This is a genomic window from Streptomyces viridosporus (genome assembly GCF_002078235.1).
GTDB lineage: Bacteria > Actinomycetota > Actinomycetes > Streptomycetales > Streptomycetaceae > Streptomyces > Streptomyces viridosporus.
The window spans coordinates 1-45,590 of sequence record NZ_MSGP01000145.1 but is presented as its reverse complement, the minus strand read 5'-3'; the positions used below and the strand labels follow the sequence as shown (position 1 = coordinate 45,590).

Sequence of the window (45,590 nt, the reverse complement as noted above, 5' to 3'; positions counted from 1 at the left end):
CGTCACCGAGCGGTGCGGCCGACGGGGGAGGGACCGCGTCACGAGGCCCGAGCACCAGGGGCCTCGTGACGCGGCAGGTCAGCTCCGGTCCCGCCCCAGGCCCGTGACGAACCCGGACCATGCGCTCCGCGCGAACACGAGCCGGGGGCCGCCGCGCCCCTTGGAGTCCCGTACGTGTATGGCGGCGGCGTCGGCGGCGATCTCGACGCACGCCCCGCCTTCACCGCTGCTGTAGCTGCTCTTGAACCAGTCCAGCCGTGCGGGCTGTTCAGTGTTCATCGGTCTCCCAGCATCTTCTCGATCAGGGTCAGTGACTCTCCCGGTGTGAGCGCCTGTGCCCTGATGCTGCCGTAGCGTGCGGCAAGAATACGTACCTCGTCCGGATCCGTGATCAGACGGCTGACGTGCTGTACTTCCAGGTACGCCACCTGTGGTCTGCCCTTCGGGGTGAGCAGGATGAAGGGCCCGCCCAGGCTGGGGTGTTCCTTGCGCTCCATCGGCAGCACCTGGAGTTCCACACTGCGTAGCCTGCCGAACTTCAGCAGCGCTTCAAGTTGTTTCCGATGAACGTCCCACCCACCCAGTGGGCGACGCAACACGGATTCCTCGAGGATGAAGGTCGTGAACGGCGGAGGCCAGCGGTCGAAGATCTGCTGGCGGTCCAACCGTGCGGCCACCCGCTGTTCGACGGTCGTCTCGTCCAACAGGGGTTGGCGGGTACCGAACACCACACGTGCGTGAGCCTCGGTTTGAAGGAGCCCGGGGACGGCGAGCGAGCTGTAGTCGTGCAACTCGACCGCCTCCGCCTCCAACCGCGCGTAATCCCGGAACCACTCCGGATGACGCACCCTCCGCCGGGTCTTCGCCCGCTCCACGTCCTCCGCCGCGGACGCCAGCAGGCCGCCGCAGTCCAGCAACCGGTCCACCGCGACCAGCAATTCCGGCTGAGGCGTCCGCCGGGCCCGCTCCACCGACGAGATCGTCTCCTCGCCGTACCCGATCCGGTCGCCCAGCTCCTTCTGGCTCAGCCCGGCCCGCTCCCGGGCGACCTTGATCTGCCGCCCCAGGGCCCGGAACAGGTCCGCGACCTCGTCCGTACCGTCCGCCTCGCCGCCCGTGGGGACCCCCGTGCCCGACTGTGCTGCCATGCCGTACCACCACCCTGTTCCTCGTGCGGAGGGCGAACCGGCGAAAGCCCGGCCGGGGCACGGCCGGACGCCCGTACACTACACCGTCCGCACCGGGACAGTCACCCTGCGTACCGCCCGGAGTGCTCCCCACGGTAGGACGACTCGGTCACTCTGGGTGATGTGAATCAGGAAACCGTCACCGCACCCGGTGAACCGATCGTCGGCACGGCCCGCTTCCGTACCTTGTTTCCCACCACCGCGCACGGCGCGCACACCGCGCGTCACGCCGCCGAGCGTTGGCTGGCCGAGCGGAAGGGCGGGCCGGAGTCCGCCGACGACGACAGCGCGGCCACGGCCTCCCTCCTCATCGCCGAACTGACCGCGAATGCGGCCCTACATGGCCGGGTAAGGGGCAGAGCCGCACGCCTCGCCCTCACCCTCACCCCCATCACCCTGCGGATCGAGGTTACCGACGCGCGGGGCGAGCGCCGCCCCGTGCCGGCCCCGGCCGTCGATGCCGACGGTGAGTCCGGACGGGGTCTGCTCCTGGTCGCCTCGCTCGCCGACGCCTGGGGCTGCGAGCCGTATCCGCCGGGCGGCAAGACGGTGTGGGCGGAGTGCGCCCGGCGGGCACCGCTCAGGACGAGCCCCGGCTCTCCCAGCGGTCCCGGAACCACGTCAGCGTCTCGGTGAGCAGTTCCCGGTTGCGCTCCTTCTCCAGCAGGGACAGCCGGATGTTGGGGCGCAGCTCCAGCTTGCCCTCCGGGATGTCGACACCGTCCAGGGCGTTGAGGCGGGTCAGGAGTTCGGCGCGCAGCGCACGGTCGGTGAACGGCTCCCGTGCGGCCATGGACTGGAACACCACCTCCGCCGTGCCCCCGCGCCCGGCGCCCGGGTAGAGCGTCATCGGCCAGATGCCGCGCCCGGGGCCGCCCGCCTCGCCGAGCATGAGGTAGGCGCTCGTGGTGACGTGTCCGGCGCCGTGGCCGATCCAGCCGCCCAGTGACTCCCAGTGGGTGAAGAGCGCGCGGACCGCCTCGACCGTCTCGGGGGAGTCGTCGGCGGCGAGCTGGCGGAAGAACCGTTCGGCGCGGGTCTCCTCGCCCGGCGTTCCGACGGTCCCGTCCTGCGCGGTGTCCTCGCCGTCCGCCCGGTCGTCGTCCGTGCCGGCGAGCAGCGCGGCGAGGTCGTCGGCGGTGAGCCGCTGGGCCGGGTCGGCGGCCCCGGTGGCCGTGAAGCGGACACCGTCGGCGGTCAGTCGAGCGCGGACGTCGTCGCTTCCCGCCTCCTGGGGTGTCGCCCACCGGAAGCCGTCGGAGACCTTGCCCTCGGAGGTGAGGACGCGGTACGCGTTGACCACTCCGGGGGTGTTGGCCAGGTGGTTGCCCACGGCCTGGGCGCCGGAGCCGAGGAACGCGGCGAGGTCGCCGTAGGAGGTCCAGGTGCCGTGGGGGAGTGCGGCGAGAACCTGGTGGGCGAGCTGCCAGTCGCGGCTGCGCTCCGCCCGGCCGACTCCGCGCAGCGGGGCCGGCCACAACGCGATCGCACGGTCCGCGAGTTCGTCGGCGCGGGCCAGGATCTCGCGCACGCCCCAGCGCTCGGTGGCGGCGATGCGGCGGTTCATCTCCAGGTGACTGCCCCGCAGCAGGTCCTGCTTGCGCTCGAAGGGGTGGTTGGACAGCTCCGCGTTGACCGCGGTGAGCGTCAGGTTGCCGAGGGTGTGCTGGAACCGGGCGTGCAGTTCCTCCGCGGTCTCGCCCTCGTCGGCCTCCTCGCCCAAAACACGCAGCCACTCGTCGCCGGGCGACTGCGGCATGACGTGCTCGACGGTGAGCTGCGCGGCGGCGAAGTCGACCGGCTCGGGATGTCCGTAGCTCTCCTCCAACCGCTGCAGCACCAGCTTGCGCTGCTGCCACCGGCCGTACTGGTAGAACGGCGCCGTCCTGATCTTCTCGCGCAGTTCGGCGTCGTCGGGCCAGAAGCGGTTCTCGGAGGAGAGGAGCCGGTGCAGCCCCTCGGCGACGGGCACGTCGAGCGGGAGCTGTCCGGGCACTGCCTGGAAGATCCGGTTGAGGTTGTTGGTCGGGACCCGGCAGATCATCCGGCGGACGAGGAAGCTCTCGATGTACGCCAGGGCGCGGGCGGTCTCGGAGGAGTCCAGCTCCCCGCGCTCGCGCCGGTCGAACAACAGCATCAGGGCGGGGTAGGTGACGGCCGCCTGCCACGCGTCCAGGCGGCGGAGCGCCTCCCGGACCGCGGGGTCGGGCTCCTCCTCGGGGTGCAGCAGCCGGCGGAAGTGGGCGCTGCGACGGTGCAGTTCCCTGATGTACGCCTCGATCTCCGCGTCGCCGGCTTTCGTGTTCTCGAAACGCCTCTGCTGGGCGGCATAGAGGTCCTGGCGGCGGACCCGGTCATCTCCGTCGAGTACGAGTTGCAGCCACATGAGCTGTTCCAGCTCGTCGTTGCTCAGGCTCTTCTGCAGGGGGAGCCAATAGGTCTCGTAGACGTGCTCGCCGCGCGCTTGGAGCTTCATGAAGAGGTAGTTGCGCAGCAGGTCGGCCTGGCTCAGCTTGAGGCCGGTGTTGTTGAGCGACTCGAAGATGCGGTGGACGTTGTCACCGCGCTCGGCGGTCACCGCCACCAGCGCGAGCCGGGAGGTGATCGCCTGCTCGATGCGGAACACGTCCTGCGGGGCCGCCGGATCGCCCGCCTCGACCAGCTTCTTGCGGAAGAAGGCGTAGGCGGTGGCGACGCCGCTGCCGGTGGCCTGATCGGTGAGGGGGCCACGGATGTGGGCGGCGAACTGCGTCCGGTCCGCCTGCGTCGGCAGCAGACGGAGGTGGTCGTTGCCGCTCTTCCACTTGTTGATCAGGTACTGCTCGTCGATGCGCTGGGCCTCGACCGGCGCGGTGTCCGCGACATGATCGCGGATGGCGGCCAGGGCCAGGGACAGCGTGGTCAGCCGCTGCTGGCCGTCGACGACGAGCCAGCGGGGGAACGTCGCGTCGTTCTGCGGTGACGGCGCGAGCACCACCGAACCGAGGAAGTGCGTGCTTCCCTTCTCCTCAGCCGACTCGAGCAGCCCGGCCTGTTCCAGGATGTCGCTCCAGAGCTGTTTGAGGTGCTTCTCGGTCCAGGAGTACGTCCGCTGGTAGAGCGGCACTTGGAACTGCTGGGCCCGGCCCTGCATGAGATCGGCGAACAACGTCTCCTTGGCCTGCATATGGCGGCCCCCCTTGATCCTCGGTCGTCCGCCGCCGATTACACCAGGCCCGGCCGGTCTCCGTACTCGAAAAGCCCCAGGACTGCGAAACTGTGACGTATGCGGTCACACCGCAGTCCGTGAACCGGGTTGACGCATGCGTCCTGCGTCGACCTCGACAAAAGGCTGCGGTGCAGTCAATCCGCGAGGCCGTAGATCCTGCTGGCTCCGGAGCGGTGTTGCCGGGGGGTGGCTGCGATGGGGCGCCCTTCGAAGAGCACTCGGAACCACTCGTCCTCCAGGAGGACCGTGACGATCTCACCGCAGTACTGCACGCCCACATGGATCGTCTGTCGGTCCACCATAATCTGTCCGCTGTGGTGGACCTTCCGGGTTACGTGAAGCTCGTCAGTGAGATCCACTGGCGGATCCACAGGAACGGCATGCGGTTCGACAGCCGGACGCGGTGGGGTGACGACTGGGGAAGGCGGAACAACGACCGGCGGGCTGAGGTACCTCCAGGTGTGCGCGCGCAGTTTCGACATGGCCTTGGATTCGACCTGGCGTACGCGTTCTCTCGTAACTCCCAGGACTTGCCCGACGGCGTCCAGGGTTGACTCGGGCCCTCCGTCGAGCCCGTACCGCAGGGTCATCAACCGACGCTCACGATCACTGAGGCAGTCGAGGAGATCGTGTACCTCTTCCGGGGACAAATCCTTGTAACGGGTGTCGGCTTCGGACCAGTGCGGCCCGCGAATGGTCCGATCGGCCTCTTCGTGCAGAGCGTCCTCGCCGATTGCCTCGATCAAATCTTCGAGTGGGACGGTGCGGCGTACCTGCGACAGAAGTTCGGACGCCTTTTCCGGAGACAATCCCGCACCAGCGGCTACGGCCGGAAGAGCGTCGACAGGCGTGCTGTGGCCCAGTTCTCGTGCGATCCTGCGGAGTGCGGTCACAGCTTCGTGGGCGTGTGCCGGGAGCCGTACTGTACGACTCTTGTCCGCCAGAGCCCGTTGGATCGCCTGGCGAATCCAGTTCGTGGCGTAGGTCGAGAACTTGTACCCCTTGCGGTGGTCGAACAGCTCGATCGCGTGCAGCATGCCGAGGTTGCCCTCCTGGATCAGGTCCATGAGGTCCACGCCGCGCCCGGTGTATCGGACGGCGATGCTCACCACCAGCCGGAGGTTCGCGTGGGCGAACTGTGTGAAGGCCTGCTCCCCGAGCCGGACGAGCTGTTCGAGCTCGCACCGGAGCTTGGGGGCGAGCTTCCTGCCGGCTTCGTCCAGCTTTTCCCGCGCGAGTAGTCCCGCCTCGATGGCCTGGGCCAGCTCCGCCTCCTGCTGCCGGGAGAGCAGTGGATACCTGCCGATCACCTTGCGGTAGTACTTCAGCGGGTTGAAGAAGGCCTGGCCCGTACCGAAGCTCTCGAAGGATGCGTCGGCGGCATTGGCGACAGGGCGCGTCGGAGGCTTCGGTGCTGGTGCCGGTGCCGGTGCCGGTGCCGGTGCCGGTGCCGGTGCGGGTGGGGCCGACGGGGCCGGAGCCGGCCGCAGCGTCTGCATCGTCAGTGCGGCCAGGTCGAGTCGGCTGTCCGGTCCCAGCTCGATGGTGAAGCGCGGGCCGGGCGCTCTCTGCGCCGGTACGGCGGGGAGTGCGAGGGGTGCAGGTGCCTCCTTCGAAGGCGGAGTGGGCGTGGGGCGAGCCGGCCCGGACGATGCTGAAGGACTGCCGGTCGGTATGCCGAACGAGGCCGCCAGGGCGGGAGGCAGCGTCACGCCTTCCCGTGCGACCCGGTTCAGGGCCTCGGCGATCACGGTCTTGTCCGTTCCCATCAGCAGCTGCCGCAGGCCAATCGAGGTGAGGACGCGTTCCGGGCCTGCCGCCGCCAGAAGTGCCGCGTGCAGCGCGGCCGCTGCTCCAGCCTCGACGTCCGTCGTCATCGACGCCCCCCTTGTGCCCAACAGCAGTGCAACGAGCTCTCTCGTATGGAACCACCGGCCACTGACAACTGCGTCACGAATGAAGGCAGGCACTCGTTGTCAGGCAGGGCCCTTCATGTGCTCCGGCAGAACCGGTGCTCGCTGTTCCGTTTGCGTGGAACCTGTGTTCCCAACGCAAAGGAATGGTAGAACGGTAAACATCAGCCGGTCCGGACCGCAAGGAGGTACGGCTCGGTCGGGGAGGGAAACATGCTGGTGGATCCCGCGCAGCTGCTGGACGACTGCGAGCGGGCATGGCGCGAGGCGGGGGAGCCGTCGGCCGTGGAAGGGGTGGAGTCCGTCCTCCGGCGGACTGCGTTCGTCCTGGAGGCGCTGGTGGCCTACGCGCTGCTCGCCGAGCGGTCCGGCCTGCCGAAGGACACCGTGTTCACTCGCTGGCCCGCCTGCACGGTGCACGCAGTGGCGCTCGGTGCGGAGAGGGAAGGGCCCGGTCTCGCCCACCTGTTGTCCGAGGCGCGGGCGCGTGTCGTCGAGGCCCGTCCCGAGCTCGGCCGCCGTCGCGCCGCCCTGAGAGCAGCGACGGCCGGTGAGGTCTGGGTCACGGCCGCCCAGGAGGCGGCCCGCTCGCTGGGCTGGGTCTGGCGTCCACCGGCCCTCGCGGACCCGCCGGACGCCCCTCCGCCCGCCCCCGTCGCCCGAGGCGTCACGGCTCCGCCCGAACTCCGTCTCGGGCCCGGCGCGGGCAGTGTCCTGCTGGTTCTGCCCGGTGACCAGGGGAGACCCGGCTGGCAGCTGGCGGCCGACGGCGAGTCGGTCACCGCGTCGCCGCCGCACTGGGTCCTTCCCGGTCCCGTGCGCCGCGTCGAGGCCACCGACCCGACGGGCACCACCCATGTGTCGGCCGTCGTCGACCCGGACACCGTCCTGCTGGCCTTCGCCGCCGACGGCCACCGCGTCCCCCTCGACGAGCCGCTGCCCGCCACCGAGGTTCACCTGCTGCACGTGGGCGCCCTGGAGACGGAGGGCGCGCAGGCCGCGGCCGTCGAACTGCCCACCCCGTACGGCTGGAGCGGTTGGACCCTGAGCAAGGTGTCCCTGGCCGGCGTGACCCGGCTCCGTACCTCGGGGGCGGCATCGGGCAACTGGCTGGAGGTGGCCGTCGGGCGGTCGTTCGGCTGGGAAGGCGGCGCGACGCTGCCCTGGCTCACCGGTGAGGACGGAGCACCGGTGTGGCACCGGCCGCCCGCACTCCGGCTCCGGCGCAAGCCGGGTGAGCCGGAGGCACGGCACTGGCAGGTGGAGGTGCGCCGCCCCGGCCGTGAGGAACCGCTGGCCTGCCTCACCGGCGCGCCCGGCGCCCTCCTCGACCCCTGGCGGGACGTCCCCGGCCCGCTGCTCGGCCCGTACGAGCTCCTCGTCCACCGCCTTGACCGGAGGCGGGGGCGGCGCCTCACGGCCTTCCTGGCCGAGGGCGTCGAGGCGACCCCCTCCGCCGAGTGGCGCCTGCTCGCCCCGCACGGCGGACTGGCGCCGGCGCGCCTGACCCTCCGTACCAGCCGGCCGGTGACCGCCTCCAGCAATGCGGTCGCCTTCGCCTCGTACGAGATCGCCAAGGAACTCGTCCTGCGCGACGGTACGAGCGAGTTCCCCGTCCAGGCGCTCGTCCCGCACTCCGAGGTCCGCCTGGAACTCGACGGCCGGCCCCTCGCCTGGTCCGTCCGGCCGCTCGACATCGACGCGGCCGACCTGGTGCGCGACAGCGCCCTGACCGTGCGGCTGCCGGAGCAGGCGGTGGCCGTGACCCCCGAACTGGCCCTCGTCGTCGAGGACGCGACCCTGCTCACCCTGACACCGGAACGCCGCACCCGGACCCGCAAGGGCGACCTGCGCTACTCCCTGACCGCTTTGACGGACACCGTCCGCGACTGCGCCAAGGCCGAACTGCGCCTGTTGGTCGCGGGGCAGAGCGTCCACGTCGGCACCGTCCGCACCCAGCCCATCGCGGAGGACGTCGTACCGGACGGCGCCGGACTGCTGCTGCGCGGGCTGCGCCACCCCGGTGAGCTGACCGCCCGGATCCACAGGGTCCTCGCCCCGTGGCAGCAGCCGCTGAGCGTGCCGGTCGACGACAGCGGCCGTATCCCGCTGCCCGCCGCCTGGCGCTCGGCCGGCCCGCTCGTCGTGAGCCTGCACGCCGGGGCCCCCACGGCCGACACCGCGCCCTCCTGGCCCCGCCTGCGCGACCGCGACACCCTGGTGCTGCGCCGTTCCCCCTGGACGTCCGCGGTCGTCGAGGCCACCGCCGCGACCCGGACCACGGAGTACCTGGGCGGACGCGGGACGTTGCCGCGGGGCACCGACGCCCTTCCTTACCAGTGGGTCGTGGCCGCCCGCGGCCGCGACCTGCAGGCGTGCGGAGCGAAGGAGAGCGCACCGGCGGAGTGCCGCCAGGCCCTGGGGGACGCCGGGGCCGACGCCCTTCTGGGAGCGGCCGGCAGTTCCCTGCGCTCCGGAGAACTGGCCGCCGTGCTGGTGGGCAGCGGCCTGGCCGCCCTGCGCATCCGTGAGGTGGAGGACCCGGCCGCCGTACGCCCCGTCTGGCGGCGGGCGCCCCTGTGCGCACTGCTGCTCACGGCGCCGCTGCTGCCGTACCTGTCCGGCGACCCTGCCTATGAAATCGACGAGTTGTACCCGGAGGAGAAGGAACTCCTGGACGAGGTGGGGCAGTTCTTGGGAGGTGCCGGTACGGCGATCCTGGCCGGACACGAGGACCCCAGCCGCACGGTCGGCCGGTTCGACGGCCACGTCCGCATCCTCGACGGACTTCCCGAGATCCAGCAGCAGGCCATGTGGCGCACGGCGGGTGTCGTACCGCGCGGGCTCCTGGACACCGACACCCGGGCCGCGGCTGCCTGGCAGGCCTTCCGGGACCGACGCAACCTCCAGTACTACACCGTGCGTGAGGAGTGCGAGGAGTGGCTGGAGGCCGTCGAGAACTTCCTCGACGAGGGGCACGGCCTCCTGGCGCAGGCGTTCCGCGACCGGGGACCTGGTCCGCTGCGTGGTCCCGGCGAGGCGTGGATGCGGGTGCCCCAGTTGTCACTGGGCTGCGCGCTGATCGCGCGGCTCGCCGCCGCGGGGGACCAACGGGCCGTCAGACTGGAGCGTGGGCTGCGGCCGTTGTGGACGTCCGTGGCCGCCCACGCACCCGACCTCACCGCCGTCGACCTCGCCCTCGCGGAGTGCCTGGTCACCACCGAGACGGTGCGGGCGACCGGCTGAGTCCGGCCGGAGGCAGGCGTCCCGCCCGAACGGGCCCACGGACCCGCGTCTCACCGGTCCTCAGCCGCCGCCCAGCACCGTCACACCTGTCCGCCCCGCCCGCCGCAGACCCGGAGCCAGCCCGTGCACAGCCTCGACCCGCTCGCTACATCCACACTGATCAGCGACACCTACCGCCGCTATCTGCGCTCCCTGCTGCCCCTGCGCGAACCCCGCCTGGCCGAGGCCCTCGCCCACGCGATCGACACCAGCCCGCTGCTCACCAAGGGGCCTCTGCTGGAGGCCACCCCCGCCTACGCGCCGGGCGCCACCCTGAACGAGCTCATCGGCGAGGGCGTACTGGACCCGGCGTTCCGACAGTTGACGGGCCCCGCCCTGCCCGCCGACCGCCCCCTGTACCGGCACCAGGAGCAGGCGCTGCGCAAGGCCGTGGCCGGACGCAACCTGGTCGTCGCCACGGGCACGGGCTCCGGCAAGACCGAGAGCTTCCTGCTGCCCGTTCTCAACGCGCTCGCCGCCGAACACGCCCGCGGCACCCTCGGCCCCGGGGTCCGCGCCCTGCTGCTGTACCCCATGAACGCGCTCGCCAACGATCAGATGAAGCGCCTGCGCCGACTGCTCGCCGGAACACCGCACATCACCTTCGGCCGCTACACCGGCGACACCAAGGACGACCCGCGCCAGGCCACCGATACCTTCGAGCAGCTCAACCCCGGCGAGCCGCGCCTGCCCAACGAACTGCTCAGCCGCCGCGAGATGCGCGCCACGCCGCCCCACATCCTGCTCACCAACTACGCCATGCTGGAGTACCTGCTGCTCCGTCCCCAGGACATGGACCTCTTCGAAGGCGAGCACGCGGGCGGCTGGAAGTTCGTCGTCGTCGACGAGGCCCACGTCTACGACGGAGCACGCGGCGCCGAACTGGCCATGCTGTTGCGCCGGCTGAAGGACCGGGTGGGGCAGGGACGCGACATCCAGGCGATCGCCACCAGCGCCACCGTCGGTGCCGAGGAGAACCCCGCCGCCGTCACCGCCTTCGCCCAGGCACTCTTCGACGTCCCCTTCCACTGGGACGCCGACGATCCGGACGCACAGGACCTCGTCACCGCGACTCGGGTGGCCGCACCCGACGGCCCCCACTGGGGACCGCTGCCGACCACCGAATACCTGCGTCTGGCCGCCACGGCCGACCCCGGCCCCGAGATCGTGTCGGCCGCACGCATGCACGGACTGCCCGCGACCACCACCCCGGCCGCTGCCCTCGCCGACGAAGCCGGCACCGCCGCCCTGCGCCGGGCCCTCGCCGAAGGGCCCCGGCCCGTAGGCGAGATCGCCCACGCCGTCTTCCCCGGCGACCCGGTGGGGCCGGCCGCCGTCACCGCGCTCATCCAGCTCGCCAGCCAGGTGACCGACACCGACGGCGCCCCAGTTCTCTCCGCCCGCTATCACCTCTTCGCCCGCGCCACCGAAGGCGCGTTCACCTGCCTCGACCCGGCCGGCCCCCACCTCGACCTGGCCCGCCACGAGGTCTGCCCGCACTGCACACGGCCCTCCTTCGAACTGGGCGCCTGCCGCCGCTGCGGCGCCGTCCACCTGCACGGCACCCTCGACGGCCCCGGGGGGCGGTCCCGTCTCGTGCACCGCAAGTCCCCCGACAAGCCGCACACCTGGCTGCTCCTGGACGGGGACGGCACGGGCGCGGGTGTCGACGAGGACGACGAAACCCTCGGCGAGAGCGCCAAGGGCGGACTCAGCGAGCGCAGACTGTGCACCCGCTGCGCCAGCGTGCACTCCGCCGGGACAGTGGCCTGTGCGGTGGACGGCTGCGAGGGAAGCGAGCTGCGTCGCGTTCATCAGCTGGACACCCGTGAGGGAACCCCGGCCTCCTGCCTGGCCTGCGGCGCCCGTGGCCACGGCATGATCCGGCTCTTCGAGACGGGTAACGAGGCCGCCGCCGCCGTTCTGGGCACCGCCCTCTACCAGGCGCTGCCACCGGAGACCGACGGCCCCGCCGCCGCACTGCCCGGACGCGGCCGCAAGCTCCTGTTCTTCAGCGACAGCCGCCAGGCCGCCGCGTACTTCGCCCCCTACCTCGAGGGCTCCTACACCCGTATCCAGCACCGACGCCTGATGACCCAGGCCGTCCTGAAGGGCTGCCCCGACCCTGACGAGCCGCTGCACATCGACGACCTCGTCGCCCACACCGTCCGCGCCGCCGACCGCGCCGGAGTCTTCCGCCGCAACGACTCCCGCCAGGCCAAGCAGCGCGAGGTCGCCCTGTGGGTGATGCAGGAAGTGCTCAGCATCGACGACCGACAGTCGCTCGAAGGCCTCGGCCTGCTCCGGGTCGACCTCGACCGCGAACCCTTCTGGCAGCCGCCCGCCGCTCTCACCTCCCTCGGCCTGAGCGACGATGAGGCCTGGTGGCTGATGCAGGAGCTGCTGCGCACCGTACGCAACCAGGGTGCGCTCACCATGCCCGAGGACGTCGACGCGGGCGACGAGGCGTTCTCCCCGCGTCGCGGACCCGTCTGGGTCCGCTCCAAGGGATCCGACGCCAAACGCAAGGTGATCAGCTGGTTGCCCAGCGCCGCGGGTGTCTCCAACCGGCGCGTCGACTACCTGGAGCGGGTGCTCGACGCCCTCGGGCACCAGGGCGACCGGCGTGGGGCCGCCCTGGAGATCCTGGGCCGGCTGTGGACCGACCTCACCACCGGACACCTCGCCGACTGGCTGCCGGGGGAGAACCAGGTCGGCATCGGCGCGGTCCGTCGGCTCGACCACGCCTGGCTGCGCCTGCGGCCCGTCACCGAGGACAGCGAGCCGCTTCACGCCTGTGACCGCTGCCGTCGGGTCGTCGCCGTGTCCGTACGCGGGGTGTGCCCCACCCTGCGCTGCACCGGCCGCCTCGAGGAGTACAAGCCGACCACCGAGACGGACGGCCACCTCCGGCGTCTCTACCGCACCTTCGACCCCGTTCCGCTGCGCGCCCAGGAACACACGGCCCAATGGACCGGTGAGAAGGCCGCAGAGATCCAGGGCGAGTTCGTCCGCGGCCAGGTCAACGCCCTTTCCTGCTCAACCACTTTCGAGCTCGGCGTCGACGTGGGCGAACTGCAGGCCGTCGTCCTGCGCAACATGCCGCCCTCCACCGCCAACTACGTGCAGCGGGCCGGACGTGCCGGCCGGCGCGCGGACTCCGCCGCGCTCGTGCTCACCTATGCCCAGCGACGTCCCCACGACCTCGCACGGTTCGCGGAACCCCAGCGGATGATCGCCGGAGAGGTCCGGGCCCCGATCGTCCCCGTCGACAACGTCCGCATCGACCGCCGCCACGCCCACTCCATCGCGCTCGCCGCGTTCTTCCGCGCGATGAAGGAGGAGCGGGGCCGTATCTGGCGCAAGGCGGGTGAGTTCTTCCTGCCCGACGACACCACCGGCGAGACCGCGGCCCACATCGTGCGCGACTGGCTCACGCCCGTTCCGGAGAGTGTGGCGGCCTCGATCCGTCGGGTGCTCCCCGCAAGCGTCCAGGACGAGATCGACGTGGAGTCGGGCTCCTGGATCGGCGAACTGGACCGGTTGCTGCGGGCCGCGGGACAGATCCTCGAACAGGACGTCACGGCCTACAGAGAGCGCCGCGACCAGGCGGTGGCCGCCCGCAAGTACCGGCTGGCGGACATGTACGAGAAGGTCATCCGCAACCTGACGCACCGTGACCTCCTCGGTGTCCTGGCCAACCGCAACGTCTTGCCGAAGTACGGCTTCCCCGTGGACACCGTCGAACTGCGCATCCCGCAGGACAGCGGCGCCGTGTCGGGCCAGCTCGAACTCACCCGCGATCTCAGTGCCGCCGTCTACGAGTACGCGCCGGGAGCCGAGATCGTGGCGGGCGGCCGTCTGTGGGAATCCGCAGGCGTCTACCGCCTGCCCGACCGTGAACTGGTCAGCCGGTACTACACCGTGTGCGGCACCTGCGGCCGTTACGGTGAAGCCACCGAGCCCGTCGATCCCACCTGCACCGCCTGCGGCACGCTGTCCACCTCCGCGCCGCGCCGCTACGTCGAGCCGGTCTACGGTTTCGTCGCCGCGCGCGGACCCCAGCGCAGCCCGGGACAGACACCGCCGCGCCGCTCCTGGTACGGCGACGTCCACATGTCCACCGACACCGCGGACGTCCACGAGGGGATCACCGTTTTCGCCTCCGGACACGCCACAGCCTGGTCGGCGGGCGCCCGGGGCGAGATGGTCGTCGTCTCGGAGGGACCGGGCGGTGCCGGGTACGAGATCTGTGACTGGTGCGGCTGGGGCCGTCCGCACGCCCGCGCGGCATCCCAGCGTGCGGGACACCCCCATCTCCTGAAGGACGCGCAGTGCACCGGCCCGCTGCGGGTTGTGTCCCTCGCCCACCGGTACCAGACGGACTTCCTCCAGATCCACCTCGATCCGCTCACCGCACTCAGCGCGACGCAGGAAACCCTGCGTTCCGGTCTTTACGCACTACTGGAAGGTGCGGCCACCCACTTGGAGATCAGCCGGGACGACATCGACGGCACGGTTCACACCGGAACCGACGGAATGCCGTTGCTGCTGCTCTTCGACACCACACCGGGCGGCGCGGGCAACGCGATCCGTGTCGGCGAACATCTCGAAGCGGTCGTCGAGGCGGCATGCGCCCGGGTGGCCAGCTGTGAGTGCGGACCGGAGAGCAGCTGCTACGCATGCCTGCGTACCTTCCGCAACGAGCGTTTCCACGAGTTGCTGAGCCGCTGCGAGGCCATGGCGCTCCTCGACACCTTGGCGGGCAGGAGCACGAGCTGATCGGAATGCAGAGATTGCGCCCCTGTGCGATTCGAAACCGAGCGGGGGCTCGGGAGACCACCCCGGTGCCCGGTGAAGATGGCCGGTCCGTCCGCTGCCGGGCGGGAAGCGCCGGCCGTGTTCCCCTCACAGGGACGTCAGCACCTGCGGTGAGAGGTTCTTGATCATGGTGTTGGTCCAGCGCATCTGGCGCAGGGTCTCCGGGTGGCACTCGGAGGCCAGGGCGAGCAGACCGGTGTCGCGGGTGGCCTGGGCGGCCTGCGCGAGCATCTCCCAGTACAGGGAGTTTCCCGCCGCGTCGAGGTGCAGCTTGCGCAGGTCGCGCAGGAGGAGGAGGCCCGGTTCGGGCCGGTGGACGACCGCCTCGGCCGTCTTCTCCCGGAGCGTCGACAGCACCCCCGCGGAGTCGTCCCCGGAGGGGTCGCCGAGGTGCACGCCGTGGTCGCGGCCGGTGTCGGCCAGGCGCTGGACGTGGGTGTGGGACCACCGGGCGAGGTCGGTGGCGACGTGGTGGACCTCGTGTTCCGTGCGGTGGCGTTCCGCCACCGCCGTCAGCTCCTTGGCCAGGTGCTTCTCGCCGTGGTGGAGCGCGCGCAGGACGAGGGTGACGCCGTTCATTCCGGCTGCTCCTTCCGGCGGTCCGGGGGAGCGCCGACGGACTCGGTGACGAGGGCGGAGGGGCCGCCGACCGTGTCCGGGACGGTGCCGGCGCGGGACGGGGCGGACGCGGTGGTCGTCGGTGCGGGGGCGGGACGGCCGTCACCGCGTTCGACGCGCCGCAGGGCCGCCGCGGCGGTCTTGTACAGCGGCTGCTTGGAGGCCGGGTCCCAGTCGGTGACGGTGGTCTCGTTCGCGGCGCGTCCCGGTGTGCCGCCGTCCGGGGCGTGACCGCCCCCGGTGTCCCAGTAGCCGTAGTGGAAGGGGACGAACAGCAGCCCCGGACGGATGTCCGTCACCCGGAGCCGTCCCCGCAGGGCGCCGCGCGGCGTGGCCACTTCCACCAGGTCGCCCTCGTCGAGTCCGAGCGCGGACGCGTCGGAGGGGGAGGCCTCCACCCACACGTCGGGGGCGGCTTCGTTCAGCTGGGGGGCACGGCCCGTCTTCGTCCGCGTGTGGAAGTGGTAGAGCGTCCGGCCGGTGGTCAGCTGGAACGGGTACTCCTCGTGGGGCGTCTCGTGGGGCGGCAGGTAGGCGGCGGCCTTGAGCATGGCCTTGCCGTCGGGGTTGAGCGAGCGGTACTCGACGACGTCGTCCGCCGCGCCGGTCACCAGGTCCTTGCCGTAGGTCTCGCAGACGTCGGGGTGGGCCCAGCCGATCCCGTCGGTGTAGAGGCGGTCCGTCCCCTCCGGGGCACGCTCGTTGCACGGCCACTGGATGCCGCTGCCCCCGCGCAGCTTGCCGTGGCTGAGGCCGGTGTAGTCGCACGGGCGGCCGGCGCTGCACCGTTTCCACGCCTCGAACGCGGACTCCGGGTCGTGCCAGCTGATCAGGGGCCCGCCGTCCTTGTCGCGGAAGTCCATGCGGGCGGCGTAGTCGAGGAAGATGTCCAGGTCCGGCCTGGCCTCGCCGGGCGGATCGACCGCCTTGTCGGACAGGTGCACGGTGCGGTCGGCGTTGGTGAACGTGCCGGTCTTCTCGCCCCACGTCGCCGCGGGCAGCACCACGTCCGCCAGTTGGGCGGTCTCGGTGAGGAACAGGTCCTGCGCGACCACGAACAGGCGGTCCTGGGCCAGGACCGAGCGGATCCGGGACAGCTCGGGCAGCGAGACCGCCGGATTGGTGCCGCTGATCCACAGCATGCGGATCGAGCCCTGCTCGGCGTAGCGGAACATCTGCATCGCGTGGGTGGGCGGGGCGTAGTGGGGGATCGTCTCCGGGTCGACGTTCCACACCCGCGCCAGGTCGGCCACGTGGTCGTCGTTCTGCCAGTTGCGGAAACCCGGCAGGTCGCCGTTGGCGCCGCACTCACGGGTGTTCTGGGCGGTGGGCTGCCCGTTCATCTGGAGGACCCCGGCGCCGGGCCGTCCGAGCATGCCGCGGATCAGGTGCAGGTTGTTGATCTGCACGGCGGCGGCGGTGGCCTGGTGGGACTGGTAGACGCCCTGCAGCACCGTGGACAGCAGCCGGTCGGCCGCGCCGAGGAGTTCGGCGGCCTCGCCGATGCGGGCGGCCGGGACGTCGCAGATGTCGGCCGCCCACCGCGGGGTGCAGTCCTTCACCCGGGACGCCAGCTCCTCGAAGCCGACGGTGTGGGCCGCGACGTAGTCGTGGTCGACGCGGTCGGTGCGGATGATCTCGTGCAGTAGGGCGTTGAACAGCGCCACGTTCGTCCCGAGGCGGGGAGCCAGGTGCACGGTCGCCCTGCGGGCCGGCCGGGTGGGACGCGGGTCGACGCACAGCAGGCGGGGCGGGTCGCCGCCCTCCAGCCGGTCCAGGAGGCGCATCCACTGCACGGGCTGGGTCTCGGCGAGGTTGTGCCCGAACAGGGCGATCACGTCGGCGTGGTCGATGTCGTCGTAGGTGCCCGGCTGTCCGTCGCACCCGAAGGACTCCTTCAGCGCCTCGGCGGCGGTGGACGTGCACAGGCGGGTGTTGCCGTCGAGGTGGTTGGTGCCGATCCCGGCCCGGGCCAGAACCGCCAGGGTGTAGTACTCCTCCAGGAACAGCTGCCCGGAGGTGTAGAAGCCGATCGACCCCGGACCGCGTTCGCGCAGCAGCTCCCGGGAACGGGTCACGATCCGGTCCATCGCGGTCGCCCAGTCGCACTCCACCAGTTGCCCGTCCCGGCGTACCAGCGGCCTCGTGAGCCGGTCCGGCGAGGCGTTCGCCTGCCATCCGAAGAGGTCCTTCGGTCCCAGCCGGCCGCGGTTGACGCGGTCCTGCGTCCGGCCGCGCACCCCGGCCATGCGTCCGTCCACGACCGCGATGTCCATCGCGTCCCCGTCGGAGTGCAGGATCGACGCGGCCTGGACCCACCGCTGCACCGTGTCCGGGTCGACTCCCTCCCGCAGGCAGGTGTCCTGCCGCTCGGGCCACGACTCGTGTCGGCCGTACGGGGTGCGGCTGCCCCACGGCAGGGCGATCCGGTCCACCGGAGCGACCACGGCTACCTCCCAGGGAACGGCGGCGAAGCCCGACGTACGTGCGTCCTCGGTACCCCTGCCCCCCGATCCCTAACGCCGCCGTCCGCGTCCCGGGCGCCGCATGCGTCGCATGTGTCGCCGCGGCGGGGCCCCTCGTCCGCGCTTCCGCGTCGTGGAGTCGCGGATCGGAGGAACCGCGGCCGGAAGGACCGCGGCCGGTGGTGCCCGTCCTCGCGGCGGGAGCCGCTGCGGCGGTCATGGTGCCGGGCATCGCGCGGGCGGCACCGCCCGGCGGCGGGGACGTCACGGCCGTGGTGCCCGAGGGGAGTTCGGCTCGGGCGCCGAGCGTGCGGGCCGGCCTCGTTGTGGCACGCATCGATTTCTTCCTCCACGGCAGCACCTTTTTCCGGTCGATCCGTGGGCTCCGCCGACGGCGTGCCCCGCGGGTCGGCCGCCCACCGCGTCAACGCCGCCGAGCCCCGCATCTGCGGATTCCTACGGCGTTCGGTGTTCAAAAGTTGTTGAAATCCCTTACTGAAAATTACGGAAAGGTGGCGCAAACCTCAACCGACCGCCGATGGGCCGCTCTAGCCTGAAGTCCGTCGGTTCATGAGTTGAAGGGGAGCAGTCCCATGCGCCAGGTAATGCGTCCATTCATCATGACGGCGGCAGCACTGCTGCCGGTACTGACGGGCAGCGCGGCAGCACACGCGACGCCGTCCGAGACCGAGCGGGCGCAGACCGACGCCCCCGCCTGCGTGGAGGTCGGCGCCGACTGGCGCTACACGTTCGTCACCAACACCTGCTCCAGCACGTACACGCTGACCGTCGCCTACAGCGACGGTCGTGAGGTCCCGTGCCGCGTCGTCCACCCCGGCGACCGCGTCACCTTCCCCGGCCACGGCACCCGGGGCGACCGAGTGCTCGGCGCCGTCCTGTGCTCCGGCGGCACCGGCCACTGACGGGCCCGTGCTCCGGCGGCACCGGCCGCACACGCGGGGCCGGCCCCGGACCGGACGGTCCGGGGCCGGACGTGTTCGCCGCCGCTCAGCCGAACGCGGCGGCGAACATGCCGGGTTCGTAGGAGCCTCCCCGCTGGTGCACGATCACGGCGAGCCGGTTGGCCGCGTTGATCAGGGCGACCAGGGCGACCAGCGCGGCGGTCTGGTCGTCGTCGTAGTGCTTGCGCACCTGGGCCCAGGTCTCGTCGGACACGCCGGGGTGGGCGTCGGCGAGCCGGGTGCCCTCCTCGGCGAGCGCCAGCGCGGCCCGCTCGGCCTCGGTGAACACGGTGGACTCGCGCCAGGCGGCGACCAGGTGGAGCCGGACCGCGGTCTCACCGGCCGCCGCGGCCTCCTTGGTGTGCATGTCGATGCAGTGGCCGCAGCCGTTGATCTGGCTGGCGCGCAGCGACACCAGTTCCTGGGTGGACCTCGGCAGCGTCGACTGGTGGACCACCAGGCCGGCGCCGGCGAACCGCTTGGCGAACCTGGCGGCGACCTCGTTGTCGAACAGGTTGAATCGGGCGTCCATGGCGTTCTCCTCATTCGCGGTGCGGCGATGAACGAACACGAGACGCCGACGGTCCGCTCCCTGTGACGGCGAGGCCGGTGTGACGTGCGCCACCGCTCATGGATGTCACAGAGCCGCGGGGACCGGCGTCCTGTGCGTGGGGCCCCGTCACGAGCGAACAGGCAGGAGCAGCCGGTGAAGAGCGAGTACAGCGAGCGCACACAGGACACGGCCGGGCGGCTCCCCGACCGCGGACGCCCGGACCCCGGTGGTGGACACACGGAACCAGGCGGCGGACGCACGGAACCGGGCGACGGACGCACGGACTTCGCCACCGAGGCGTTCGTCGCCCATCGCAACCTGCTGTTCACCGTCGCCTACGAGATGCTCGGCTCGGCCGCCGACGCGGAGGACGTCCTGCAGGAGACCTGGCTGCGGTGGGCGGGCGTGGATCTCGGCACGGTGCGCGACCGGCGCGCGTACCTGGTCCGGATCACCACCCGCCAGGCACTGAGCCGGCTGCGCGTACTCGGCCGCCGCAAGGAGTCCTACGTCGGCTCCTGGCTGCCCGAGCCGCTGCTCACCACGCCCGACGTGGCCGAGGACGTCGAGCTGGCCGACAGCGTCTCGATGGCGATGCTGCTGGTGCTGGAGACGCTCACGCCGGTCGAGCGGGCGGTGTTCGTGCTGCGCGAGGTGTTCGACCTCGAGTACGGCGAGATCGCCGAAGCCGTCGACAGGAACCAGGCCGCGGTGCGTCAGATCGCGCACCGGGCGCGGGCACACGTCGCGGCACGCCGGCCGCGCGGGACCGTCTCCCCGGACCAGACCCGGGACGCGTTCGACGCGTTCCGGCGGGCGGTCGAAACGGGCGATCTGCAGGGCCTGCTCGACATCCTCGCGCCGGACGTCGTCCTCCTGGGCGACGGCGGCGGAGTCAGGAAGGCCGTGCCGCGGCCCGTCGTGGGGGTCGGCAAGGTGGCCCGCCTGCTGGCCACCGGGCTGGGCAGGGTCGCGGGCGAGACGTCGCTGCGGACGGCGGAGGTCAACGGCCACCCGGCGCTGGTCCTCCGGCTCGACGGCGTGATCGACACCGTCGTGGCCGTGCGCATCGACGACGGCCTCGTCGCCGGGCTCTACGCCGTGCGCAACCCCGAGAAGCTGTCGTACATGCGGCGGGAGACCGCCCTGCGCCGCTGAGCCCGCCCCCCGGAAACGGCGGCGTCGGACCGTCGACCTCGCGCTCCCCGCCCCCGGCGTCCCGACCGCGTCAGTGACTGCCCCGTCGGCACGGTGCGCTCACGCGTCGCCCGCGCCCGCACCTCGCTGATCGAGTGGCTCGACGACGCCGAGCGCTGCGCCCCGGCCGCCGCCGGGGCCTGACCGGCCGCACCCCACGCTGCCGCCCGGTTCCTCGTCCGGGCGGCAGCGGTCTGGTGCGGTGGGGCGTTCCGGTCCAGAGCCGCCCGCCCTTCCCGGCCGGGCCCACGCTCGCGACCGGGGCCCCCACCCGGTGCCCTCGGCACCGCCCTTCGGCCGGCCGACGTCCAGCCCCACGGACAACGGCGCCCGCCTCCTACTTGCCTTCCGGCAGCGGCTCCGCCTCGCACACCGCGCCGCTCTTCGGGAGCTTCCCGTCGAGCAGATACGCGTCGACGGCGTTCCGCACGCACGTGTTCCCGCTGTTGTAGGCACCGTGGCCCTCACCCTTGTAGGTGAGTTCGAAGCCCACGCCCTTGCCGAGCCGCTCCGCCATGCGGGCGGCGCCCGCGTAGGGGGTGGCGGGGTCGCCGGTGTTGCCGACCAGCAGGATCGGCGGCGCGCCCGGCGCGCTCACCTCGGGGTGCTCGGCCTCTCCCGGCACCGGCCAGCCGTCGCAGGCGAGCAAGCCCCACGCCAGGAGGGGCCCGAACAGGGGTGACGTCTTGACGAACTCGGCCATTCTTTCCTCCACGTCCGCCACGGTGTAGCGGTCGCTGGAGTCGCCGCAGGTGATGGCCCTGAAGGCGTCGTTCTTGTTGCTCTCGTCGTCAAAGCGGTGCTGACTCAGCGCCTTCGCCAGGTCCAGCATGATGTCGCCGTTGTCGTTGGCGGCCGCCTCCAGGCCCACGAGGAGGGCAGGCCAGTAGTCCTGTTTGTAGAGCGCGCCGACGATGGCGGCGAGGAACGCGTCGCCGTCGAGCTCACCTCCGCCCGAAGTGGTGAGCGGAGCGTCGTCCAGGTCGGCCTCGAGCTCCACGGCGGTCTCCACGATCTCCGCGACGTCGTCACCGAGCGCGCAGCCCCTCTCGACGCACCACGCGGCGAAGTGCTCGAAGGCGAGCTGGAACCCGCCGGCCTGCCCGAGGGCTTTCTCCATCGCGTCCAGGGTGGGGTCGACGACGGCGTCCAGGACGGCCCGGCCGACGTTCTCGGGGAACAGATGGGCGTACACGCCACCGAGCGAGGTGCCGTAGGAGACCCCGAAGTAGTGGAGCTTCTCGTCGCCCAGGACGTGCCGCATCAGGTCCATGTCCCGGGCGACCTCGGTGGTGCCGACGTGCGGGAGGACGTCGCCGGAGTTCTTCTCGCACGCCGCGACCGTCTCCCGGTTGAACGCGACCAACGCGTCGATCTCGTCGTCGCCGTCGTCGGGGGTGGCGTCCACCCGGCTCTCGTCGCCGGCATCGGCGTCCAGGCAGCGCACGCCCCGGCTGTTGCCGACGCCGCGCGGGTCGAAGCTGACCAGGTCGTACCGGGAACGGAGCTTCTCGTAGTCGGAGGCCAGAGCGGGCAGGATGGTGACCCCGGAGCCCCCGGGGCCGCCGAAGTTGAAGAGCAGCGAACCGATCCGGTCCTCGGCGTCGCCGCTGGAGCGGGCCCGGATCAGCTCGATGCCCATCGACTCCCCGGAGGGCTTCTCCCAGTCCAGCGGCGCCTGCAGGGTGGCGCACTGCCACCGGGTGCCGTCCGGCAGGAGGGCGGGGGCTTTGCCACCGCCCTGGAGGGGCGAGGGGGCGGGGCAGTCCTTCCAGTCCAGGGACTGCTTCCAGAAGCGGCCTTCGTCCGGTCCGGTGGTCGCTGTGCCGCCGCCACCGCCCTGACTGCCGTCCCGCGCCACCGGCGTACAGGCCGTCAGGGAGCAGGAGAGCAGAGCGGCGGCGGACAGCAGGGCAGCAGCGGATGTCGCTCGTATGGAGGGCATGGCCTCAGCTTTCGGCAGCCCGGCCGGAGGCGCACGGTGTGTCGTCCGTTCGGGGCAGGCAGGCGGTCTCGCCCATCAGCCGTCGTCACTCGGCGAGAACGTGGGCGGCTCTTCGGACGTACGGGGCCGGGTCGAGCCGGAGTCGGTGCGGTTGCCCGGAGGTGAGCCGGCCGCCGTCGAAGAGGAAGCCGATCCCGTCCAGGGGCCGGCCGGTGCCTCGGCCTGTGGCGTGGTGCCGTCCGGGTGGGAGCCGCGCAGGACCACGAAGGCCAGGCCCTCGACGTCGTGACGGTCGGTGGCGGGCCAGCCGGCCCGCAGGTGGGCGAGTTCGTCCTCGTCGAGCGCGATGCCGCGCCGCTCGGCCGGGGTCTCTGCGGCGAGGGGCGTGACGACCACGAGGGCACCGCCGGCGCGCAGCCGACGGCTGAGTGAGGACATGGCGCGCTCGCGGTTCTTCAGGAACGGGTACACGAACCGGAGGGTGATCACGTCGTAGCCGTCGGCGTGCAGCGGTACCGGGTCGTCGCCTTCGATGTCCAGGCACAGCCACCGGGCGGCCTGTCCGTACCGGGCGGTAGCCTCGGCGAGGGCGTTGTCGGACCAGTCGACGGCATCGACGCGGTAGCCGAGCGAGGACAGGTGGGCGGCGAGTTCACCGACCCCGCACCCGACGTCGAGGGCCCTGCCGCCGACCGGGGCGGGGACGTGCGCGGCGAGCAGCGACCGCTCGGAGTCGCTGAGCCGGCGGTAACGGCGGCCGTTGGCGTAGCCGGTGTTCCATGCGTCCTGCGTCGTGAACACGAGGGGGTACGTCCTTCCCGGAAACGGTGAACTCGAGGAAACGGCACAGAGGGACGGTGCGGGTTCGAGGACGGCCGGCCCGTCCGTCGTGCTGTCCGGAGCACCTTTCCGGCCGTGATGCGCGGGCAAGGGATCCGGTGCGGCCGTCGGCATGGCGCACGGTGCTGCCCGAGGAAGCGGTGACGGGTTCGAACACAGGGTGAACGAGCGTAGGGCGGTGCCGAAGTGTGCACGGGTGCTCCTCGGGGCGTGGTGCGGACAGGTGATCGGGTAACGGGGGGATTCCTGCCGCCGTCACGGGTCTGCGGGGGCGACATCCGGAACGTGATGTCGATTGACCGGCCCGGCCCTGATGGAGCGGAGGGGCGCACACCGTGATGCTGTGTTCGATCACTCCTGTGGGTGTGGGTACGGCTTCCGGGGGATTGCGGAGAAGCCTCCGCGTGACGCGGAGGCTTGGCCGGGGGAGCCGCTGCCCCGCCGGTGCCTCACCCGCGCACGGGGTCCCGTGAGAACGATCGCGCGGGCACCCGATCGCAGGGCCGGGGGAGCAGGGGATGCGCGGACGGTGTGTCAGGATCGAGGATCCTTGTCGACGAGCGCGGTCGAGGAAACCGTGTCAGACACTCATGCGGCACGACCCGGCCTGTCGATCGGTCACGAGAACGTCGACGGCACCCGGGTCGTGGTCCTGCGCGGCGAGATCGATCACCACGACCGCGACGGTCTGCAAGAGGCGCTGCTTCCACCGGAGGGAAGCCCGCGGACCGTGGCCGACTTCGGCGGAGTGACGTTCATGGACTCCAGCGGTGTCGACGTGCTCATCGCCACCCACCAGGCCGGAGGCCGGCTGCGCCTGGCGGGCGTGCGGGAGCCCGTCCGGCGCGTCATGGCGCTCGTCGGCATCGACGCGTTCATTCCCTGCCACCCCACCGTCGAGGATGCCCTGACCGGCTGATCGGGGCGACGCCCCGGGACCCCGTCCAGGACGTCGGAGGCACCGGGGGCGATCGCGGCCGTTTCCGTGGTCCTCCGCCCTCCGGCCCTGTTCAGGGGCCTCTTTTCCGGAGGCGGCCGGGTCCTCGCGCCGGGTGCCGTCACCCCGGAGGGAGGGCCACCGTCGTCGTGACCCGGGTGAGGGCGGGGTCCGACGGTGTCGAACCGAACCCGAAGCGCACGGGCGGTTCGACCGGTGCCACCGCTCCGAGGTCGGTGCTCCCGAAGGCAGCCGACACCGCACGGATCGGCAGCAGGTCCCGGGCGCCGTACCACTCGCGGCGGCCCCCACCGGCGCTGCCGCGGGTCCGCACGCCCGGCAGCAGCAGGCGGGCGGGCCGGTCGATCAGCGTGCTCCACACCGGACGGCGGGCGAGCACGCCGGGAACGGCGCGCAGCACGAGGCCCAGAAACCGTCGCCGGCCGGTGGTGAAGCGCAGGTCGAGTGGCCCCGCGGTGACGGTCCAGGTGCCGTCCGTGACACGCACGTCGACCGGGACGACACGCACCGAGTCGAAGAGGTAGGTGCCGCTGATGAAGTCGGCCGTCTCCTGCGTGGGGGCCAGCAGCAGCCTCTCCCCGTCGGCCCGTTCCAGCATCACGTCGCTGAACGCCCCGAACGGTGAGCGCTGCCAGTGTCCGAGCACGATCCGCGTGCCCGAGGAGGTGCCCAGGCCGGCGATCCAGCCGTCGAAGCGCAGCCGCGGGCGCCGCGCGGCCCCGCCGAGCATCCGGTTCATCCGCTCGTCCTCGCTCGGAAGGCTCCCCGGGCCCTGCCCGGAACGGGCCCGGTGCCAGGACGCGTCCCGGACCGCGGCCGGCTCGTCCCGGCCCGTCGGCGGGTCGGTGCCGCCACGTCCGGCCGACCCCGGCAGGGCCGCACTGCACCGGCCGTACAAGGCCGTAACGGGTAAGCCAGTCATCGCCTACAGGGGGACGCTACGCCCCACCTGCCGCGACGGCACCCCGCCCCGAAGCGGGCACGGCGCCCCGGTGGGCTCGCGTCCCGGTGGGCTCGCGCCCGGTGAGCTACGCGGCATCGCTTCCGGATCGACGGGTGGCGCGGCGGCGCAGGTACAGCGGCAGCGCGTACCAGCACAGACCGAACCACAGCATGACCCCGGCGGCGAGTGCTTCGGCGAGGACGCCGGGAACCACGACACGGAGGATCAGCAGGAGCGTGCAGCCGATGGTCAGCGCGAGGAGGACCATGCCGCACATCATCAAGCGGCCGGCGGCCTCCACCAGCTCGTCCTTCATGCGCTGGCCGGACAGGAAGCGGTGGATGGAGACGGGCGCTATGAGCGATCCGGTGGCCGCCGCGCCGAGCACCACGGTGATGACGTAGACGACGCGGTCGAACGTCTCCAATTCCCTGAACAGCGGGGTGAACGCCACACTGAGCAGGAACCCGAAGAGGATCTGCACGCCCGTCTGGGTGACCCGGGTCTCCTGCAGGATCTCGTTCCAGCGGCGGTTGACCCGCTCACGTGCGGTTTCCGGCGCCTCGGCAGCGGGCTGCGGACCGCGGCCGCCGTGGTGCGCGCAGCAGGCGGTGTCCTCCCCGGCCGACCCGCCCGGCTGCTCCGTCATCGTCATGGCACCCTCCGTATCCCCAGGCAGACCGCTTGCCCCGTCCGGGCCCCTTCCATGCGGATCATGGATGCGGGAGGGCCGGTGCCCGCGGGACCGCGGCGAGAGGCCGGAGGCCGGGAGGCGGCCGCCGGCCGACGGCCGCCACCCGGGCGCCGGACCCGGGCCCGGCTCCGTTTGCCGTCCGGACGGATGGGGACCCGGCGGGTCATGAATGCCATGAGTGCGACGCCTCGTCGTCGGATGCGGCAGAGCCGGGCCCTGTGGCTGCTGGACCGGCTGGAACGGGAACCGCGGGCCGACCGGCTGATCGGCGTGCTCCGCGAGGGAGTGCGCTCGCTCCCGCTGGGGCGCGGCAGGGACGCGCTGCACGGCAGGTGGCTGGGTCACCCCGTGCATCCGCTGATGGTGCAGGTCCCGATCGGGAGCTGGATGTCCGCGGCGGTGCTGGACCTGCGGCCGGGCCGTTCCCGCGAGGCCGGGCTGCTGGTCGGTCTCGGGCTGGCCGCCGCCGTGCCCGCGGCCCTGGCGGGTGCCGTCGACTGGGCCGAGCTGCACCGTCAGCAGCAACGCGTCGGCCTGGTGCACGCCCTGGCCAACACCGCTGCCGTCGGCATGTACGCGGCCTCGCTCGCCTGCCGTCTCAAGGGACGGGAGGCGGCGGGCCGGACGTTCGGCTTCCTGGGGCTGACGGCGGTGGGACTCGGCGGAGCGCTGGGCGGCCACATGGCCTACCGGCAGGCTTCCGGCGCCAACCACGCCGAAGAGGTGCCGCACGTGATGACGCCGGGCTGGCACCGGGTCGGGGGCGTGGACGAGTTCCCGGCCGGCCGCCCGGTGCGGCGCAGCGTGGACGACGTGCCGGTCCTGGTGGTGCGTGAAATCGGCGGCGCCGTCCACGCGTTGGCCGAGCGGTGCAGCCACCTCGCGGGGCCGCTGTCCGAGGGCACCGTCGCCGACGGATGCGTCCAGTGCCCCTGGCACGGCAGTGTCTTCCGGCTCGCGGACGGCTGGAACGTCCGGGGCCCGGCCACCGCGCCGCAGCCCGCCTTCGACACCCGGATCGTCGACGGCCACGTCGAGATACGCCTGAGGCAGCAGGACCGGGAAGCGGACCGGCAGGCAGTCGGGACGGGTGCGGGCCCGGCCCGCGGGAACACCGGCTGACAGTCGGCCCTGACGACCTGTGACCCGGCCCCGCGGGCCGGAAGTTCGCCGTGGATGCTCTGCACAAGACGGCTTGCGCCTTCGCCCCCGGCGTCGCCGCCGACGCCTTCGCCGCCCCGGAGGGGACCCGGCCGCGCCGTCCGCCCCTTCACCCGTATCACCCGCACGACGGCCTCGGCCGGTGCCGGTGGAGGGGCGGACGGTCACGGGTCAGCGGGTGTCGGTCAGCCCGCCGGTGACGGCGATGACCTCGCCCACGGTGTAGCTGGAGTCCGCGTCGGAGGCCAGGTACACATAGGTCGGTGCGATTTCCTCCGGTTGGGCCACGCGCCCGAGCGGGCCCTCGCTGCCGAGCTGGGCCAGGCCCTCTTGGGGCATGTTCTGGTCGGCGATGTTGAGCACCGTCCAGGTGGGGCCGGGGGCGACCACGTTCGCGCGGATGCCGTCCTTGGCCAGGTGCGGGGCGATCGACTTGGTGAAGTTGACCAGGGCGGCCTTGGCGGCCGCGTAGTCGATCATGGTGTTGCTGCCCTTGAGCGCCTCCTCCGAGGCGGTCGCGATGATCGCGTCGCCCGCCTTCAGATGCGGGCGGGCGGCCTGCACCAGGTGGAAGTAGGCGTACACGTTCACCTGGAAGGACCGGTCCCAGTCCTCGAAGGAGAGCTGCGACAGGTCCGTCTGGCTGTTCAGGTGAGCCGCGTTGTTCACCAGGATGTTCAGACCGCCCAACTCCCGCACGGTCCGCTCCACCGCCTCGCGGCAGAACGACGCCTCGGCCAGATCACCGGGGAGCAGCAGGCACCGCTGCCCCTCCGCCTCCACCGCGCGACGGGTCTCCTCCGCGTCCTCCTGCTCCTCGGGCAGGTACGCGAGGGCCACGTCGGCGCCCTCGCGCGCGTACAGCACCGCCACCGCACGGCCGATGCCCGAGTCCCCGCCGGTGATCAGCGCGATCCTGCCGCGGAGCTTGTCCGCCGCACGGTAGTGCTCCGCCAGGTAGCGCGGCCTCGGCTCCACGTCCTTCTCGTGCCCCGGGTGCTGCTGGCGCTGCTTGGGATAGGGCGGCTTGGGCTCCGCGACCACCTGCGGCTCGCCGCCACGGATGCTGCCGTCGTCCTGCATGGGGGAGAACCTCCTGACGTCTGCGGCGGCGGGGTCCGGTTCCCCCGCCGCCCGCGGTCAGGTGCCCCTGGGAGCGCCGGGGAAACGGAAGGGCGGCGGACCGGTCGGATCGACGCCGCGTCAGACGAAAGCCGCGAGCCGGGACGAGCCGGGCCCGGCGACGCGCAACCGGACGGAACGGAGCGCGCATCCGGACCTGTCGCGGCCGACCGGGCCGACTCCCGCGAAGGGCGGGGCGGCGTACCGCGGCCTCCGGTCATCGGCGGCCGCGGACACGAAGGAACAGGGAGTGCTCAACCTGTCGGGGAGAGCGCGGCCACACCCTTGTCCACCGCGTCACCGGCCTTCCGGGAAGACACAGTCAGCCGGACCGGAGCGTCCGCAGCTCGAGGGTCTGCCAGGACGCGAACACCGCGACCGGGGCGATCTGCAGCCAGGTCCACACGACGCCGGCGGTGGTGAGGTCGAGCCGATCGAAGGCCAGGGCGGCCAGGCTCAGCAGGATCCACGACACGCCACAGCCGATCACGGCGCGTACGGCCCCGGCGGAGATGCGGGCGAGTCGTGCCACGACCGCGATGCCCGCGCCCAGCGCCAGCATCACCGCGCCGACCGCCGCCACGAGCGCCGTACTCGGGCCCAGGAGCCGGCCGAGCGGACCGGCCGCCGCCAGGTAGCAGACGCCGACGACGGCCATGCCGGCCGCGTCCAGGGCGAGTGCCCGGCGCAGTCCGTCTTCGGCGCCGCGCCGGCCGGCGGGGTGGCCGTCGGAGGGAAAGCGGACGGAGGCAGGAGGACGGGACACGTCGACCCCCCGTCAGCTCGCCGAGGCCGCGCCGGTGGTGGCCGGCGGGATGTTGTGGTTGAGACGGAAGAGGTTCTGCGGATCGTGGACGGTCTTCAGCCGCGTCAGTCGCTCCAGGTCGGCCGGTGCGTACGCGGCGCGGACCCGGTCCTCGCCCGCGTTCGCGCCGAAGCCGAGGAAGGTGAGGCGGGCGCCGGACGAGACCGGTGCGAGTGCCTCGAAGATCTTCTCGTACAGCGGACGGGTGTCCTCGGCGGTGATCCCGAACAGCAGGGTGACGACGGACAGCAGGTACGGGGCGTCCCGGTGCGCCACCGAGTTCGGGTGCTCGGACGGCTCGGCTGCGGCGCCGCCGAGGTGCCGCAGCTCCACCACGCACGGCACCGGCGCTCGCGGGCCCGCGTGCTCCAGCAGCGTCCGCAGCACGTCGTCGTCCACCTCGCGCAGCAGGGCGGTCTCCCGTTGGAACGGGACCGGGACCGGCGGCTCGTCGTGGATGGAGGCGCTCTCCGCGTACGGCATGTCCCGCAGTGCCTCCACAAGGACCGGCCCGGCCTCCCGCAGCGGCGCCACCAGCCGCTCGCCCTCCTCCGCGCTGCCCGTGTAGGCGATCCGCACGTGGTAGACGTGCCGGCCCCGCATCGGTTCGGGCACCTCCGGGTCGTCCGGCACGGGGATCAGGGCGACCGAGGAGTTCATCTGCCGGGGCATGTCCTCGGCCCACCGCACGTAGGCGTTCAGAACGCCGGGCGCGGCCCGGGCGTCGTAGAAGAAACCGCCGCCGTACACCCGGGACACCGGGACCAGGTCCATTTCCAGCCGGGTCACGATGCCGAAGTTGTCGCGGCCGCCCACCACCGCCCAGTACAGGTCCGGTTCGCCGTCCGCGGTGACCCGGCGCAGTTCCCCGTCCGCGGTGACCAGTTCCAGGCCGCGCACCCGGTCCGAGGCGTAGCCGTACGTGCGCACCAGCAGGCCCACACCACCGCCCAGGACGTAGGAGACGACGCCGACGTGCGGTGCGGAACCGTTCAGCGGCGCCAGCCCGTGCGGTGCCGTGGCGGGGATCACCTGCTCGAAGCGGACACCCGCCCCGACGCTCACCGTGCGCCGGTCCGGATCCACCTCGACACCAGTCATGCGGCCCGTGGTGACGAGCACCCCGCCCCGCGCGGCGGCGGCGTGACCGTGCCCGGTGCACTGCACGGCGACGGCCAGCCCGCGCTCCGCGGCGAAGCGGACCGCCTCCTGTACGTCCTCGGCCCGCGCGGCTCCGACGATCACCTCGGGCTCGTGCCGGACGGCGAGGTTCGCCCCGGTGCGTTCCTCGTCGTACCCCTCGTCCTCCGGCAGCAGGACGGGTCCCTCCACCCGGGAGGCGAGCGTCTGGATGTCGGTGTGCTTCACGAGTTCTTCCCTTCGGTTCCGTTGGTGTGCGCCATCGTGAGGCCGAAACCTGACAGCCGCCGACAGGTATGGGAAAGACTCGAGGGGTGAAGTTCGACCGGCTCCTCTCGATCCTCCTGCTGCTCCAGCAGCGGGAGCGCGTCCCCGCGACCGAACTGGCCCGGCGCCTGGAGGTCTCGGTGCGCACGGTCTACCGGGACGTCGAGGCCCTGTCGGCGGCCGGGATCCCCGTCTACGCCGAGCGCGGGCGGTACGGCGGCGTCCGGCTGCTGCCCGGGTTCCGTACGGACATGACGGGCCTGACCCGGGACGAGGCGCGGGCCCTGTTCGTCCTCGTGAGGCAGAGCGCGCACTCCGCGCTGGGGCTGGACCGGGCGCTGGGATCGGCGCTGCGCAAGATGATGGCCGCCCTGCCCGCGCCGCACCGATCGGCCGCCGAGCTGACGAGCAGGCGACTGCTGATCGACCCCGACGGCTGGCTCGGCGAGCAGTGCGACCGGACCGGGCTGGACGCACTGCACGACGCCGTCCTCACCGACCGCCGGCTGCGGATCGCCTACCGGCACAGCGGCCGCGCCACGGTCGACGTCCACTCCGTCGATCCGTACGGCCTCGTCTCCAAGGCCGGCACGTGGTACCTCGTCGCCGACCGGGCGGGGCGCCCCCGGCTCTTCCGTGCCGACCGGCTCAGCGGCGTCGCCGTCACCACGGAGCCGGTGCGCCGCCGTGACGGTGCGGAACTCGTCGAGGTCTGGGAGGAACTGCGCCGGGAGGTCGAGTACCGCGGGGGAGGGGTCGTCGTCCGGGCCCGGGTACGCCGGCCTCGCCTGGACATGCTCCGCCGGATCACCCGCCCGCACTTCCTCAGGACGACCGGGGAGGGCCCGCTGGACGCGGAGGAACCGATGCCCGGTGAGAAGCCGGTGGCGGGCGAGGACCCGCCGACCGGTGGGGAGCCGGCGGCCCGGGGCGGGCCGGCGGGAGAACCGGTACGCACGGTGAACGGAGGGAACGGGAAAGGCAATGACGGCCGCGACGGCCGCGACGGCAAGGCGGCCGATGACACATGGCTGACGGTCGAGCTGGAGTACCCGGTGCCGGCCGCGGCCTGCCAACTGCTGCAGTTCGGCACGGACGTCGAGGTGCTCGGACCGCCCGAGGCCGTCCGGGAGATCTCCCGTGCCGCCGCCGCTCTCGCCGCGCTCTACTCCCGCACCGGCTGAAGACTCCCCGCCGGCGCGTCGACGTGCTCCCGCAGACCCGTCCGCGAGGCGACGCCGAGCTTGCCGTACACCCAGGGGAGATGGTTCTCGACGGTACGGACCGAAAGCGTGAGACGCCGTGCGAGGTCGGCGTTCGTCATTCCCGACACGGCCAGGGCCGCGACCTCGTGTTCCCGCGGAGTCGGCCGCGCACGGCCCGCAACCGTCACGCACGCCGCCGGGAAGACCGCCCACCGCGCCGCCGGGCGAGTCCCCGGCGACGGCCCCCGGCGGCTTCTGACCGGGCGTCGCGACACCTCCGGGTTTCCACCGGGGCGCCGGTACGACACGTCCGGCGCGGCACGTCCGGTGCGCTCCCGGCCGGCGCGGAGCGAAGCCGCCGGGCGGGCCGGGGCCTCCGCGGACCCGGGGCCGGCCCGCGCGGTGGGCGGTGTCGCCCGCTTCGCCGGGGCACCGGGGCACCGGGGCGGCGGGGCCGACATGCGCCGCCCCCTCCCCCGTGGACACGATGTATCTGTCGGCCGGCCCGGTACGACGGGTCCCACCGGAGAGTCCCCCGGGACAGCGAGGAGACCGCCATGGCGAGCATCAGCCCGATCGACCTGCAGAAGGCGCTCAAGGGCGCCGAGTATCCTGCCGGCCGCGACGACCTGGTCGCGCCGGCCAAGGACAACGGTGCGGACGACACCCTCGTCGAGAAGCTCGCCGACGCTACCGCGGACGAGTTCGACGGCCCGAACGACGTCCAGAAGGCCGTGTTCGGGAACGCATGACCCGGACGGCTCCCGAGAGCGCCGGTGGCGAGCTACTCGCCCTCCAGGAGGAGGACATGGGGACCGGCGGGCCGGCGCAGTCAGGCAGGGAAGCCGTCCGCGTCCCCGAAGGGATCGACGGCTCTCCGGTCGTGGGCGCAGACCCGGGACAGCCGGATGGAGCGGACGATCACGCGGGCCTCCTCCGCGGCCTCGCGGACGCGGCCGGTGCCGCAGCCCGGCGGAGAACCGGCTCAGGACCGAGTCGACCGATGCCGTCCCCGACGACCAGGACGCCGCCGAGAGCCTCCCCTGGGCACGGGCGGGGCGGGCGAACGGTGCGGAAGCGTCCCAGGGGAGGCAGGAGCGGGCCCCGGCGATTCCGAGGAGAAGCTAGTCGCACCGCGCACGGTGAGACGCGCGTGCCAGGCTCGCCGCGTGTCTCCCACCGTGCTTCGGGCACCCGGTCCGACAACGGGGACAAAGAAGGAGGAAACGTGCAGCTGTCATTCCTGCAACCGCTCTTCGACCGCCCGGGCCCGTGGGCCACCGTGTACTTCGACCCCGCCCGGAACGACGAGTCGGGTGCCAAGCGGCGTGAGCTGTCCGTACGCGAAGCGTGCCGGACACTCGAGGAGGAGGGCGCCGACGCGGCGACCACGGAAGCGGTGCGTGACGCCCTCATGCGGATCGGACCCGCGGAGGACCCGGCGGGCCGAGTGGTCTTCGCGGCCGAGGGCGAGGTGGTGCTCAGCCACCGGCTCTCCCGCCCGCCGCGGCGGCAGATCGCCTGCTGGGCCCCGCTGCCCCGCCTGACGCCGCTGCTGGAACTGGCGGGCCAGGACCCGGTCTGCCTCGTGGCGTACATCGACCGGACGGGTGCCGACTTCGAGCTGCGCGGGGCGGCCGGCCCGCAGTCCGCGGGGCAGGTCGAAGGGGAGCGGCACCCCGTGCACCGCACGGCTTCGTCCGACTGGTCCGAGCGGCATTTCCAGCTCAAGGTCGAGAACACCTGGGAGCACAACGCCGGTGAGATCGCCCAAGCGCTGAGCGCGGCCTATGAGGAATCCGGTGCCGACCTGGTCGTCCTGGTCGGGGATCCCCGCGAGCGGCCGGCCGTGCACGAAAAGCTCCCCGAGGAGATCCGCCGGGTCACGACGGAGACCGAGCACGGCGGTCGCGCCGCGGGGTCCTCCTCCCCCGCGCTGGAGGAGGCCGTCGAGCAGGCCCGGCAGCGGTACACGCGTCACCGTGTCGAGGAGGCGCTCGACCGTTTCCGCGCCGGCCGCGTGGGCACCGACCGGCCCACGGAGGCGGTGGAGGGCGTCCCGGCGTTGGTGGAGGCGGCCCGGGAACACCGCATCGACACGCTGCTCGTCCGGCCCGACGGACCGGAGCTGGGCCGTGAGACGTGGGTGGGTGTCCGGCCCGACCGGATCGCGGTGCGTCGGACCGACGCCCGGACACTCGGGGAGAGCGATCCGGTGGCGGTACGCGCGGACGACGCGTTGCTGCGCGCAGCCGCCGTCACCGCCGCCGACGTACTGGCCGTCCCTCCTGCGGACGAGGACGGCGCGGATGCCACGGACATCCCGACAGGCGGTCTGGGCGCCCTTCTGCGCTGGACGTACGAGACGACTCCGGCGTAAAGCGGCACAGCGAGGAAGTGAGGTGTGGGGACATGACGGAGCGAGGCAGCAATCCGGTCAGTCCGCGTACGGACGACGAGATGAAGCACGAGTTGGAAGGACACCTGCGTTCCGGTCGGCCGACCCATGTGGAGGAGGCGAGCGACCCGGAGCCGCCGGCGGACGATGACATCCGGGTGGACCCGGGCGGACCGGTACCCCCGCCCGGCGAGGAACGCGACCGGGCGCGCGCCGAGGCGGAGGCGCACTCCCTGCGCCTCGACCTGGCACGTCACCTGGAACGCACGGCCTTCCCCGCCGACCGGCGAACGGTGCTGGACGTCCTGGAGGCGCACCACGCACCGGACCCGGTGGTGGAGGCTGCGCGAGGCCTCCCGGAGGACGGCACGTACGCCAACGTGACCGAGATCGTCGAGGCACTCGGCCACCGGCCGACACGGTGACGACGAGGAGTGGAGAGGAAGACGGGGGCGTTCAGCGGGCGCCGTGCCCCGGGTGAGCAGCCCGGCGGGCTGCGGCGCGGCCCGGGCACCACCGGTTCCGGCCCGCCCGCGGCCCGGGTGGGATGTCCGCCCCGGCTGCGAACACAGGCAGGTGAACACCCTGTGAGCACGCGGTTTCCATGCTCATGGCACATGACCGACCGGACGGCTCCCGTGCGGCCCGGGAACGCGCGGGGGAGCTGAGATGCCGAGACCGTGGTACGGCCCGGCCGTCGCGGTGCTGGCGGTACTCGTCACCGTGAGTGCGTGCGGTACGCCGTCCGAGCGGCGCGACCGCGTCACCGAGGACGTCACGAGCTTCGAGCGGGCGCTGGACGCCGGGCAGCGTGCGCGTCTGTGCGCCGCCCTCGCCCCTTCCACCAGGGAGGAACTGGAGCAGGCGGCGAAGAGCCGGTGCGAGCAGGCGATCGGCGAGCAGGACCTCCCGCGGGCCGGCGCCGTGCGGAGCGTGGACGTGTACGGCGACCAGGCCCGCGTGGTGCTGGAGCACGACACCGTCTTCATGGCGCGGTTTCCCGACGGCTGGAAGGTGACCGCCGCCGGATGCCGACCACGTCCCCAGCAGCCCTACCAGTGCGAGATCGAAGGCGGGTGACAAGGCCATGAGGACTTTGTTCACGGCGATCCTTCTGCTGATCACCGCCGGCTTGGCGTACTTCGCGGCGTTGGGGCTGATGCACCGATGAGGGCCGCCCCGGAGCCCCGCGGGGGCACCGCTCCGGCCCGGCACCGTGTCCGACGGTTCCTGCGCCACAACAGCCTGGGCCTGTTCTTCATGACGACGTTCCTGCTCGCCCTGTCCGGACAGGCGGTGGCGGGGCACGCGGAGTTCAACAACCAGCTCGTCGCCGACGGCATGGCGCCCATCGGCTTCGGCGCCTACCTGACCACATCGGACTTCGGCGTCGACGTCACGGAGAACTGGCAGTCGGAGTACCTGCAGTTCTTCCTCTACATCTTCGCCACCGTCTACCTGCTGCAACGCGGCTCACCGGAGTCCAAAGGACTCGGCAGGGCCGGCACCGAGTCGGACGAGGACCAGATGGTCGGCGAACACGCCGCCGACGACTCCCCGCGCTGGGCCGCGGCCAGGGATTGGCGCACAGCGGTCTACTCCCGCTCGCTCGGCCTGGTCATGGGGACCATCTTCCTGCTGTCCTGGCTGGCCCAGTCCGTCACGGGCGTGGCCGCCTACGACGAACAGCAACTGCGCCAACTCCAGGCGCCCGTCTCCTGGGCCGAGTACCTCTTCTCCGCGGACTTCTGGAGGCGCACCCTGCAGAACTGGCAGTCCGAGCTGCTGGCCGTCGCCTCCATGGCCGTTCTGGCCATCTACCTGAGGCAACGAGGATCGCCGGAGTCCAAGCCCGTCGGGGCCTCCCACTCCGCCACCGGCGTCGAGGGCTGAAGCAGCGGGGGCGAAGCGGGAAGACCGAGCGGCCCGGGGAAGTCCCCGGGACGCTCGGCAACCGATGCGCGGCGTCCATGCCCCTTGCGGGCCGCGTCCAGCACCGTCTCCTCGGCGCCGACGCACTCGGCCCCGCCGGTCATGACGTCCCGTGCCCTGGTAACGGAGTGGCGTCCCCCTCTCCGCTCGTTCTGAGGAAACGGGCGGCAGCGACCGGCGCGGGGCGCCGGGAATCCTTTCCGGTCGGCTGGGCTTGGCGATGCGCACGCGGGTTACTCGGCCGGCATGACCGACACACGGCCTCTTGCCCTGATCACCGGTGCTTCCGGCGGCATCGGACATGAGCTGGCCCGGCAGTTCGCGGAGCACGGCTACGACCTCGTGGTGAACGCCGAGGACGAACGGCTGGAGTCCGCCGCGCGCAGCCTGCGGGAGACGGGTGCGCAGGTGCGTCCCGTGCGTGCCGATCTCCGGACCCGTGAGGGTGTGGAACGGCTGCTCGCCGCGGTCGACGGGCTGACGGTCGACGTCGCCGCCCTCAACGCGGGAGTCGGCGGGGGCGGTGCCTTCGTGGACACCGATCCCGCCGACGATCAGGCTGTCATCGATCTGAACATCACCGCGACCGTCCGGCTGGCCAAGCCGCTGCTGCGGGCCATGGTGGCGCGCGGTGCGGGCAGGATCGCCTTCACCTCGTCCGTCGCCTCGATGATGCCCGGCCCCTTCCAGCCCGTCTACAACGCCTCGAAGTCGTTCGTGCAGTCCTTCGCCGAGGCGCTGCGCGAGGAGGTCCGGGACACCGGAGTGACGATCACCTCGTTCATGCCGGGCGCGACGGAGACGGACTTCTTCCGAAGGGCGGGAATGGCGGACGACACCCGGATGGGCACTTCGAAGAAGGACGACCCCGCGCAGGTCGCCGAGCAGGCGTTCAAGGCGATCGTGGAGGGTGAGACGAAGGCCGTCACCGGTTCGCTGAAGGCCAAGGCGCTGGGTGTGGCGGGGAAGGTGCTGCCCGACGGGATCAAGGCGGCGGCCCACCGGCGTATGGCGGAACCGGGTACCGGCAAGGAAACCGGACCCCAGGAGTGAGACGCGGCGGGGACGGCGTGTCAAAGGCGTGGGCCCACCCCACGCTCGGCGGCACGCCTCACGGCCCCGTCACGCCGACGGGTCGTGGCCCCGGTCCATGAGCGAACGCCTCCCTCGGGTGTCCCGTACGTCGCCCGAGGGCCGCAGGGCGAGATGCCGCCGGAGGGGGTCGACGGCCTTCGCACGCGCCGGTGGCCGTCGCCCGAGAGGTCGCCCTTCTTCGCGCGCAGAATGGCCACGACCCGGCGGCCGGAGGCGTGCCCCGTGGACTCGCCGCCGTCCTCGTGCCGCCCGGCGCTGCGTGACCGCCGCGGATGAGCAGCGGTGCCTGGCCCCGGAACACGCGGCTGACCAGTGGTCACTCGTCAGCCGCCGCTTCGGTCAGGAGCGGACGACGTTCTGCGCCTGGGGCGCCTTCCGCCCTCGTCCGGTGCCGAAGGTGACGTGTTCGCCTTCCGTGAGCTCGTGGAACCCGTCGCCCTGGGTTTCCGGGTAGTGCGCGAAGACGTCGGGGCCTCCGTCGTCCTGTGAGATGAAGCCGTATCGCTTCTCGGAGTTGAACCACTCCACGGTGCCGTCGGCCATACCGGTCGATCCGTCGTTCATGCCCGGGAGCAGCCCTGCTCGGGGCGTGCTCCAGCTCCTGTGACGGCAGGGGCCGCACACCGTTGTCCCCCTCGACACCGCGGTTACCCGACCGGCGACACGTCTCCGGCCCCACGGCCGGTCGCGGAACGGGCTGGGCGGGTCGGGGCCCCGGGCGTGCCGGAGCCCCGTAGGGGTCAGCCGGTGGGGAAGTGGTCGGCGGTGCTGATCCGGCTCTTGATCAGCGCCCCGGACTCGGTCAGCACACCGCTGCTGCTGTAATCGCTGCCGTTGCAGGTCCCGGGCCTGAACGCCGCGCTGCCCTCGTCGGCGTCGGAATAGGTCCAGTTGGCATAGCTGATCTTCAGCCGGTCGAGCAGGTCCAGCCAGGCGATGCTGCTCGCCCGGTCCACCGCTCCACCACCGGTGGCGCTCACCGTACCGAATTCGGATACGAAAAGCGGCAGTTGTGAGGCCGCCCGACTCACCGTGGTGCGGTAGTTGTCCTTGTGGCTCGCGGCGTAGAAGTGGAACGCGTACATGATGTTGGTGGCGTTCACGGGATTGGCGAGGATCTCGCTTTCGTTGGAGCCGTCCGAAACGCCGAGCGAGGACCAGCCGCGGGTGCCGACGATGACGACTGCGTCCGGGTCGGCAGCCCGGATCACCGGGATGACCTGCTCGGCGTAGTTCTTGATGGCCGACCAACTCACGCCGTTGGGCTCGTTGGCGATCTCATAGATGACGTTTTTCTTGTCCGCGTTGCGGGCGGCGACGGACGCGAAGAACGTCTTGGCGCGGTCGAGGTTGTAGTTCGGGTCGCCCGGCGTCAACGTGTGGAAGTCGATCACCGCGTACATGCCGCGTGCCTCGGCCATGTCGACCAGGCTGTTCACCCGACTGGTGAAGCCGGCCGGGTCGGTCTCGTAGCCCTGCTCCTGTACGTACATGGCGACCCGGAACAGGTCCGACTTCCAGTCCTTGGCCAGCGCGTCCAGGGATGCGTTGTTGTAGCACTTGCTGAACCACTGGATGCCGTGCGTGCTCATGCCCCGCAGCTGGATGGGGCGGTTGTACTGGTTGCACAGGTTCACGCCGCAGACGTGCAGTTGCCCGTTCACGCTCACGGGGGTGCCGGTGCCCGGGACGGGCGGGGGCTCCTCCCCACCGCCGTCGACGGAGCCCGTGCAGACGACGTCATTGAGCGTGAAGGCCGTGGGCTTCGGGTTGGAGCCCGTGAAGGAGCCCACGAATCCCACGTCGGTGGATGCGCCGGTGGCCAACGTGCGGTTCCAGTCGACGCCGACGGCGGTGACCATGGGACCGGAGGACTGCGACCAGGTGGCGTTCCAGCCCTGGACGACCTTCTGGCCCGCGTCCGGCATGGCGAACTTGAGCGTCCATCCGGTGACGGGGTCACCCAGATTGGTGATTTTCACTCCGGCCTGGAAGCCGCCCTGCCACTGGCTGGTGACCGTGTAGTCGACCCTGCAGCCGGTGGCGGCCGCCGCCTGGGGGCTGAACAGTGCCGTGAGGCCCAGAACCATGGCGCAAGTCGCCAGTAAGGCTGAAAAGCGTTTCAAAGCGTTCCTCCTCGTGTGAAGCGGGAACAGCATGATGGGAGCGCTCCCAAGGCCCATCGGCCCGAGACCGTACACCGGGGTGCCGATGCGCGTACAGGCATGCGACGGTCGGACGATGCGGCGGTACGGCTGACCGTCGCTCAGGCGGACGCCGCCGGGCCCGTCGGAAGGGGACCGAGCCGCGGACCGGGCCGACCGCCTCGAGCGCCGTTGCGGTACGAGGACCGGGGTGAAGCCCCGCGGTGCCGGGGTGCGTCGGACGATTTCCAGGTCGATGTCGAGGGAGGCCCCGTGCTCGGCGACGTGCGTACCTGACGTGTCGCCAGGTACATCAGTATCCGGTCGGCACGCGTCCTCGCGCATCCCGGGACGGGTGTTCGAGCAGGTGCTTGGTCGGCGGTGGCGCAGCGGCCCGGTTCGCGCGCGAGGTCGGGGAGGCCGCCGGGATCCGTTTGCTGGAGCCGCCGATCCCGCAGCTCCAGCCCATCACCGAGACCATGGCGTGGACCACGCGGACCGACCGCGATCCCGGACACCGCTGGTTCCGTCGATCCAGCCGTCCGATGCCCCCACACCCCCGGGCGTCGTCCCCGGCCGGGTGCCCGGCGGACGGGAACAGGAGGCCCGTACCCTCCTGTCACGGGGCGGAGCCGTCGTCCTCACCGGCCACGAGAACACCGCCGACGCCCTCGTGGTCGCCGCGGCCCGCACCCTTTCAACGAGGGCGAGGGCTTCACGCCCGCCGTGCTGCAACACCTGGGCATCGACTCGTACCTGCTCGGCGAGTCGTGCCGCAACGGACGGGGCAAGGCCCGCGGCGTGATGCCACCGCTCGACGCGTTGTACACGGACCTGCGGAACCTGAGGAAGGTGTTCGACGCCGAGGACAGGGCCGAAGCCCTCATCAGTTCGTTCCAGGAGCGGGTGGCCGAAGCACAGGCGAAGGCTCCGAAGGGCGCCGGCCGGCCGCGGGTGTTCCTCTACGACAGCGGGGAGGACAAGCCGTTCACGTCCGGCGCCTTCGCGGGGCCCCACGACATCATCACCAAGGCCGGCGGCGACCACAACATGCCCGGCGGGCGGAGCGACTGGGCGCGCCGGGCGGGCGCGGGGGCGGGTCCCGGCCGGGCTGGGTCCCGCGGGCCGCGGGCCGGGTCGCCGCCGCGGCCGTCGTGGTCGGTCTCCTCGCCGTGGTGGCGTCCGGCCACGACGGCGGTCGCGACCGCCCCGCCGAGCCGCCCGCGAGCAGCCCGCACGCTCCCGAGTCGGGGTGAACCGTCCCAGCCGGGCCGGACGGTGTGCCGGGATGGGATGATGACCGGCGACAAGGCGACGGCGGAACGAGGAAGCCGGTGTGAATCCGGCGCGGTCCCGCCACTGTGATCGGCGAGCGACTCCCGACAGGCCACTGCCCGGCAACGGGTGGGAAGGCCGGGACGAGCATCGACCCGAGAGCCAGGAGACTCACGCGGTCGCCTCCTCGACGGACCACCGGGGCGGATCTCCCCGGAGAGAGGGACGGCACCGCATGCCCGCAACGCCGACCGGACGCACCGCTGACGACGCGAGGACCGAAGCGGCGAACGGCCCCGTGCCGTGCCGCGTCGTCGTGTGCCGCGACTGCTGCTGCGGCAGCCCCAAAGTGACCGGCGTCGACCACGCGGCCCAGACGGCACGTCTGCGTGCTCAGGTGCCGGTGCGGGTGTCCGCCTGCCTGGACGTCTGCGACCAGGCCAACGTCATCGTCGTCCAGCCCTCCGCGGAGGGCCGGGCCGCCGGTGCCCGGCCCGTCTGGCTGGGGCTGGTCAACGACCCGGACGCGACCGGGGACATCGCCGCCTGGGCACGCGCCGGCGGACCGGGCGTCGTACCCCGGCCGGACATTCTCGACCTGTACGCCATCACGCCGCCGCGGCGGCGTACGGCCTCCTGACCGTGCGGACGGAGCCGGAAGGAGGACAGAACCGATGGACGACGCCCGTGCCTCAGCCGCGTCCGTCACCGCCGCCCTGCGAGACGTGGCGGGCCTCGGCGGCTTCTTCACCCTGCAGGTCGGCGGACGGGACGACGGCTGGCATCCGGTCGTCCGCTCCTACGCGGCGGGTTTCACCGACCTCGCCGAAGCCGTCGCACGCCGCCACCGCACCCAGGAGCCGCGCGTCGACGTCTCCATCGCCCAGCTCGGTCACGCCGCCCGCCTCTGGTCACCGGCCCTGGCCTGCGTCGTCCTGCACGGGATCGTCCCCGACCTCGAGGGACTGCAGCGGGCCGACGACGGACCGGCCCTCCGGCTGCCCCGGCCGGCCGGCTGGCACGTCGACCGGCTCGACGACGGCCCCGCCCACGCCCTGTACCAGCAGGTGACACGTCACCTGTCGGCACTGGCCGACGGCTTGCGCGTCAAGGTCGCCCCGCGTCTGCTGCACGGCAACTCGGCGTCGGCACTCGCCGGGGCGGCCCACGCCCTGCTCGCGCTCCGTCCCGCCGTGCGCGGACCGCTCACCGACCTCACGACCGCGCTGCTGAACACCGGACACCTGGCGGGCACCGGAGTGCTCACCGGCCCCGACCTCGCGTTCCGCCGACTGAGCTGCTGCCTCTACTACCGCGCGCCGAACGGCTCGAAGTGCGGTGACTGCGGGCTCGTCGGCCGCGTGCCCCGACGAGCCCCGCGATGAGGTACTTCCGTGTACTGAGGGACACGGCGGACATCGGCGTACCGCTGCCGCCGGCCGGTGGGTCGGGACGGACGGTGCCGGCACTCCGTTCCCCTCCGGGCTGTGCCGCTCACCGGGCCGGGCGGCGGGCAGTCGGCCGTGTACGGCGATGGCGAGGGCCCGGGCATCGCCGTCCGTAGTGGCGGTGACCACCGGGGTGCCCTCGACGCCGGTGGCGTCGGCCGCGAGGTCGCTCGCCCGGGCCCGGTCGGCCTGTTCACGGAGTCGCTGATTCTCCCGGTCGGCGGACTTCAATGGCCCAGCAACCCGGCGATGCGGTCGGGGAGTTCGGCGTGCGGTGCCCGGAGCTGCTCGGCGATCGGCCTCCGGGAGGCTCACCTTGTCCCGCTCGGTGCGGGGAGGGTGCCGCCCGCGGCCGGGATCCCGTCCATGTACGACCACCGGGGCGACGCGGGTCGGAGTTCCGGCCCCGGTCCTGGTCTTCGACGTCTGGGAACACGCCTTCCCCCTGCAGTGCAGGAACCAGGAGGTCGACTCCATCAACGCCAGGTGGGCCGTCGCCGACCAGCGGGACGCGGTGACGCGCTACGACGCCGCCGAGTCCCGTACCGACGTGCTGCTGCCGGCCCCCGACCGCAGCGGTCGTACGACGCGCTGCTCGTGATCGTCTGCTCGGCCTCGACCGGCGGGCGGCACGCGGAAGGACCTCGCCCCGGACAACGCTCGAACCACCCGAGGGCTCGGACGGCCGGGGCGTGCCTCGTCGACGGGCCGGCCCGGGGTGCCTCGACGGCGGTTCGCCGGCCGGGCGCCGCGACCGGTCCGCGACACCGGCATGCCCTGACGTGGCAGCCGCATCATGCCCCGGGGGCGAAGCCCGACCGGGAACGTCCGGTCGGCGCACGGCACGTGCCGATGTGCCGACAGGTGCGTCGGTAACATCCGATAAGATGCCGACGCTTGCGTCGTCAAGTTCGAGTAAAGGGCCGACGTGTCCAGTCGTCGCGCCCCCGACACCCTCATCGCTCGGAGAGCCTGTGTTCCTTGCCCTGCGCGATCTGCGCTTCGCCCGCGGTCGCTTCGCCCTGATGGGTGCGGTGGTCGCCCTCATCGCCGTCCTCGGCGTCCTCCTCTCCGGACTCGCTTCAGGCCTGGCGGACGCCGGTGTATCCGGTCTGCGCGCGCTGCCCGTGACCCACATGGCCTTCGACGAGAAGGCGACCAGCGAGCAGTTCTCCCGTTCGACCGTGGAGCAGGAGGACTGGCAGGAGTGGTCCGGGGCCCCGGGTGTGGAGCGGGCGGAGCCGTTCGGGAACACGCTGGCCGACGCCCAGGTGACCCAGGGCGCCGAGAAGGGCGAGCAGGTCAACCTCGCCGTCTTCGGCATGGCGCCGGATTCCCCTCTGGCCCCCAGTCCCACCAGGGGCAGGGGCCTGGAGGACGGCGGCGGGGGGATCGTCATCACCCGGGAGATCGCCGACCTGGGGGTGGAGGTCGGGGATGTCCTGACCGCGGACAAGAGCGAGGTGCGGCTGAAGGTCGTCGGCCTGGTCGACGAGACCGTCTCCTACGGCCACATCGGCGTCGCCTACGCCGACCTCGACACGTGGCGGCATCTGCACTACGGCCTGCCGGGTGACCTGCCCGAGGCCGCGCGCCGACAGGCCACGGCCGTCGCCCTGACCCTGGAGGACGGTGCCGACGTCGTCGCCGTGGAGAAGGCGACCGCCACCCGCGCCGACACCAAGGAGGCCACCTTCGGCGCGTCCCCGGGTTACACGGCCGAGTCGAGCACCATGGCCCTGATCAAGGGCTTCCTGTACGCCATCTCCGCCCTTGTCGTGGGCGCGTTCTTCACCGTCTGGACCGTGCAGCGCAAGGCCGAGATCGCCCTGCTGAAGGCGCTCGGCGCCCCCACTGGATACATCCTGCGCGACGCGCTCGCCCAGGTCGTCGCCGTGCTCGTCGGCGCGACGGCCCTCGGCACCGCCATCGGCCTGGCCCTGGGGAGCACGATGATCGGCAAGGCCCCGTTCTCCCTGTCCGCCCCGGCCGTCGCCACCTCCTCCGGCCTCCTCATCGGGCTCGGAACCGTGGGCGCCGTCGTCGCCGTCCGCCGCATCACCGCCGTCGACCCCCTGACCGCTCTGGGAGCCACCCGATGACCACCTCCGCCACCGACCACCGGGCCGCCTCGGACGCCGCAGGCTCCGGCGGGCTGCGCCTGCTCGACGTCACCCTCACCCTGGGAGACGGCGACACCGCCGTGACCGCTCTCGACCACGTCGGCCTGAACGTCGCTCCCGGGGAGTTCGTCGCGGTCGTCGGCCCCTCGGGCTCCGGCAAGTCCAGCCTCCTCGCCGTCGCCGGCGGCCTCCAGCGGCCCACCTCGGGCACGGTCCACATCGCCGGCACCGAGCTGACCGCCCTGTCGGACAAGGAACGCACCGCGGCCCGCCGACGTCACATCGGCTTCGTCTTCCAGCAGTCGAACCTGCTGCCCTCCCTGACCGTCAGGGAGCAGCTCCTGCTGCCCCTGCACATCGACGGACGCCTCGACGCCGCAGCCCGGGCCAGGGCCGACGAGCTCATCGAGGCGGTCGGGCTCTCGCACCGCGCCGGTTCCCGGCCGCACCAGCTCTCCGGTGGTGAACGCCAGCGCACGGGCCTGGCCCGCGCCCTGATGACCTCCCCCGCCGTCCTGCTGGTGGACGAACCCACCTCCGCGCTGGACCGCTTCCGCTCGACCGAGGCGGTACGGCTGATCGCCGAGCAGACCCATGAGCGCGGCACCGCCACGGTCATGGTCACCCACGACACGGCGATAATGAACACTGCCGACCGGGTGTACGAGATGGTCGACGGCCGCCTGTCCTGACCGGGGCCGTGGGCCGACGCCTCGCTCCCGGCCCCGTTCGCCAGCCAGGAGCCTGTCCCGCATGCCGAAGATCAACGCCTCCACCGTCGCCGAACACCGCGCCCAGCAGCGCGAGGCGCTGATCGGGGCGGCGATCGACATCCTGGTGAACGAGGGCGCCGCCGCCGTCACACCCGCGGCGGTCGGCGCCCGCGCGGGCCTGGCCCGCTCCAGCGTGTACCAGTACTTCGACTCCTCGGCGGCCCTGCTGGCGACCATCACGGAGGAGGCCTTCCGGCGCTCCGACGAGGCACTCGCCGACGCCATGGCCGCCGCGGACGGCCCGGTGGAACGCGTCGAGGCGTTCTTCAGGGAGAGCCTCCGCCTCGGCGCCGAAGGCGCACACCGACCTGCCGCCGCCCTCATGGGGGCCGGTCTCCCTCCCGCCTGCCAGGAACGGCTGAGGGAACTCCATCTGGAACAGGTCGAACCGTTCCGCGCGGCCGTCCGGCAGCTCGGTGTCCCCGAGCCCGCGCTCACGGCGGATTTGATCGCCGGGATGCTGCACACGGCCCTTGCCGCCGTCGATGGCGGTGCTCCGCTCGATACGGTCACGGAGCGCACGCTCGCCCTGGTGCGCCGCTGCCTCACTCCGAGCGGCGGCACGGTCCACGCGCCGGAGGACGTTCACTGAACGTCCTTCACCGCACGGGCGGGTGAGGTGACCCGGGCTGATCCGGCCGTGGTGAATTCCGACGGCACGAGCTGTGGGGCGATCCGGGTTCACGGTGCGGGCCGTGAGCCCGGTGGGGATCGCGTCGGGCGGGACGCGCGGCCAAGGCCGTGCCCGCGTCCGTCGTGCTGATGGACGAGGCGGAGCGGGGTGCCCGCCGCCGGAACGCGGTGGGCACCTCTGCGGCGACGCGTCCATTCCCCCAGCCGGGTGGATGGGGCGGCTCCGCCCGGTGAACCGTCGGAGGGGACGGGACGCCCTCTACTTCAGGTAGGGGCCGTCCTTGCCGATCTTCCCGGGGCCGTTCCGGACGGTCTTGCCGCTGGGCGGGCAGGGGACGCAGTCCCAGTGGTCGCAGAGGGCGGCGACGAGGGTCAGGCCGTGTCCGCCGGTGCGGGAGCGCGCCGGGTGCGGTGTCCACGGGGAGGGGGCGGAGGTCTCCGCGGGCGTCGCTGACCTCGACGCGGAGACCTCCGCCCCCT

38 protein-coding genes, 4 pseudogenes and 1 riboswitch are annotated in these 45,590 nt (G+C 72.3%); of the genes and pseudogenes, 23 read left to right on the top strand and 19 right to left on the bottom strand.

What is annotated here, in order from left to right; genetic code table 11:
* Positions 1 to 78: 78 nt before the first annotated feature.
* The gene (locus B7L92_RS11280; RefSeq protein WP_081237295.1) at positions 79 to 279 is read right to left on the bottom strand and encodes a DUF397 domain-containing protein; all 201 of its coding nucleotides are present in this window, start codon (positions 277 to 279) and stop codon (positions 79 to 81) included.
* Positions 276 to 1,148, bottom strand: coding sequence for a helix-turn-helix domain-containing protein (locus tag B7L92_RS11275; protein ID WP_081237294.1), 873 nt, complete (start codon positions 1,146 to 1,148; stop codon positions 276 to 278). The genes B7L92_RS11280 and B7L92_RS11275 overlap by 4 nt, the downstream gene beginning before the upstream one ends.
* A gap of 162 nt (positions 1,149 to 1,310) precedes the next feature.
* Between B7L92_RS11275 and B7L92_RS11270 the strand changes: the two genes are divergently transcribed.
* Complete coding sequence (locus tag B7L92_RS11270; protein WP_081237293.1) at positions 1,311 to 1,823, top strand: ATP-binding protein; 513 nt, start codon at positions 1,311 to 1,313, stop codon at positions 1,821 to 1,823.
* Here the strand turns inward: B7L92_RS11270 and B7L92_RS11265 are convergent.
* Both B7L92_RS11265 and B7L92_RS11260 read right to left on the bottom strand, forming a co-directional pair.
* Positions 1,768 to 4,353 (bottom strand): GmrSD restriction endonuclease domain-containing protein, encoded by a 2,586-nt coding sequence (locus B7L92_RS11265; protein WP_081237292.1) that lies wholly within the window; start codon positions 4,351 to 4,353, stop codon positions 1,768 to 1,770. The genes B7L92_RS11270 and B7L92_RS11265 overlap by 56 nt on opposite strands.
* Before the next feature lie 176 nt (positions 4,354 to 4,529).
* Positions 4,530 to 6,272: a sigma-70 family RNA polymerase sigma factor gene (locus tag B7L92_RS11260; protein WP_081237291.1), complete on the bottom strand. Its 1,743-nt coding sequence runs from the start codon at positions 6,270 to 6,272 to the stop codon at positions 4,530 to 4,532.
* Positions 6,273 to 6,521: 249 nt separating this feature from the next.
* Between B7L92_RS11260 and B7L92_RS11250 the strand changes: the two genes are divergently transcribed.
* Together B7L92_RS11250 and B7L92_RS11245 are read left to right on the top strand one after the other, a co-directional pair.
* On the top strand, positions 6,522 to 9,554 hold the full coding sequence (locus B7L92_RS11250) for a hypothetical protein (RefSeq protein WP_107501448.1): 3,033 nt from the start codon (positions 6,522 to 6,524) through the stop codon (positions 9,552 to 9,554).
* A 123-nt stretch (positions 9,555 to 9,677) separates the two neighbouring features.
* Positions 9,678 to 14,375, top strand: coding sequence for a DEAD/DEAH box helicase (locus tag B7L92_RS11245; RefSeq protein ID WP_081237288.1), 4,698 nt, complete (start codon positions 9,678 to 9,680; stop codon positions 14,373 to 14,375).
* A gap of 126 nt (positions 14,376 to 14,501) precedes the next feature.
* Here B7L92_RS11245 and B7L92_RS11240 read toward each other — a convergent pair whose 3' ends face one another.
* Both B7L92_RS11240 and B7L92_RS11235 read right to left on the bottom strand, forming a co-directional pair.
* Complete coding sequence (locus tag B7L92_RS11240; RefSeq protein ID WP_081237287.1) at positions 14,502 to 14,993, bottom strand: hypothetical protein; 492 nt, start codon at positions 14,991 to 14,993, stop codon at positions 14,502 to 14,504.
* Positions 14,990 to 17,479 (bottom strand): molybdopterin oxidoreductase family protein, encoded by a 2,490-nt coding sequence (locus B7L92_RS11235; RefSeq protein WP_081237286.1) that lies wholly within the window; start codon positions 17,477 to 17,479, stop codon positions 14,990 to 14,992. The genes B7L92_RS11240 and B7L92_RS11235 overlap by 4 nt, the downstream gene beginning before the upstream one ends.
* A 611-nt stretch (positions 17,480 to 18,090) precedes the next feature.
* Here B7L92_RS11235 and B7L92_RS11230 point away from each other — a divergent pair.
* A complete protein-coding gene (locus B7L92_RS11230; RefSeq protein ID WP_255310880.1) occupies positions 18,091 to 18,420 on the top strand; it encodes an alpha-amylase inhibitor in 330 nt (109 codons plus the stop codon).
* An 85-nt stretch (positions 18,421 to 18,505) separates the two neighbouring features.
* Here B7L92_RS11230 and B7L92_RS11225 read toward each other — a convergent pair whose 3' ends face one another.
* Entirely contained in the window at positions 18,506 to 18,991 is a 486-nt protein-coding gene (locus B7L92_RS11225; RefSeq protein WP_081237284.1) for a carboxymuconolactone decarboxylase family protein, read from the bottom strand.
* Positions 18,992 to 19,165: 174 nt separating this feature from the next.
* On the opposite strand from B7L92_RS11225, the gene B7L92_RS11220 reads away from it, so the two are divergent.
* Both B7L92_RS11220 and B7L92_RS39350 read left to right on the top strand, forming a co-directional pair.
* The gene (locus tag B7L92_RS11220) at positions 19,166 to 20,170 is read left to right on the top strand and encodes an RNA polymerase sigma-70 factor (RefSeq protein WP_081237283.1); all 1,005 of its coding nucleotides are present in this window, start codon (positions 19,166 to 19,168) and stop codon (positions 20,168 to 20,170) included.
* A gap of 69 nt (positions 20,171 to 20,239) precedes the next feature.
* A pseudogene (locus B7L92_RS39350) lies at positions 20,240 to 20,353 on the top strand (sigma-70 family RNA polymerase sigma factor); the annotation flags it as partial.
* Positions 20,354 to 20,546: 193 nt separating this feature from the next.
* On the opposite strand, the gene B7L92_RS11215 reads toward B7L92_RS39350, so the two are convergent.
* Together B7L92_RS11215 and B7L92_RS11210 are read right to left on the bottom strand one after the other, a co-directional pair.
* Positions 20,547 to 22,154, bottom strand: coding sequence for an alpha/beta hydrolase (locus B7L92_RS11215; protein WP_081237282.1), 1,608 nt, complete (start codon positions 22,152 to 22,154; stop codon positions 20,547 to 20,549).
* Between the two features lie 75 nt (positions 22,155 to 22,229).
* Entirely contained in the window at positions 22,230 to 22,955 is a 726-nt protein-coding gene (locus tag B7L92_RS11210) for a class I SAM-dependent methyltransferase (protein ID WP_081237281.1), read from the bottom strand.
* 616 nt (positions 22,956 to 23,571) lie between these two features.
* Here B7L92_RS11210 and B7L92_RS42230 point away from each other — a divergent pair.
* A complete protein-coding gene (locus B7L92_RS42230; RefSeq protein WP_255310879.1) occupies positions 23,572 to 23,913 on the top strand; it encodes an STAS domain-containing protein in 342 nt (113 codons plus the stop codon).
* Positions 23,914 to 24,052: 139 nt separating this feature from the next.
* On the opposite strand, the gene B7L92_RS11200 is transcribed toward B7L92_RS42230, so the two are convergent.
* Positions 24,053 to 24,691: a hypothetical protein gene (locus tag B7L92_RS11200; RefSeq protein ID WP_081237299.1), complete on the bottom strand. Its 639-nt coding sequence runs from the start codon at positions 24,689 to 24,691 to the stop codon at positions 24,053 to 24,055.
* A gap of 289 nt (positions 24,692 to 24,980) precedes the next feature.
* Positions 24,981 to 25,550 (bottom strand): DUF6328 family protein, encoded by a 570-nt coding sequence (locus B7L92_RS11195; RefSeq protein WP_081237279.1) that lies wholly within the window; start codon positions 25,548 to 25,550, stop codon positions 24,981 to 24,983.
* A gap of 237 nt (positions 25,551 to 25,787) precedes the next feature.
* On the opposite strand from B7L92_RS11195, the gene B7L92_RS11190 reads away from it, so the two are divergent.
* On the top strand, positions 25,788 to 26,711 hold the full coding sequence (locus tag B7L92_RS11190; protein WP_081237278.1) for a Rieske (2Fe-2S) protein: 924 nt from the start codon (positions 25,788 to 25,790) through the stop codon (positions 26,709 to 26,711).
* Between the two features lie 210 nt (positions 26,712 to 26,921).
* Here the strand turns inward: B7L92_RS11190 and B7L92_RS11185 are convergent, their stop codons facing one another.
* From B7L92_RS11185 to B7L92_RS11175, 3 genes are all read right to left on the bottom strand, one after another.
* A complete protein-coding gene (locus tag B7L92_RS11185; protein WP_081237277.1) occupies positions 26,922 to 27,833 on the bottom strand; it encodes an SDR family oxidoreductase in 912 nt (303 codons plus the stop codon).
* Between the two features lie 361 nt (positions 27,834 to 28,194).
* Positions 28,195 to 28,638, bottom strand: a complete 444-nt coding sequence (locus tag B7L92_RS11180) for a hypothetical protein (RefSeq protein ID WP_081237276.1) — start codon at positions 28,636 to 28,638, stop codon at positions 28,195 to 28,197.
* A 12-nt stretch (positions 28,639 to 28,650) separates the two neighbouring features.
* Positions 28,651 to 30,045 carry an FAD-binding oxidoreductase gene (locus B7L92_RS11175; RefSeq protein ID WP_255310878.1) on the bottom strand — a complete coding sequence of 465 codons (1,395 nt, stop codon included), beginning with the start codon at positions 30,043 to 30,045 and terminating at the stop codon, positions 28,651 to 28,653.
* An 86-nt stretch (positions 30,046 to 30,131) separates the two neighbouring features.
* On the opposite strand from B7L92_RS11175, the gene B7L92_RS11170 reads away from it, so the two are divergent.
* Positions 30,132 to 31,268: a helix-turn-helix transcriptional regulator gene (locus tag B7L92_RS11170; protein WP_081237275.1), complete on the top strand. Its 1,137-nt coding sequence runs from the start codon at positions 30,132 to 30,134 to the stop codon at positions 31,266 to 31,268.
* Here the strand turns inward: B7L92_RS11170 and B7L92_RS43515 are convergent.
* A complete protein-coding gene (locus B7L92_RS43515) occupies positions 31,250 to 31,750 on the bottom strand; it encodes a helix-turn-helix domain-containing protein (protein ID WP_107501447.1) in 501 nt (166 codons plus the stop codon). The two genes, B7L92_RS11170 and B7L92_RS43515, sit on opposite strands and share 19 nt — an antisense overlap.
* A 96-nt stretch (positions 31,751 to 31,846) precedes the next feature.
* On the opposite strand from B7L92_RS43515, the gene B7L92_RS11160 reads away from it, so the two are divergent.
* From B7L92_RS11160 to B7L92_RS11135, 6 genes are all read left to right on the top strand, one after another.
* A complete protein-coding gene (locus B7L92_RS11160; RefSeq protein ID WP_081237273.1) occupies positions 31,847 to 32,041 on the top strand; it encodes a DUF2795 domain-containing protein in 195 nt (64 codons plus the stop codon).
* A 476-nt stretch (positions 32,042 to 32,517) separates the two neighbouring features.
* Positions 32,518 to 33,669 (top strand): baeRF2 domain-containing protein, encoded by a 1,152-nt coding sequence (locus tag B7L92_RS11155; RefSeq protein WP_081237272.1) that lies wholly within the window; start codon positions 32,518 to 32,520, stop codon positions 33,667 to 33,669.
* 32 nt (positions 33,670 to 33,701) lie between these two features.
* Positions 33,702 to 34,112 carry a DUF2795 domain-containing protein gene (locus B7L92_RS11150; protein WP_081237271.1) on the top strand — a complete coding sequence of 137 codons (411 nt, stop codon included), beginning with the start codon at positions 33,702 to 33,704 and terminating at the stop codon, positions 34,110 to 34,112.
* Between the two features lie 244 nt (positions 34,113 to 34,356).
* Positions 34,357 to 34,767, top strand: coding sequence for a hypothetical protein (locus B7L92_RS11145; protein ID WP_081237270.1), 411 nt, complete (start codon positions 34,357 to 34,359; stop codon positions 34,765 to 34,767).
* Positions 34,768 to 34,854: 87 nt separating this feature from the next.
* Positions 34,855 to 35,580 carry a DUF6766 family protein gene (locus tag B7L92_RS11140; RefSeq protein WP_081237269.1) on the top strand — a complete coding sequence of 242 codons (726 nt, stop codon included), beginning with the start codon at positions 34,855 to 34,857 and terminating at the stop codon, positions 35,578 to 35,580.
* A gap of 285 nt (positions 35,581 to 35,865) precedes the next feature.
* Entirely contained in the window at positions 35,866 to 36,672 is an 807-nt protein-coding gene (locus B7L92_RS11135; protein ID WP_081237268.1) for an SDR family NAD(P)-dependent oxidoreductase, read from the top strand.
* A 69-nt stretch (positions 36,673 to 36,741) separates the two neighbouring features.
* Here B7L92_RS11135 and B7L92_RS11130 read toward each other — a convergent pair.
* The 3 genes and pseudogenes from B7L92_RS11130 to B7L92_RS11120 form a co-directional block, all read right to left on the bottom strand.
* Positions 36,742 to 36,977, bottom strand: a pseudogene (locus tag B7L92_RS11130) (DUF3140 domain-containing protein); the annotation flags it as partial.
* Positions 36,978 to 37,053: 76 nt separating this feature from the next.
* Positions 37,054 to 37,257: a cold-shock protein gene (locus B7L92_RS11125; RefSeq protein ID WP_081237297.1), complete on the bottom strand. Its 204-nt coding sequence runs from the start codon at positions 37,255 to 37,257 to the stop codon at positions 37,054 to 37,056.
* A 197-nt stretch (positions 37,258 to 37,454) separates the two neighbouring features.
* The gene (locus tag B7L92_RS11120; RefSeq protein WP_255310877.1) at positions 37,455 to 38,804 is read right to left on the bottom strand and encodes a cellulase family glycosylhydrolase; all 1,350 of its coding nucleotides are present in this window, start codon (positions 38,802 to 38,804) and stop codon (positions 37,455 to 37,457) included.
* 750 nt (positions 38,805 to 39,554) lie between these two features.
* Between B7L92_RS11120 and B7L92_RS11110 the strand changes: the two are divergent.
* The 8 genes and pseudogenes from B7L92_RS11110 to B7L92_RS11075 all read left to right on the top strand — a co-directional run.
* A pseudogene (locus B7L92_RS11110) lies at positions 39,555 to 39,932 on the top strand (ABC transporter substrate-binding protein); the annotation flags it as partial.
* Positions 39,911 to 40,114: pseudogene (locus B7L92_RS43650) on the top strand (ferric reductase-like transmembrane domain-containing protein); the annotation flags it as partial. The pseudogenes B7L92_RS11110 and B7L92_RS43650, both read left to right, overlap by 22 nt.
* A 23-nt stretch (positions 40,115 to 40,137) precedes the next feature.
* Positions 40,138 to 40,326, top strand: a riboswitch (cobalamin riboswitch).
* Positions 40,327 to 40,368: 42 nt separating this feature from the next.
* A complete protein-coding gene (locus B7L92_RS11100) occupies positions 40,369 to 40,773 on the top strand; it encodes a hypothetical protein (protein WP_107501444.1) in 405 nt (134 codons plus the stop codon).
* A 34-nt stretch (positions 40,774 to 40,807) separates the two neighbouring features.
* Positions 40,808 to 41,518, top strand: a complete 711-nt coding sequence (locus B7L92_RS11095) for a (2Fe-2S)-binding protein (protein ID WP_081237266.1) — start codon at positions 40,808 to 40,810, stop codon at positions 41,516 to 41,518.
* 379 nt (positions 41,519 to 41,897) lie between these two features.
* Complete coding sequence (locus tag B7L92_RS11090; RefSeq protein WP_159461022.1) at positions 41,898 to 42,182, top strand: Fe-Mn family superoxide dismutase; 285 nt, start codon at positions 41,898 to 41,900, stop codon at positions 42,180 to 42,182.
* A 373-nt stretch (positions 42,183 to 42,555) separates the two neighbouring features.
* A complete protein-coding gene (locus B7L92_RS11085; RefSeq protein ID WP_081237264.1) occupies positions 42,556 to 43,683 on the top strand; it encodes an ABC transporter permease in 1,128 nt (375 codons plus the stop codon).
* Entirely contained in the window at positions 43,680 to 44,396 is a 717-nt protein-coding gene (locus tag B7L92_RS11080; protein WP_081237263.1) for an ABC transporter ATP-binding protein, read from the top strand. Before B7L92_RS11085 ends, B7L92_RS11080 begins: the two co-directional genes overlap by 4 nt.
* Before the next feature lie 61 nt (positions 44,397 to 44,457).
* Positions 44,458 to 45,069 carry a TetR/AcrR family transcriptional regulator gene (locus tag B7L92_RS11075; RefSeq protein ID WP_081237262.1) on the top strand — a complete coding sequence of 204 codons (612 nt, stop codon included), beginning with the start codon at positions 44,458 to 44,460 and terminating at the stop codon, positions 45,067 to 45,069.
* Positions 45,070 to 45,369: 300 nt separating this feature from the next.
* Here the strand turns inward: B7L92_RS11075 and B7L92_RS11070 are convergent.
* The coding region (locus tag B7L92_RS11070) for an ATP-binding protein (protein WP_497590779.1) at positions 45,370 to 45,590 on the bottom strand (221 nt) is incomplete at its 5' end.

Coding starts and splice junctions, on each gene's coding strand:
- B7L92_RS11125 (WP_081237297.1), bottom strand. CDS start 37,257: ATGGCCGACGGCACCGTGGAGTGGTTCAACTCCGAGAAGCGATACGGC.
- B7L92_RS11200 (WP_081237299.1), bottom strand. CDS start 24,691: ATGAACCGGATGCTCGGCGGGGCCGCGCGGCGCCCGCGGCTGCGCTTC.
- B7L92_RS11250 (WP_107501448.1), top strand. CDS start 6,522: ATGCTGGTGGATCCCGCGCAGCTGCTGGACGACTGCGAGCGGGCATGG.
- B7L92_RS11075 (WP_081237262.1), top strand. CDS start 44,458: ATGCCGAAGATCAACGCCTCCACCGTCGCCGAACACCGCGCCCAGCAG.
- B7L92_RS11145 (WP_081237270.1), top strand. CDS start 34,357: ATGCCGAGACCGTGGTACGGCCCGGCCGTCGCGGTGCTGGCGGTACTC.
- B7L92_RS11215 (WP_081237282.1), bottom strand. CDS start 22,154: ATGCCCTCCATACGAGCGACATCCGCTGCTGCCCTGCTGTCCGCCGCC.
- B7L92_RS11265 (WP_081237292.1), bottom strand. CDS start 4,353: ATGCAGGCCAAGGAGACGTTGTTCGCCGATCTCATGCAGGGCCGGGCC.
- B7L92_RS11160 (WP_081237273.1), top strand. CDS start 31,847: ATGGCGAGCATCAGCCCGATCGACCTGCAGAAGGCGCTCAAGGGCGCC.
- B7L92_RS11150 (WP_081237271.1), top strand. CDS start 33,702: ATGACGGAGCGAGGCAGCAATCCGGTCAGTCCGCGTACGGACGACGAG.
- B7L92_RS11260 (WP_081237291.1), bottom strand. CDS start 6,272: ATGACGACGGACGTCGAGGCTGGAGCAGCGGCCGCGCTGCACGCGGCA.
- B7L92_RS11100 (WP_107501444.1), top strand. CDS start 40,369: ATGCCCGCAACGCCGACCGGACGCACCGCTGACGACGCGAGGACCGAA.
- B7L92_RS11225 (WP_081237284.1), bottom strand. CDS start 18,991: ATGGACGCCCGATTCAACCTGTTCGACAACGAGGTCGCCGCCAGGTTC.
- B7L92_RS11195 (WP_081237279.1), bottom strand. CDS start 25,550: ATGACGATGACGGAGCAGCCGGGCGGGTCGGCCGGGGAGGACACCGCC.
- B7L92_RS11135 (WP_081237268.1), top strand. CDS start 35,866: ATGACCGACACACGGCCTCTTGCCCTGATCACCGGTGCTTCCGGCGGC.
- B7L92_RS11095 (WP_081237266.1), top strand. CDS start 40,808: ATGGACGACGCCCGTGCCTCAGCCGCGTCCGTCACCGCCGCCCTGCGA.
- B7L92_RS11080 (WP_081237263.1), top strand. CDS start 43,680: ATGACCACCTCCGCCACCGACCACCGGGCCGCCTCGGACGCCGCAGGC.
- B7L92_RS11230 (WP_255310880.1), top strand. CDS start 18,091: ATGCGCCAGGTAATGCGTCCATTCATCATGACGGCGGCAGCACTGCTG.
- B7L92_RS11185 (WP_081237277.1), bottom strand. CDS start 27,833: ATGCAGGACGACGGCAGCATCCGTGGCGGCGAGCCGCAGGTGGTCGCG.
- B7L92_RS11140 (WP_081237269.1), top strand. CDS start 34,855: ATGAGGGCCGCCCCGGAGCCCCGCGGGGGCACCGCTCCGGCCCGGCAC.
- B7L92_RS11120 (WP_255310877.1), bottom strand. CDS start 38,804: ATGGTTCTGGGCCTCACGGCACTGTTCAGCCCCCAGGCGGCGGCCGCC.
- B7L92_RS11240 (WP_081237287.1), bottom strand. CDS start 14,993: ATGAACGGCGTCACCCTCGTCCTGCGCGCGCTCCACCACGGCGAGAAG.
- B7L92_RS11275 (WP_081237294.1), bottom strand. CDS start 1,148: ATGGCAGCACAGTCGGGCACGGGGGTCCCCACGGGCGGCGAGGCGGAC.
- B7L92_RS11280 (WP_081237295.1), bottom strand. CDS start 279: ATGAACACTGAACAGCCCGCACGGCTGGACTGGTTCAAGAGCAGCTAC.
- B7L92_RS43515 (WP_107501447.1), bottom strand. CDS start 31,750: ATGTCGGCCCCGCCGCCCCGGTGCCCCGGTGCCCCGGCGAAGCGGGCG.
- B7L92_RS11190 (WP_081237278.1), top strand. CDS start 25,788: ATGCGGCAGAGCCGGGCCCTGTGGCTGCTGGACCGGCTGGAACGGGAA.